This is a genomic window from Mesorhizobium sp. M0960 (assembly GCF_040319055.1).
Lineage (GTDB): Bacteria > Pseudomonadota > Alphaproteobacteria > Rhizobiales > Rhizobiaceae > Mesorhizobium.
This window is the reverse complement of the sequence record NZ_JAMYNN010000014.1, coordinates 1-55,705: the sequence shown is the minus strand read 5'-3', so window position 1 is coordinate 55,705 and position 55,705 is coordinate 1. Positions and strand designations below refer to the sequence as shown.

Genomic DNA, 55,705 nt, shown 5'->3' with positions numbered 1-55,705 from the left:
CCACGCCCTGGGCAACCGAAACGGTCCGCGCCGCCAATTCCGAGCGTCATGTCGATCGCGACGAAAAGACCGGAATGATCACGCTTTCTATCGTCGACGATTTCGGTGAGGTGCGCGACCTGGAGCATGGCCTCGCCCACGGGAGCATCGCCAGAGAGACATGGGCGATCCGTCCTGACAATCCGCTGTCAGCCTTGGGCAAGACGCATTGGACCCAGACGCTGTCGCGAAATGAATGGTCGGTGCGCACCGAAACCTTCGCCGAAATGCGCTCCGACGCGCAAAGCTTCATGGTTAGCGCCAGAATTGAAGCCTATGAAGGCGAGAAACTGGTCTTCGAGCGCGACTTCGAGGAGAATATCCCGCGGGTACTGCTTTGAGCGCTTATAGCGATTGGTCCAATTGCGACGCACGATTTACGCCACGGCATGTCGCATTCGGTCTTGCTTACCCCTTTCCCTTACGGTCATTATTCTCCCGATTGAAATGAGAAAAAACGACCATAAGGTCGACCAACAGAGTGAGGAACTCAACATGTCGAACGAACTGGAATATCTGAGCCGGCGCGTTGCGTCCGGCAAGCTGAGCCGTCGCGATTTTCTCGGCCGGGCGGCAGCGCTCGGCGTCACCGCAACCTTCGCCAATTCGCTGCTTTCCAGCGCTTCCCGCGCGGCGGGTCCGGTCAAGGGCGGCACGCTCAAGGCCGGCCTCGTCGGTGGCGAATCCACCAACAGCCTCGATCCGGCGCTGTTCATGACGCAGGTGCCGTTCGCCTTCGGCAAGATGTGGGGCGAACTGATCGTCGAGCTGTCTCCCGAAGGCAAGCTCGAGAACCGCATTGCCGAGGAGATCGGCTCGTCGGACGACGCCAAGACCTGGACGCTGAAGATCCGCGACGGCGTCGAGTTCCACAACGGCAAGAAAGTGACTGCAGAGGACGTGGCCGCCACCCTCGAACGCCATTCGGACGAGAAGTCGAAATCCGGCGCGCTCGGCTATATGAAAGGCATCGAGAGCATCAAGGCCAGCGGCAAGGAAGTGGTGCTGACGCTGAAGGAGCCGAATGCCGATCTTCCCTATCTGCTTAGCGACTATCACCTGATCATCCAGCCGAACGGCGGCAAAGACAAGGCCGATGCCGGCATCTCGGCGGGTCCTTACAAGGTCACCACCAACGAGCCCGGCGTGCGCCATGGCGGCGAGCGCTTCGCCAACTACTGGCAGGGCGACAAGATGGGCCATGCCGACCAGATCGAGATCATCGTCATCAACGACGCCACGGCGCGTACGGCGGCCCTGCAGGGCGGCCAGGTCCACATGATCAACCGCGTCGAGCCGAAGATCGTCGACCTGATCAAGCGTGTGCCCGGCGTCACCATCCGCAACCATTCGGGACCCGGCCACTACGTCTTCATCATGCACTGCAACACCGCGCCGTTCGACAACAACGATTTGCGCATGGCGCTGAAGCTGGCGATCGACCGCGAGGAGATGCTGAACAAGGTGCTGCGTGGCTATGGCTCGCTCGGCAACGACTTCCCGATCAATGCATCGTACCCGCTATTCACCGAGATCGAGCAGCGCAAATACGATCCCGACAAGGCCAAGTTCCACTACAAGAAGTCGGGCCATGACGGTGCCGTCCTGCTCCGGACGTCGGACGTCGCCTTCCCCGGTGCCGTCGATGCCGCACAGCTGTTCCAGCAAAGCGCGGCCAAGGCCGGCATCAAGCTGGAGATCAAGCGCGAACCGGGCGACGGCTACTGGTCGGAAGTCTGGAACAAGCAGCCCTTCTGCGCCTCCTACTGGGGCGGCCGGTCGACGCAGGACCAGATGTACTCGACTGCCTATCTGTCGACGGCTGACTGGAACGACACACGGTTCAAGCGTCCGGATTTCGACAAGATGGTGCTGGCGGCTCGCGCCGAGCTCGACGAGGCCAAGCGCAAGGCAATGTACCACGACATGGCTGTGATGGTGCGCGACGAGGGCGGCCTGATCCTGCCGATGTTCAATCAGTTCATCGACGCGACGGGCGCCAAGGTTGCCGGCTGGGTGGATGATCCGCATCAGGAGTTGATGAACGGATATGCTCTCGCGAAGTGCTGGCTCGAAGCCTGAGCCCGGCCTTGCGGATATGTCCTCACCCATCGTGAAACTGGTGGCCCAGCGCATTGCGCTGGGCATCATCCTTCTATTGGCCGTTTCGGTCCTGATCTTCGCCGGCACCCAGATCCTGCCCGGCGATGTTGCGCAAGCCATTCTCGGGCAGTCGGCGACACCGGAGTCGCTCGCCAATCTGCGCGAACAGCTCGGGCTCAACGATCCGGCTTACATCCGTTATTTTCGCTGGCTCGGCGGCATTCTGACCGGTGATCTCGGCACGGCTATGTCGAGCGGTCAGGATATCGCAACCTCTATCAAGGGAAGGCTGTGGAACACGCTGTTCCTCGCCTTCTGGGCGGCGGTCGTCGCGGTGCCGCTAGCGATCATCCTCGGGCTGATCGCGGTGCGCTACCGCAATGGCTGGGTCGACAAGCTGATCTCGGGACTGGCGCTGGCCTCGACGTCCTTCCCGGAATTCTTCGTCGGCTATGTGCTCGTCTTTTTCTTCGCGGTGCAACATCAATGGTTTCCCGCCATTTCCACCGTCTATGACGGAATGCCGTTCGGCGAGCGCATCCAGGCCATAGCACTGCCGGCGGCGGCGCTGACCTTGGTGGTGCTCGCCCATATGATGCGCATGACGCGCGCCGCGATCCTCAATGTCATGCAGTCGGCCTATGTCGAAACCGCCGAACTCAAGGGGCTTTCGGCCTTCGCCGTCATCCGCAGGCATGCCTTCCCCAATGCGATTGCGCCGATCATCAACGTCGTCATGCTCAATCTCGCCTACCTCATCGTCGGCGTCGTCGTTGTCGAAGTGATCTTCGTCTATCCAGGCATGGGACAATACCTCGTCGACCACGTCACCAAGCGCGACGTGCCGGTGGTTCAGGCGGTTGGGCTGATCTTCGCCGCCGTCTACATCAGCCTGAACATCATCGCGGACATAGCGGCGATAGTCGCCAATCCGCGCCTTAGACATCCGAAATGAAGGGGTCGGGTATGCTCGTCATCAAACGCATCCCCATCCCGGCATTGATCGGCATTGTGCTGACGGCGCTGTTCGTTCTGGCGGCGATTTTTGCACCGTGGATCGCGCCGCATGGCAATGCCGAGATCGTCAGCGACGTCCCTTGGGAACCGATGTCGGCGGCGCATTGGCTGGGCACCGACAATCTGGGCCGCGATCTGTTGTCGCGCATGATCTATGGCGCCCGCATCACCCTGTTCATCGCGGTGCTGGCGACCGCGCTATCGTTCTCGCTCGGCGCCATACTCGGCTTCTCGGCGGCGGTTTTCGGCGGCTGGTTCGACACGCTTCTGTCGCGTCTCGTCGATCTCCTGATGTCGATCCCGACGCTGATCATGGCCCTTGTCGTGCTTTCGGTGCTGCCATCCAATCTGGTGACGCTGATCCTGGTCATGGGCGTTCTGGATTCGACCCGCGTCTACCGCCTGTCGAGGGCGGTCGCCGTCGACATCAACGTCATGGATTACGTCGAGGCGGCCAAATTGCGCGGCGAAGGCAGCGGCTGGATCATCTTCCGCGAAATCCTGCCCAATGCGCTGTCGCCGCTGGTTTCGGAACTCGGCCTGCGCTTCATCTATGCCGTGCTGTTCCTGTCGACGCTGTCCTTCCTTGGGCTTGGCGTACAGCCGCCGGACGCCGATTGGGGCGGTATGGTCAAGGAAAACAAGGATGGTATCGTCTTCGGCATAGGCGCCGCCCTCATTCCGGCGGCGGCGATCGCAGCGCTAGCGATTTCCGTCAACCTCGTCGCCGACTGGGTGCTCAACCGCACGACAAGCCTGAAGGGAGGACGCGGGTAATGGCTGACAAGCAACCTAAGCCCGGGCAACCGAGGTCCGGCGTGCTGCTCGACATCCGCAATCTGCGCATCGAGGCCACGGTATATCCGCCGGGCGAGGCGCCGAAGAACATCGTGCTGGTGCACGATGTCTCGCTGACGCTCGAAAAGGGCAAGGTGCTCGGATTGATCGGCGAGTCCGGCGCCGGCAAATCGACCATCGGCCTGTCGTCGATGGGCTACGGCCGCGGCGGCGTGCGCATCACCGGCGGCAAGGTCATCCTCAATGGCCGCGACATCCTGAAGGGCGGCAACGAAGGGTTCCGCAAATTGCGCGGCCGCGAGGTCTGCTATGTCGCGCAATCGGCGGCAGCTGCCTTCAACCCGGCGCACAGGCTGATGGACCAGGTGGTCGAGGCAGCACTGCTGCACGGCACGGCGACGCGGGCCGAAGCCGAAAAGCGCGCCGTGGCGCTGTTCAAGAAGCTCAGCCTGCCGAACCCCGAAAGCATCGGCGAGCGCTTCCCCCACCAGGTGTCGGGCGGTCAGCTGCAGCGCGTGATGACGGCAATGGCGCTGTGCTCGGAGCCCGACCTGATCGTCTTCGACGAGCCGACCACGGCGCTCGACGTGACGACGCAGATCGACGTCTTGGCGGCGATCAAGGATGCCATCCGCGACACGCATGTCGCGGCGCTCTACATCACCCACGATCTTGCCGTCGTCGCCCAGGTATCGGACGAGATCATGGTGCTGCGCCACGGCCGGCTGGTCGAATGGGGCGGCACGCGCCAGATCATCAAGGAGCCGCGCCAAGAATACACCAACGCGCTGGTTTCAGTGCATGAGATCGAACATCAGGAGCAGAAGCCCGGCACGAGCCCGTTCCTGTCGGTCAAGAACATCACCGCCGCCTATGGCCGCAGCCACATCAAGGTGTTGAAGAACGTCTCGGTCGATATTTTCCCGGGCCAGACGCTGGCGGTGGTCGGCGAGTCCGGCTCCGGCAAATCGACGCTGGCGCGCGCCATCACCGGCCTCTTGCCGCCCGAACAAGGCACCGTCACCTTCGACGGGCGGCCGCTCGCCAACCGGCTTGCCGACCGGCCGAAAGAGGATCTGCGCCAATTGCAGATGATCTACCAGATGGCCGATGTGGCGATGAACCCGCGCCAGACGGTCGGCACCATCATCGGCCGGCCGCTGGAATTCTATTTTGGGATGCGCGGGCGCGAGCGCGACAAACGCGTCGCCGAACTGCTCGACAAGATTGAAATGGGCAAAGGCTATATCGACCGCTATCCGGCCGAGCTTTCGGGCGGCCAGAAGCAGCGCGTCTGCATCGCCCGCTCGCTCGCCGCCAAGCCGAAGCTGATCATCTGCGACGAGGTGACCTCGGCGCTCGACCCGCTGGTCGCCCATGGCATACTGGAGCTGCTGCTCGGGCTGCAGAAAGAGGAAAACGTCGCCTATCTGTTCATCACCCACGACCTGGCCACGGTCAAGTCGATCGCCGATTCAATCGCGGTGATGTATCGCGGCGAGGTGGTGCGCTACGGCGCCAAGAGCACCGTGCTGACGCCACCCTTCGATGCCTACACCGATCTTTTGCTGTCGTCGGTGCCCGAAATGGAGATCGGCTGGCTGGAAAAGGCGATCAAGGGACGGCGCATGGCCAGCGCGGGAAATTAGACACTCCCGTGGCGCTCAAGACAAAACTTTTGGTCATCATCCTCGACGGCGTGCCTTACCGGAACTGGCGGCGGCTGATGGGCAATCTCGAAGGCTGGGTGCAATCAGGCGAAGCCCGCGTATGGAAAATGCGCTCCGTCCTGCCGTCGACCTCGGCATCCTGCTACGCCTCGATCCACACCGGCGTGCCGCCCCAAGTGCACGGTATCCTGTCGAACGAGAACCGGTTTCGCGTCGAACAGCCTGATATTTTTTCCGAAGTCAGCAGGGCCGGCGGCAAGACGGGTGCGGTCACCCATTCCTACTGGTCCGAATTCTTCCGGGCCTATCCGTTCGACCTGGTCGAGGACATGGCGTTCGACGAGCCGGGCGGGCCGATCGGCCACGGCCGGTTCCACACCATGACCGGCTATAATGCCAGGAACCAGATGACGCCGAGCGACGTCGACCTGTTCGCTACCTTGACCATGCTGACCAGGCGCTACGGCATCGACTACGGCATCCTGCACAGCTGCACGCTGGACTCGATGGGCCACCGCTTCGGCCATGACTGCCATGAGATGGATCATGCCGTCTATGCAATGGACGCCATGCTCGCCGGCTTCCTGCCGCGCTGGCGCGAGGCCGGCTACGAGGTGATCGTCACCGCCGATCATGGCCAGACCGATCGCGGCCATCATGGCGGCCACGACGAGGAGATGCAGGATTTCGCACTTTACTACTTCGGATCCGGCGAGGGTCCGGAAGCCAAGACGCTGCTCGATCAGCTGCAGCTCGCGCCAACGGTGCTTGCGCGCCTCGGCGTGCCGGTGCCGGCGACGATGAAGGCAAAGCCATTTCTCGACTGATTGGTGCCTGGCCTGCTTTGCTTGCGGAGAACATAAAGCCGGTCGAAATGCGCGACGCCAAATGGAGGCCAGATACAGGAGTCAAAGTTCGAGACAGACCTTGCCAAAATGCTTTTGGGACTCGTAGTGCTTGAAGGCATTGGCGATCTCCTGCAGGGGAAAACCGCGGTCGATCGCAGGGTTCAAACGGTTGGCCTCTATGGCACGGATCATGTCGTTCTGGTCTGCCCTGCTGCCAATCGAGATTCCGCTGATCCTGATCTGATTGGAAAACAGGGCCGGGATCGAAACTTGCCCGGCAAAACCAGTCAAGACACCGATCAGTGCGATGTGGCCGCCCATCCTGCAAGCTGTTATCGACTGCGCCAATGTGCCGGGCCCGCCAACCTCGATCACATGATCGACGCCGCGTCCGTCCGTCAATACCCTTGCCTTCTGGCCCCAATCCGGCACCGCCTTGTAATTGACGACAATGTCGGCTCCAAATCGCTTTAACTTTTCCAGCTTCTCCTCCGATGAGGAGGTGGCAATAACCCGAGCGCCTGCAATTTTTGCGAATTGCAGCGCGAACAGCGATACACTTCCCGTGCCAAGGACCAGCACCGTATCACCAGGCTTCACCTGGCCGCACACCATCAGGGCTTTCCAGGCGGTGACGCCGGCACAAGTAAGCGTTGCCGCCTCCACATGCGTGAAGTCTGCCGGTGCCCTTGTGAAGGCATGCCAGGGCATGCACACATCCTCGCGGGCATAGCCGTCAACATCATCTCCCAATTCGCCCTTCTTATTGGCTGGCGTCGGTTCGCCTGCCAGCCAATGGGGCCAATAGGTGCTGACGACGGCATCTCCGACCTTGAATTCTTGGACATCGTCTGAGACCGCAACCACCTCTCCGGCGCCATCGGACAGCGGGATACGGCCATCGGCGCACGGTTTCTTTCCCAGCGCCACCATACTGTCGTGGAAATTCAACGAACACGCTCGTATCCTGACAAGCAACTCACCCGGCCCTGGTTCTGGGCAATCTTCCTCGACCAGCTTGAGATTTTCCAAGCCTCCCGGCGCTTTCAGCCTAATCAATCTCATGGAAAGCTCCTTCCGACCGCGCAAGGCTTCATGCGCCCCACCACTCGCGTGGACGCTTGACCGCGGCGAACACCGCCATGGGCGACTGATCCACGAGAATCGCGGCCGCAAAGCTGTTGTTGGTCATAACATTTCGTTTCTTCAGGCTGGATTGCCATTTGCGATCGGGACCTTAGTCGCCCGGCAGCGGACTGTTGAGTTACAAAACTGTCGGGAATCCCTGCACGGCGATGGCGTCCAATTACGCCTCGCCCGAGGCTGAACGACTGCACCTTACCCGATGGTTATGAGCCGCCTTGTGGCCGCCGTCATTGCGAGCCTGACGGCCGAGACAGTATCGCTAAAAAGGGGGAGAACGGTACACTCTGGCAACCTCTCCGCTCTTCGGTTAGCCTCCGCAAATATCCGGCGGAGGCGGTGAACCCTTTTTGGGCCGATCAGCGACAGATGCCCGAAGTGGAGATCGGCGGGCTGGAGAAGGCGATCAAGGGACGGCGGATGGCAAGCGCGGGAAATTGAGCACCTAGGGATTCCCTCGCGTCACGGGAAATGCCGAGGATCGGTGCGCGGATCACGTGCGAGAACGGGTACTTTCGGGAGGTCACGTCGCGGCGAGCTTTGCGAGCCGGCGATAATCGCAATCCACCAGATTGGGGAGGCGCTGAAGTTCCTCGACATCAAACCACCGGATCTCGGTGTGTTCCTCGCAAATGTTGCTTGGATCCCCGCCTTCCCAGCCGATGACCTTGAAAACGTGGTGCAACGCCTTCCCATAGAGCTCGGGATGGCGCTCTCCAATGCACCGCATCCAACCGAAATCTGTTGGCGTCACTCCAATTTCTTCCTGAATCTCGCGAACGAGTGCCTCTTCCAGCGTCTCTCCGGCTTCAACGCGGCCGCCGATCGTGTCCCAATGCCCAGGCCACGCGCTCTTCCAGGTAGCGCGAAGACCCATCAAGACCTTCCGGTCGTGGTACACCAGCAATGCACCGACCGTAACTGTGGGATTCCTGATCATTTGCGGAGCGTATTCACTGCAGCGATGTTTGCAAAGGCGGCGTCTTCCCTCCCCCGCAGGGAGAAGGAGAAAGCGCACCTCTGGCAACCTCTCCGCTCTTCGGCTAGCCTCCGCAAATATCCGGCGGAGGCGGTGAACCTTTTTGGGCCGATCAGCGACAGAGCAGGCAGGAGCCAGGCGGCTCGACCGGCGATGACGGCCGCGGAGACCGATCGCGCGCTCGTCGAGCGGGTCGCGAAGGGCGACCGTGCCGCCGTGCGGCTCCTGTTCATGCGCCACCACGCGCGAGTCTACCGCTTCGTGGCACGCCAGACGGGATCGGAACTGATGGCCGACGATATCGCGAACGAGGTGTTCCTCGAACTCTGGCGGCAGGCGCCGGCCTTCGAGGGGCGCTCGGAGGTCTCGACATGGCTGCTCGGCATTGCCCGCTTCAAGGCGCTGTCCCTGCTGCGCAAGAAGAAGGAAGACTGGATCGACGACGATGACGCGGCCCAGGTCGCCGACGGTGCCGACACGCCGGAAGTCGTGACGATGAAGGAAGACAAGGCCGCTGCCTTGCGACGCTTCATCGATGCCATGCCGGAAGAGCATCGCACGGTGATCGACCTTGCCTATTATCACGGGCAATCGGTGAGCGAGATCGGCGAGGTGCTCGGTATTCCGGTCGCCACGGTCAAGACCAGGATGTTCTACGCCCGCAAGAAACTCGGCGAAGCTCTCAGGGCCGCCGGTTACGACAGGGGGTGGCCATGAGCGCCGCTGAAAAAATGTCACGCCGCGACGAAATGGAAATGCTGCTGCCGTTTTATCTGAACGGCTCGCTGGAAGGCGCCGAGCTGGAAGCCATCGAGGAATGGCTGGAGAGCGATCCGGCGGCGATGGCCGCGCTTGGCGAGGCCGAGGCCGAATTCTCAGGCACTGCTGCCGCAAACGAGGCAATCCGCCCGCCGGCCGATGCGCTCAGCCGCTTTGCCAAGGCGCTCGACGCCGAGGCCGGCCCGGCCCGCGCGCCGGCGGCGTCGCCCTGGCTGGCGCAGGCCTGGAGCCGCTTCATGGCGGTGCCGGCCGGCGTCGCCTGGGCCGCGGCCGCGGTGCTGCTGGCCCTGGTCGTCGCGCAATCCTTTGTCCAGACCGGCAGCAGAGGTGGCGACTTCGAGATTGCCGGATCGGCAGACGATCTGGCCAAAATGCCGTTTGCACTGGTGAAGTTCAAACCGGATGCGAAGCTGTCCGATATCGTCGCTTTTCTCGACCAGAACCAGTTGAAGATCGCTGGCGGGCCGACCGCCGACGGTGTCTTCCGCCTCGGCGTTCCGGCCAAGACCGCCGCCGACTATCAGAAGCTGCTTGGCCTTATTGCCGCCCAGCCTTTCACCGAAGCTGCCCTGGAGGGAAGGAAACCGGCTGATGGCGGCTAAGGCGGTCATTCGATTGACGGCGGCGATGACAATCTTCGCCACGTCCGCGATGGCGCAGACCAACGACCCGAACCTCACCCAGGCGGAGATCGACTGCCTGAACCGGGCAAGTGCCGCCGGCACCGACTGCGCCAAGGACGGCGACGACGGGAAGGATAGCGGCGGCAAAACGCCGGCTAAGGCTTCAACGGTGAGTGCCGTGTTTCTTCCCGCGCTGATCGTCGACTTGTTCCCCAATCCTGCCCTAGTCACCGAGGCGCCGATACCTCCCGGCAATACTGCGGCCCCGCCGACCGCTCCGCCTTCGGGCCTGCCGGCAATACCGGCGGCCGCGCCGGGCGGTCCGGTCGTAGCGCCCACCGATCTTGTCGCAACCGAGCCGCCGCGCGCCGTGATCGGCGATTTCGTGCCCGACGAGGTGCTGGTCACGGTCAATGGCGATGCCGGCGCGGTCCAGCAGATCGCCGCCTCGTTCGGCCTCGAAATACGCTCGCAGCGGCAGTCGCGGCTGCTCGGCAACACGCTGGTGCGCTTCGGCATTCCCGATGGCCGCCCAGTCGGCGTCGTGCTGGCGCAGCTTGCCGCCGACGGCCGCACTTTGCGGCGTGAGGCCAACCACGTCTATTCGCTGCAGCAGGCGGCCAGCATCGTCAATTATGCGTTCGAGCGCATCGCGCTCGACGCCAAGGAAGCCAGCGGCGAGAATGTCCGCGTCGGCGTCATCGACACCGGCATCGACGACAGCAATCCCGCGCTCTCCGGTGTCATCGCCGAGCAGTTCGATGCCATGCCCGACGTGCCGATCAAGGCGCGCGACCACGGTACTTCGGTCGATGGACTGATCGCCGGCACCGGCGCGTTCAAAGGCATGGCGCCGGGCGCCAGGATCTATCACGCCCGCGCCTTCGAGGGCGGCAAGTCGACCATGGACGTCATCCTTTCGGCGCTCGACTGGGCGGCGGAGCAGGATGTCCGTATCATCAATATGAGCTTCGTCGGCCCGAAGAACGACCTGCTCGGCATCGCCTGCCGCAATGCGCGCGCGCTCGGCATCGTGCTGGTCGCGGCCGCCGGCAATAACGGGCCGAAGGCGCCCTATGGTTATCCGGCCGCCTTCGACGGCGTGATCGCGGTGACGGCCACCGATGCCAAGGACGGGCTGATGCCGCAGGCCAATCGCGGCGCCTACGTCTTCATCTCCGCTCCCGGCGTCGAGATGGTGGCGCCAAGCGGCGCCGGCTCGGATGTGGTGACCGGGACGTCCTTTGCAGCGGCGATCGTGACCGGCGCGGTCGCCAACCTGTTGCATGCCGCGCCCGACCGTTCGGCCGACTGGGTCGAGAAAGCACTGGCCGCCACGGCAAAGGATCTCGGCCCCAAGGGGCGGGACAATGATTTCGGCTTTGGGCTGCTGGACACCAAGGCGGCCGAGGCGGCCAAGGACTAAGTCTCGTGTTTGAACCGAGCCGTCTCATAACGCTGTCGCGAAACTTGTCTCACGCCGTGCTATAATGACCAAGCCAACCTGCACTACGCCGCCGTAGGGAAAATGCTTCACCGCTGCGGGCGCACAGAATGTAGACCTGTGGTCGCCAGTCCGGATCAGAAATAAAAACGACAGGGAGGATGACGTGTCCCTCGACGCCAGTGGCTTCGATCAAGCAGTTGAAGAATACCACCTGGCTCTGGATGAGTTCATGAAAGGAAACCCCGCGCCAGCGAAGAAGCTCTTTTCCCAACGAGACGATGTAACACTGGGCAATCCCTTTGGCCCTTTCGCTTATGGATGGAAGCAGGTCGTTGAGACGATGGAGCAAGCGGCATCGAACTACAGGGACGGCGACGCTAGCGGCTTCGAGAACATAGCGAAGTGTGTGACGTCTGAGCTGGCATACATCGTCGAAGTGGAGCGGCTCAGGTCCAAGGTTGGCGGTCGGAGCGATGTCACGCCTCTTGCGTTACGCGCGACGAGCGTCTTTCGCCCAGAAGATGGTCTGTGGAAGATTGTGCATCGTCATGCCGATCCGATAACGACGGCTCAGCCGGCCGATTCGGTACTCCGCCGATAGCGGTTGTGGTATTGGGGAAGCGATCGATCTCCTTTGCTGCTGCAGCGCGGCTATTCTTCAGTCCGTTTTCTGCTAAGGGTTGGCCAGCGTCATCGGGCTCGCAGGGTCGGACGGCCGCTCTGGGTCGAACTCGGTCGCCGGGAGTGATCGAGTTTTGACCTTTACATCGGCGCGCCGGCCCTGGATGCCCTGACCACTGGTCGAACGGCCAGACCTCGCCGCGCGCGGCCTGCTCCGGCCAGAGATTCGCGACGCCAGCCGTTCGGCAATGCGCGCCGGCCAGGCGGATCGACTACGATGGCTTAAGTCGCGTTTTGCCGAGGACGCGCCAGAAAATAGAATGCGGCGATGTGCGTTATCATCAGCAGCGGTACGTAGATGATCGGGATCGCGTAGGTTGCGCCCAGTTCCCCCGCGCGTGCAGGAAGGCCGATCTGAATGGCGTGGTAATAGTCGACGATGAGGTCGACCGTCCCGACGACGTTGAAGGCGACGACCAACGGCCAGAAGAGCGGGCGTATCCTCACTGTGAGCAGCGCCAGCATGGCCAGCACGCCAGTCGCGAAATCGCCGTAGGCGGCAAACACGGCGAAATCGGCGGGCAGATTGGGGCTTACGACGCCTGGAACCATGAAGACGAGCCCGAAGAAGCGGAAGCTGTGCAGCGTAGCGATAGCACGTTGCGCTGCGACCCGGTCCATCGACATGAGCCACGGCAAACCGTATGCGCCGAAGCAAAGCAGCCACGCGACGTAGCCGAGAACAAGATGGGTTTGGAACACTATTTCCGTGGACATTTGGCCTTCTCTCAACAGTTGGTTCACGCGCCTTTAAGCCCGCTACCGCAATTCGACTATCCGGTGTAATCACAACAACCTATGAAGCAGAACTACACAGTCCGACATGGTGCGCTGGAGGGCGTCGAGGCGTTCCTGGCCGTCGCCAGGCGCCGCAACTTCCGCCGTGCCGCCGCCGATCTGGGCGTGACGCCGTCCGCCGTGAGCCAAGCGGTGCGCGCGCTGGAGGCCCGTCTGGGCACGGCGCTGTTCGTCCGCACGACGCGGAGCGTTGGTTTGACCGAGCCTGGCCAGCGGTTCCTAGACCGTGCCGGCCCGGCATTCGAAGAGCTTGTTGCGGCCGGCGAGGCCGCCCGCGATATCGGCCAACGGCCGACCGGTCTGCTACGGCTCTCTGTGCCCCGCGCCATCGTGCCGCTGATGTTGGAGCCGGTGCTCGCGTCGTTCTGCCAAGCCTATCCTGAGATCGAACTGGAGATCGCCGTGAGCGACCAGATGGTCGATCTGGCGACCGGCGGGTTCGATGCCGGCATCCGCCTCGGCCAGCTCATCGCCGCCGACATGGTCGCGGTGCGGCTGACAGCGCCGTTCTCGTTCGTGGTCGTCGGCAGCCCTGATTATCTCGAGCACCACGGCCGTCCCGAGCGTGTCGACGACTTGCGCCACCATGCCTGCTTACGCTTGCGCCGCTCGAATGGCGCTATCGCGCCCTGGTCCTTCGTCGACGGCAATGGCGCGATCGAAGCGATCGTCTCAGGCCCGCTGATCGCGCACGACTATTCGACATTGGTCGGGGCTGCGACGCGGGGCGTTGGGCTGGCGCAGACACCGCGACCACTCGCCGAAGGTCTGATAGAAGAAGGAAAACTCAAGTCGGTGCTGGACAGCATCGCCACGACGACGCCGGGTGTCTTCCTCTATCATCCAGGCAAGCGCCAAGTCCTGCCGAAGCTGCGCGCCTTCATCGATCACCTCAAATCTGCGGCCTGAGATCAGGACGCACTCGCTGGTGCTGGCCAACAGCCGCCAAGAGTCGACCTCGGCCGTTCAGAGTGATTGCCTCTAGGCCGGTGCGCCGGCGACCGATCCCCTGACCACCAGGTCGACCGGCCAGACCTCGCCGCGAGCCCCCTCCTCCAGGCCGGAAATCCGCGCCGCCAGCCGTTCGGCGATGCGCGCGCCGGCCAGGCGGATCGACGAACGCGTCGTCGACAGCGGCACCGAAAAATTCTCCGGCTTCAGCCAGGGAAAGACGTCGTCATGGGCGATCAGCGACAGGTCGCCCGGAATGGTCAGGCCGAGATCGCGCACCGCGCGCACCACGCCGAGCGCCATGATCAGGCTGGAGCAGGCGATCGCCGTCGGCGCGTCGCTTTGTTCCAGCAAGCGCCGGGCAGCGCGGTAGCCATTCTCCTCGGTCATGGTGAGGGAACAGACATGCTGATCACCAAGCACCAGGCCGCTTGCCGCTAGCGCGCGCCGAACGCCGCGCTCGCGGTGGATGGCGAAGGTCTCGCGATCGTCGCCATTGATCAGCGCCAGACGCCTGTGACCGAGCTGGACGAGAAGCCGCGCCGCCTCGTGGAAGGCGCCCTCATTGTCGATGTCGGTGAAGGGATAGTCGAAATCGAAGCCTTCGCTGCGGCCATGGACGATGAAAGGAATGCCGAGCGTATTGACCAGCGCCACCCGGCGGTCGGCCGGCCTCGGCGACGAGATATAGACCGCGTCGACCTGCCGGTTGGCGACAATACGGCGGTAGGTCGTCTCCTGGTCGTCGGCATCGGCCGGTGACAGCACCAGGTCGAGCTCGTGCGAACGCGCATAGTCGCCGAGGCCGGACAGGAACTCGACGAAATGCGGGTCGATGTCGACGGTCGTCCCCGTCGGCAGCACATAGCCGATCATGCCGGTCTTGCCGGTCGCCAGCCGGCGCGCGCTCGGATTGGGGCGATAGCCGTGACGCTTGGCGGCATCGACCACCCGCCGGCGCGTTTCCTCGTTGACTTCCGGGTAGCCGTTCAATGCGCGGCTGACCGTGGTCTGCGAAAGCGCCAGCATGTGGGAGAGCTGCTTGAGGTTCACCGGAGGCCTCCAAAACCTCAAAGCGCTTTTAATCTGAATCGAGCTGGCCGCTACGAACCGCCTTGCCGAGCGCAATGACCATACGCATGGTTCGGACCGGTTTGAAGCCGAATTTGCTGCTGCACCGCCAGAAAACTGTGCTGCAGCGCACTTTCGCTGGCACTCGGCCGCAGAAATTAAATCGATTAGCGTGGCTTTCTCTTGACTCCGGATCAATTCAGTGGCGTGATCAAAATCACCAAAGCGCTTTGGAAGACTCTACGAAAGGTTGCAGTTCCTTTCCGACTGAGTCACAGTCCTGCAGCGCCGGCGGACGGAATGGAGGTTTCGTTCGGTGTTTGTCACCACTGGGAGGGAATACCGATGAAGAAAATGCTTCTGCTGGGCGCTGCGTTTGCCACGCTCGCCCTGGCCATGCCGGCGCAAGCCGAACTGAAGTTCAAGCCGGGCGAAGATCCCCGTTTCAACTGGGCCAACTACGAGGAGCTCAAGAAGGTCGACCTCAAGGGCGAGACGCTGACGATCTTCGGACCGTGGCGCGGCGAGGACGAAGGGCTTGTCCGCACCGTTCTCGATTATTTCTCCGAAGCCACCGGCGCCGAGATCAAGTACTCCTCGTCGGAGAATTACGAGCAGCAGATCGTCATCGACACGCAGGCCGGCAGCCCGCCCAACATCGCCGTGCTGCCGCAGCCGGGTCTGATCCAGGATCTGGCATCGAAGGGGCTTTTGACGCCGCTCGGCGACGACACCGCCAACTGGGTCAAGGACAATTACGGCGCCGGCCAATCCTGGGTCGACCTCGGCACCTTCAAGGACAAGGACGGCAAGCCCGGTTTCTTCGCGTTCCCCTACAAGGCCGACGTGAAATCGCTAGTCTGGTACTCGCCGGATAATTTCGAGGAAGCCGGCTACAAGGTGCCGAAGACGCAGGAAGAGCTTGCCGAGCTCGAAAAGAAGATCATCGCCGACGGCGGCACGCCATGGTGCATCGGGCTTGGTTCGGGCGGCGCCACCGGCTGGCCGGCGACCGACTGGGTCGAAGACATCATGTTGCGCACCCAGACGCCCGAGACCTACGACAAATGGGTGAAGAACGAAATTCCGTTCAATGATCCGGCCGTGGTCAACGCCATCGACATTTTCGGCAAGATCGCGACCGACGACAAAATGGTCGAGGGCGGCGCCAAGGCGGTTGCGGCGACCGATTTCCGCGACAGCCCGAAGGGCCTCTTCTCGGTGCCGCCAAAATGCTATCTGCACCACCAGGCATCATTCATCCCGACCTTCTTCCCGCAAGGCACCAAGATCGGCGAGGATGCCGACTTCTTCTATTACCCGCCCTACGCCTCCAAGCCCGATCTCGGCACTCCGGTGCTGGGCGCCGGCACGCTCGCCATGATCACCAAGGATAGCAAGAGTGCCCGCGCGTTCATCGAATTCCTGAAGCTGCCGCTCGCTCATGAGATCTGGATGGCGCAGGGTGGCTTCGTGACGCCGTTCAAGTCGGTCAACAAGGACGCCTATGCCAGCGACGCGCTGAAGAAGCAGGGCGAAATCCTGGCCAACGCCTCGACCTTCCGCTTCGATGGGTCCGACCTGATGCCGGGCAAGATCGGCGCCGGCGCCTTCTGGACCGGCATGATCGACCTGGTCGGCGGCAAGTCCGCCCAGGACGTCGCCACCGATATCCAGAAAAGCTGGGACGCGATCAAGTAAGCGGCCGGCTTGCGTTCCCAATGTGATGCGGTCCGGGCCTCAAACGGCCCGGACCTTATCCGGTGCTTGGCGTCGCGTCGATTGTCGTGAGCACAACGCATTCCGGCATGATGCGCGCCCAGTGACCTGCTTTTCGGCTGGTCGCGCTCCAGACAACTGAATCGGCGCATGATCCCGTCGCCAAAGCCATTCTCGACTGGCGGATCCGTGCGCAGGGGGAGGGACCCATGGCGGCTCAGATTTTTTCGGCGATATTCGTCATCATCATCGGCGTGGGCGGCTGCGTCGCCTATTTCTGGGGCGCCAACAAGGCACTCGATACGATCTTTCCGGCACGCGGCGTTTCCGGCAAGGCGGCGATTAACAATCTGCGGCGGCAGGGGGTGATCCGGCCGTGGCTGTTCGTCGGGCCGGCGATGATCATCCTCACCATCTACCTGATCTACCCGGTGGTGGAGACGCTGAGGCTGTCGTTCCTCGATCGCGGCGGTGGCCATTTCGTCGGCTTGGCCAACTATCAATGGGCGTTCGGCGACCGCGAGTTCCGCAACTCGATCCTCAACAACATCATCTGGCTGGCAGTGGTGCCGGCCGCCTGCACCTTCCTCGGGCTGATCATCGCCGTGCTCACCGACAAGATCTGGTGGGGCACCATCGCCAAGAGCCTGATCTTCCTGCCGCTGGCCATCTCCTTCGTCGGCGCCAGCGTCATCTGGAAATTCATCTACGAGTACCGCGGCGACGGCCAGACGCAGATCGGCCTGCTCAACGCCATCATCCAGTATTTCGGCGGCCAGCCGCAGGTCTGGATATCGCTGCCGTTCTGGAACAACTTCTTCCTGATGATCATCCTGATCTGGATCCAGACCGGCTTTGCCATGGTCATCCTGTCGTCGGCCTTGCGCGGCATTCCGGAAGAGACGCTGGAAGCCGCCGTCATCGACGGCGCCAATCCTTTCCAGATCTTCTGGAAGATCATGGTGCCGCAGATCTGGGGCACCATCGCCGTCGTCTGGACCACCATCACCATCCTGGTGCTGAAGGTTTTCGACATCGTGCTGACCATGACCAACGGCCAGTGGAACAGCCAGGTGCTGGCCAATCTGATGTTCGACTGGATGTTCCGCGGCGGCGGCGATTTCGGCCGCGGCGCCACCATCGCCATCATCATCATGATCGCGGTCATTCCGATCATGGTCTGGAACATCCGCCAGGCGAACAAAGAGACGGAGGGACATTGAGATGGCCGTGGCGACCGGAAAGTCCTTTGTCAGCCGTTTCGGCGTCCATATCGCCGTCTTCATCTTCGTTGCGATCTGGACGATCCCGACGCTCGGCATCCTGGTCTCGTCGCTGCGCGACAAGGACCAGATCATCGCTTCGGGCTGGTGGAACTCGTTCACCAGTTCCAGCCAGACGGAAGCCGGACGGCTGCCGCCCGCTTCGGCGCAGGTCGAGAAGGACGGCAAGTTCGTCCTGCAAGGCAATATCTTCGGCGACGGTCCTGCCCGCAACATCAGCGCCTTCGGCGTCAAGTCGGCCGCACCGACGCAATATCCCGCCGGCACGACAGCCGATCTCGGCGACGGCGTGACCCTGCAGCTCAATGCCGACGGCAGTTTCGTCATGACCTCGCCGAAGGCTTTCGAAAGCGAACGCGGCCAGCGCGTCTATTACGCCTCGTCGGCGCCGCCGAAATTCACCACCGACAACTACGACACGGTGCTGTTTTCGGAAGGCATCGGCCGCTCCTTCATGAATTCGCTGACCGTCACCATTCCGGCGACCGTGATCCCGATCCTGATCGCCGCGTTCGCCGCCTACGCTTTGGCGTGGATGCGCTTTCCCGGCCGGGCGCTGCTCATCGCCGTCATCATCGGCCTCCTGGTCGTGCCGCTGCAGATGTCGCTGATCCCGCTGTTGAAGCTCTACAACGGCGTCGGCAGTTTCTTCGGCGTGCCGTCGAAAACCTATCTCGGCATCTGGCTGGCACATACCGGCTTCGGCCTGCCCTTCGCCATCTATCTGTTGAGGAGCTATATCGCCGGCCTGCCACGCGAGATCATGGAATCGGCGCGCATCGATGGCGCCAGCGATTTCGAGATCTTCGTCAAGATCGTGCTGCCATTGTCGTTCCCGGTGCTGGCCTCGTTCGCCATCTTCCAGTTTCTCTGGGTGTGGAACGATCTGCTGGTGGCGATGGTTTTCCTCGGTACCGAGGGCGACCAGATCGTGCTGACCGCCAAGCTCAATGCGTTGCTCGGTTCGCGCGGCGGCGACTGGGAGATCCTGACGACATCGGCCTTCGTCACCATCATCGTGCCGCTGATCGTGTTCTTCTCGCTGCAGCGTTATTTCGTCCGCGGGCTGCTTGCCGGCTCGGTGAAAGGAGGTTGAGATCATGCAATCCGCTTTGAAGGCGACCCCGAAGCCCGATCTCGCGATCGATCGCGACTGGTGGCGAGGTGCCGTGATCTACCAGATCTACCCGCGCAGCTACCAGGATTCGAACGGCGACGGCATCGGCGACCTCAGGGGCATCATCGGCCGGCTGCCCTATATCGCCTCGCTCGGTGTCGACGCCATCTGGATCTCGCCATTCTTCAAATCGCCGATGAAGGATTTTGGCTACGACGTGTCGGATTATTGCGACGTCGATCCGATGTTCGGGACGCTCGCCGACTTCGACGCGCTGACCGCCGAGGCGCATCGGCTTGGCCTCAAGGTGATGATCGACGAGGTGCTGTCGCACACCGCCGACATCCATCCATGGTTCAAGGAAAGCCGTTCGAGCCGCAGCAATCCAAAAGCCGACTGGTATGTCTGGGCGGATGCCAAACCGGACGGCACGCCGCCCAACAACTGGCTGTCGATCTTCGGCGGCTCGGCCTGGCAGTGGGACACCAGCCGCCAGCAATATTACCTGCATAATTTCCTGGCCGAGCAGCCCGACCTCAATTTCCACAACCGCGCGGTCCAGGACGCGCTGCTCGATGTCACCCGCTTCTGGCTGGAGCGCGGCGTCGATGGCTTTCGCCTCGATACCATCAATTTCTACTTCCACAGCCAAGGGCTGGAAGACAATCCGCCGCTGCCGCCCGAGCAGCGCAACGACCAGACGGCGCCGGCCGTCAACCCCTACAACTACCAGGACCATCTCTACGACAAGAGCCGGCCTGAAAACCTCGGCTTCCTCGAACGCTTCCGCGCCCTGCTCGACGAATATCCGGCGACGGCCGCGGTTGGCGAAGTCGGCGATTCGCAGCGTGGGCTGGAAGTAGTGGCGGCCTATACTGCCGGCGGCAAGCGCGTGCACATGTGCTACTCCTTCGACTTCCTGGCGCCGGAGAAGATCAGCGCGGCAAAGGTACGCTCGGTGCTGGAAACCTTCGGCAAGGTGGCCAGCGGCGGCTGGTCGTGCTGGGCCTTCTCCAACCATGACGTGATGCGCCCTGCCTCGCGCTGGGCTGCCGGCGAGCCCGACCCGACCGCCTACCTCAAGGTCATCTCGGCGCTGCTGATGTCGTTGCGTGGCTCGGTCTGCATCTATCAGGGCGAGGAGCTCGGGCTTAGCGAGGCCGAGCTCAGCTTTGAATATCTGCAGGACCCATACGGCATCCGCTTCTGGCCGGAATTCAAGGGCCGCGATGGCTGCCGCACGCCGATGGTTTGGGACGGCGCTGCCCGCAATGGCGGCTTCTCGACGGCAAAGCCCTGGCTGCCGGTGCCCAGCAAGCATCTTGCGCAAGCGGTCAATGTGCAGCAGGGCGACGACGGCTCGCTGCTCGAGCACTACCGGCGCTTCCTGGCTTTCCGCCGCGCTCATCCGGCACTGGCCAAGGGTGATATCGAGTTCATCGAAAGCGACGACGACACCGTCGCCTTCACGCGCCGCGAAGGCAACGAGCAGATCGTCTGCGCCTTCAATCTCGGCGCAAAGCCGGCCGAGGTCGATCTTGGCGGCCGCTCACTGCAGCCCTTGCCGGGGCACGGGTTTTCGGGACAGACTGACGCCGGCACTATCCGCCTGGGCGGCTACGGCGCCTGGTTCGGGCGTATCGACTGAATTCAAGGAAGAACTGGAGGGTACCATGGCCGATGTCACGCTAAGGCAAGTGAAGAAATCATACGGCAATCTCAACATTCTGCACGGCGTCGACCTCGACATAAAGTCGGGCGAATTCATCGTCTTCGTCGGTCCGTCTGGTTGCGGCAAGTCGACCTTGCTGCGCTGCATCGCCGGGCTGGAGGAGATCACCTCGGGCGAGCTCAAGATAGACGGCGAAATCGTCAACGACGTGCCGCCGTCGAAGCGCGGCATCGCCATGGTGTTCCAGTCCTATGCGCTCTATCCGCACATGACCGTCTACGACAACATGGCGTTCTCGATGAAGATCGGCAAGGAAAGCAAGGCCGAGATCGACAAGCGGGTGCGCCAGGCGGCCGAGATCCTGCAGCTGACCAAATATCTCGACCGTCTGCCCAAGGCGATGTCGGGCGGCCAGCGCCAGCGCGTCGCTATCGGCCGCGCCATCGTGCGCAATCCCAAGGTCTTCCTGTTCGACGAGCCGCTGTCCAACCTCGACGCGGCGCTGCGCGTCGCTACCCGCATCGAGATCGCCAAGCTCAAGGAATCGATGCCGGCCACAACGATGATCTACGTCACCCACGACCAGGTCGAGGCGATGACGCTGGCCGACCGCATCGTGGTTCTGAAGGAAGGCCATATCGAACAGGTCGGCACGCCGATGGAGCTCTACAAGCGGCCCGGCAATCTGTTCGTCGCCCAGTTCATCGGCTCGCCGGCGATGAACATCTTGCCGGCAACGATCGACAAGACCGGCAACCCGACGCTCGTCAGCCATGTCGGCGGCCGCAAGGCAACGGTGCCGATCGCAACGCCTGCCTCGGCGAAAGGCGCTGCGGTGAGCTTCGGGGTGCGGCCGGAGGATCTGATGATTGCCACCGGCGCCGACTATTTGTTCGAAGGGACGGTCGATTATGTCGAGCAGCTCGGCGAGGTCCAACTCGTCTATGTCGACATCGGCCGCGCCGACCTGCCGCTGGTGACCAAGCTGCCGGGCAATGTCGAGGTCAAGCGCGGAGCGACGCTGCGGCTGACGGCGGACGCAGGCGACCTGCATATTTTCGACGCCGACGGGCGCTCTTTCGCGCTCCATGAAGCAGAAGCAAAGGCGGCTTGAAGCAGGCGTTTTTCCGCCATACAAAGACAAGAGCGGCGGGCATGGCCCGCCGCTCTTGTTTGGAATTCCAGTTCGGCTGTTAGTTGTTACCGAAGAGGTTGCGGTCGGCGCCCTGAGGCGCGGACTTGGGCACATCGCCAGACGAATTCAGCAGTTTGTAGATCGGCGAATTGGTGTCACGTACCGAAAACGTCTGCGTCTTGTCGACGTTGACGGTCGACTGCTTGTTGATGTCGGTCCCGCCAACATTGTCGTTGCGGGCATAGGCGCTGCCGGCGGCAATCAAGAGAGCGGCGGCAGTAAGAACAATCTTTTTCATTTGGGTACTCCTGGATTTTCGAATCAAGCGGCGGGCTCACCCGCCGCTTTGATGCTGGGATCGGCTATTAGTTGTTGCCGAAGAGGTTGCGGTCGGCGCCCTGGACGACCGGCTGCTTTTCAGCATGGTCCGACGTCTTGACGGAAGCCGTGTACGAGCTATCGACGAAAGGCGCAGGCTGGTTGGCACCGTTGGAACCATAATTGTCGCTAGCGGCGAAAGCGCTGCCGGTGATGGCCAGAACGACGGCGGCAGCAAGAACGATCTTTTTCATTTTAATACTCCTGAATTTCTCGGGTCCCAGGCGGCGGATAATGCCCGCCGCCCTGATGCTGGGATCGGCTGTTAGTTGTTGCCGAAGAGGTTACGGTCGGCGCCCTGGACAGGCTGCTCGTCAGCATGAGCCGGCTTCTGAATGGAAGCCGTGTACGAGCTGTCGACCGAAGCGGCAGGCTGGTTCGCACCCTTGGAACCAAAGTTGTCGCTGCCAGCGAAGGCGCTGCCGGTGATGGCCAAAACGGCGACGGCGGCAAGAGCGATCTTTTTCATTTTAGTACTCCAGTATCTCAGTTTTTCCGTCCGGCGAGCGGCGTGTCTTGGGAGGAATTCGCGTCGTCCGGACAGCCCCGATGTGGGAAAGCCAATGGCCAGTTTCCAATCACGAAGTTGTTTGGTGTGGACCAAGAATCTACACCTTGAAATTGTGCCAGAGATTCCCTCCGCCACAATTTTATTGCTAAATATCAAGTAGATAGCCCATAGCATCGGTCTGGCTGCAAGGTGGCTTGGAGAGGCAGCGTTCACAGCGTCCTGCACGCATTGTCAACAGAAACGAACCGTTCGGTTCGATTTGTTAAACCGATAAAAGTAGCAGCAGGGGTTGTTTGTCGAATCGTTAACCATTTCAGCCAAACGCGACCTTGCCGTTCTACCTGTTTTCGGCCTGTTTATGCCGGGCAGCGAAGACTGCAACGGGCAAGCAGAACCGGGTCAGACCCCGTAGCGTTCGGTGCGGATGAGTGCCGCCGGGACGCCGGCATCGATCAGTGCCTCGGCGGCGGCCGTCACGAATGCGTTCGAGCCGCAGACGAAGGCCAGCTTCGGCGGCGCGGGCAGCCTCGTCATGGCTTGCACCATCATCGCGGCGTCGATCCGCCGCGCATAATCCGCCGGACGGCGGGCCGGCTCGCGCGTCAGCGTCAGCACCAGGTCGAAGCCATCCCGGCGCTCGGCGAGGTCGATCAACTCGTCGCGAAAGATCACCTCGTCCCAGACCCGCGCGGAAAACACCAGCGCGGCGGCGACCAGCGACTCCCGCATCGCCCGGTGACGGACCATTGACATCAGCGGCACCACGCCCGACCCGCCGCCGACGAGCAAGAGCGGTCCGCCATCGCTGTCGGACCAGACGAAATGGCCGCCGAGCGGCCCGCGCAATTCGACGTCGTCGCCCACCGCCGCGATCTCGTGAAAGAACGGCGAGACCTCGCCGTCCTCGAGTTTTTCAATCGCCAGCTCGATGGTCTCGCCGGTCTCCGGTGCCGAGGCGATGGAATAGGAGCGGCGCGCCTGATAGCCGTCAGGCGCTGTCAGCCTGACGTCGACATGCTGTCCGGCACGGTAAGCGAAGGGCCGCGATGGCTGTAGGAAAAAGCTGGTGACGCGCGGCGTGCGCTTTTGGATGCGGGTGATGGTGACTGTCTGCCAGGGCGACTGCGCCGCCGGTGCGTCGCTCATAGATCGTTCGTGTAGCGCTGTTCGCGCCACGGGTCGCCATAGATATGATAGCCTCGCAGCTCCCAGAAACCCGGCTCGTCACGCTCGGTGAACTGCAGCCCGTTCAGCCATTTGGCCGATTTCCAGAAATAGAGATGTGGAACGAGCAGCCGCGCCGGCCCGCCATGATCGGGGGTGATCGGCTTGCCCTCGTAAAGCAGTGCCACCATCGCCTTGCCGCCGGTGAGATCCTTCGTCGGCACGTTGGTGGAATAGCCGTCGAAACCCAGCGCCAGCGTGAAGGCGGTGGGCGGCTCGATGCCGGCGTCGGCAAGGATGTCATCGACCAGCACGCCCTGCCACGCGGTGTCGAACTTGGTCCATGCGGTCACGCAATGGATGTCGCGCGTCATCTTGGTCAAGGACAGCGCATTGAACTCGGCCCAGTTCCACTTCTTGATCGGCCGCGGCCCGTGCTTAAGCGTGAACGACCAATCCTCGGTGCGCACATGCGGCGTCGGGCCGGCCGACAGGACCGGGAAACCTTGCTCGAGATACTGCCCCGGCGGGATACGTGCATTCGTATCCGTCGGGGGCTTTCGTCCGGAAGAGAAGCCTCGGGTAACCATCGAGAATATCCATTTGCGCAAGGTCCAATCGACCCTTGTCAGTTTTCTCGAAGACGCGCCCGCGGGCAACCGAAATCTTGGCTCGTCCTGGCGGCAGTGCTCTACGTCGATCTTGGCAGCGCGGCGCGTGCCTCAGCCACTGGCAAAGGGCACGGCGACAAACATCTGGGCGTCGCCGCGCTCGACAAGCAGCAGCACCGATTTCTTGCCGGATTTGGCAGCCTGAGAAATCGCCTGGTTAGCCTGCCTGGCGCTCCTCACCGGATGCTGGTCGACGGCGACGATGATGTCGCCGGGCTGAATGCCGGAAGCCGATGCCGCCTTGTTCGGGTCGACGCGCTCGACCAGTGCGCCGTGCTGGTTGCCTGCCAGGTTCATTGCCTGGCGCACATCCGGGGTGACGTCCATCAGGCCGAGACCGAGCGTCGGTGCGCGAAGGCCCTGCCCCGTCGACGGCTGACCCTGATCGCCGGCCACCGATCCCGTCGCCATATCGTCTTCGTTGCGCCCGATCTCGACGGAGATCTGCAGGCCCTTCCCCTTGCGCCAGACATTGAGCGCTTCCCTCGTGCCGGGCGCAATGTCGGCGACGGCGCGTGACAGGTCCCTTGGATCCTTTATGTCCTGGCCGGCGAAGCTGGTAATGACATCGCCGGTCTCGATGCCGGCCTTGGCGGCCGGCGATCCGTCGCTGACCTGCGCGACCAGCACGCCGGCGGGGTGATCGAGGCCGATGGCGCTCGCCATATCAGGCGTCACCGGCTGGATCTGGACGCCGAGATAGCCGTACTGGATGGAGCCGCCCTTCATCAGCTTGGCGACGACCTTTTGCGCCTGGTCCGAGGGGATGGCGAAGCCGACGCCGACGCTGCCGCCATTCGGCGAAAAGATCGCCGTGTTGATGCCGACGACATTGCCGTTCACATCCGTCAGCGGGCCGCCGGAATTGCCCCGGTTGATCGGTGCGTCGATCTGGATGAAATCGTCAAACGGCCCGCTGTGCAGGTCGCGGCCGCGCGCCGAGACGATGCCGGCCGTGACGGTGGTGCCAAGGCCGAAAGGATTGCCGAAGGCGAGCACCTGATCGCCCGGCATGAGCTTGTCGGAATCGCCCCATTTGACGGTCGGCAAGGGCTTGCCGGCTTTGACCTCGAGCACGGCAAGATCGTTCTTGGCGTCATGGCCGATCAATTTGGCGGGAAGCTCGGTGCCGTCGTCGAGCGTCACCTTGATCGACTGGGCGCCGTCGACGACGTGATTGTTGGTGACGATGGTGCCGTTGGCGCCGACGATGAAGCCTGAGCCGAGGGCCTCGGTGCGCGGCGCCTGTTCCGGCGGCGTCTTGGGGGCGGGCTGTCCCTGGTCATCGAAGAAATGGCGGAAATAATCGTCGAAAGGCGAGGTTCCGCCAAAGGGAGAGCCATCGCTCGTGGTGTCCGGCTGTTGGGCTTTCATGACCGTCGTGATGGTCACCACTGCCGGTTTGTCGGCCGCCACGACCGGAGCGAACGAACCGCTGGGAGCGGTCATGCCGGTGACAGGTGGCGTCACTGTTGCCGCCAGGACATCATTCAGCCTGGGAGCGAGAGGCAGGGCGAAGGGGCTGACGATCAGCGCGGCGCCCAGCAAAGCGGCGACGCGATGTCTGCGAAGGGTCTGGATTGGTGACATGGCCGTTGTCCGGGCGAGAGATTGATCGGGCGCCGCAGCGTTCCGTCACCGGAACGCTCCATCGGCGTGTCGGCCTTGCCTGTCTCGCCTGGCACGGCGGCCGACCGAATCGACAGCCCCGCATCTAGGGCGCCGATCGTGGTTTCCAGATAATATTACGAAGATTTAATTTCCGGCTGGCAGCCGCCTTGCCGGGCTGGCGCCGAAAGCCGAAAACAAAAACCCGCCTTGCGGCGGGTCGTTGGGGCAAATCAGCACCATACCCAAATTACTAGCATAGCTGCCGGCACAAAGCAAGAACAAAATAGCTACCCAAGAAAAATCGCCTCAGGTTGTGCCGCCCCTCACCGCCCCTGCCGAGGCTTCCTATGCCGCTGTCCCGTCCGTTCGCCTGAGATACGCCGAGGCGATCTCGCGCATCCGCCTGCCGTCGAAGCTCGGTCCATGACCGCCATGGCCGATGCGGATCGGCAGATCGAGCAGCCGCTGCATCGTGTGGCGGTAGGCGGCACGATCCGAATCCGGCAGGTCGTCGATCAGCGTGGCGTCGTAGATGGCGTCGCCGGCGAAGAACAGGCCGTCGGCCTCGTCGAACAGCGCGATCGAATCAGGAGAGTGGCCGGGCAGATGCAGGACGCGGAATTGGCGGTCGCCGAGGTCGACCCTATCGCCCTCGTCCAGGGTCCTAGTCAGCGGCGCCGGCGGAATCCTGTAATCGGCGGCTTTCCAGCCCTCCGCCGGCAGCCTGGAGACAGCCCCTTCCAGGTCATGGAACATGTAGGCGTAGGTAATCGCTTCATCCATGCTGCCGAACTGCGCGGCGCTGTGGCGCGGCCCTGCCCGCAACGGAAACTCGTGCAGCGAGCCGACATGATCGAGATGGATATGCGTGGCGACGACGAGCAGCGGCTTGCCGGCCGGCGTGTCGATCTGCGGCGCCAGTGGGCAGATCCCCATGCCGGTGTCGACCAGCAGGTCGACGTCGCGGCCGCGCAAATGCCAGATGTTGGCGCGCACGAATTCATGCACGAAGGGCTCGGTCAGCATGGTCGTCTCTGCGTCGACGATGGTTTTGCTGAACCAGTTGTCCATCAGATCAAGGCCGGCATCAGACGAACGGCTTGCCGACCTTGTATTTTTGCGGGACCAGCCGCTTCAGATAGGCCATCCCCGCATCGGACAGCCGGTTGACATCGGGCAGCATGAAATCATCCGGCATATGGCGCGTCTTGCCGGCGACGTTCTTCAGCGGCACCTTCTTCAGCACGGTTTTCTTGCCGTCATATTGCAGCGCCACCGAACCGCCGCCCTCGTCGGCGACCGTGACCGCGAAGGCGCCGGCGTCGAAGGCCTCCTGCGCGTCCACCGCGCTGATGGCGCCGACATAGCCGCGCGGCATGTAGCCGAGCGCATCGACGCGCGCCCGCTTGCCCGGCAATCCCTCGGCCAGCGCGCGCTCCAAGGCTGCCGGCAGGTCGCTGCCCGACAGCTTGACGTTGCCGTGCTGGTCGCGCTCCAGCCTTTCCGGCGGCACCAGGCTTTCGACCAGTGCCTTGCCGTCGGCGGTGCTGACGCCTTCGGAGACGGCAACGATGCAGCGCTTGTGGCGGTCGAGCGTGGCGCGCACGTCGTCGATGAAACCGGCCGCCGAGAACGGCCGCTCCGGCACGTAGACGAGATGCGGGCCGCTGTCCTGATCGAGCTGCCATGCCGCGGACGCGGCCGTCAGGAAACCGGCGTGCCGCCCCATGACGATGCCGACATAAATGCCCGGCAAAGCGCGGAAATCGAGATCGACCGAAAGAAACGCGCCGGCGACGAACTCGGCCGCCGACATGAAGCCGGGCGTATGGTCGTTCTCCTCGAGATCGTTGTCGATGGTTTTTGGCGCATGCACGAAGGCCATCTTGCCGCCGGCGGCGTCGGTCAGGATCTGCTGCGTGCCCGAGGTGTCGTTGCCGCCGATATAGATGAAGGCGTCGGCACCGGCTTTCTTCAAGCCGTTGAGGACGAGGTCGCAATAGGCGGCATCCGGCTTGTCGCGCGTCGAACCAAGCGCGGCGCTCGGCGTCGCCGCGATCAGCCGCAAACGGTCCTCGGGGATGGCGGAAAGATCGACGTAATTGCCGTCACGAATGCCGCGCACGCCGTGGATGGAACCAAGGACCTTGGCGCCGGGATGCCGCTTGCGGATTTCGAGCGCAGCGCCCACCACCGTTTGGTTGATGACGGCGGTCGGGCCGCCGCCTTGCGCGATCACAAAAGTTCCGGCCATTGTTCACGTCTCCCGGGCGATGAAAATCGCAGGCACATTCGCCTGTCTTGTGGCATCGCGCAACGGCAGAGGCAGTGGGTCAGTTTGAAATCGCGCCACTCTTCGCTTGCAGCGCGATAGGATCCGTTTCGATGAGCCGAAGTGACCTGACCATACTCGCCGTCTGCGCCTTGTATTTGAGAAAGTGCGGCGTGGTCAGGTGGGCCTCATAGGCCGCCCGATCGGCGTAGCATTCGATCACGCGCACCTTTTCAGGCGTGCCTTTTACTGCCACCGCATGAAGGAAAAGCACGCCCGGCTCGACGCGTACAGAAGCCTCAATCTCTTCAGCAAGCAGGGCCCTGTAGCTGCCGATCTGCTTAGGATCGATTTCCAGTTCAGCTATCCTGACAAGCGGCATCAATTGCTTTCTTGCTTCTTGCAAGGGACCACGCATGGTCGGCTTCTCCGCTTCGCTCGCCTCGATCAGCGCAACGATGTCGCGATCTCCCAAAACTTGTCAGTCACACGAGCGGACATGGCTGGGCAAGGCGAAGCGTCGCATGAATTCGCACAAAATTGTAGTACATGGGTGTGCAGTGCTAGCCGGCAGAGTAATCGCTCGAGCCTTGGCCGCCGGTCAGACGACGACCACCGGATTCTTCTTGGAGACGCGGCTGTAGAGATCGATGATGTCCTGGTTGATCAGGCGCACGCAGCCCGACGACATCGCCTGGCCGATGCTCCACCATTCGGGCGAGCCGTGGATGCGATAGCCGGTGTCGCTGCCGTTCTGATAGATGTAGAGGGCACGCGCGCCGAGCGGATTGTCGAGGCCGCCCGGCTGTCCGCTCTGCCATTTCACCAGCTCCGGCTTGCGGGCGATCATCTCGGGCGGTGGGGTCCAGACCGGCCATTCCTTGCCGTACTGGATATTGGCGCGGCCCGACCAGCGGAATCCGTCCTTGCCGATGCCGACGCCGTAACGGATCGCTTCGCCGCCGGGCTGCACCAGATAGAGCAGCCGCTCCTGCGAGTGAACGACGATCGTGCCGGGTTGCTCGCCGGTCGGATCGACGACAATCTGGCGGCGGAACTCCGGCTTGACCTTGAGGTAGGGCACCTCCGGTACATTGAAGCCACCGTCGGTGAGCGAAGCGTACATCACGTCGGGGCTGGTGATGTTCTTGTCGACGCTGATGCTCGGACGCACGGGCCGGATCGAGCCGGTGGTGACGTCGTCGAGCTGGAGCGACGGCAGATCCAGCGTCTGGCTGCAGCCGGCGACGCCGAGCAGCGCCAGCGCACCGGCGCCGGACAGCACCGTGCGGCGGGAAAGCTGTATTTCGGTTTCGATTGCGTCGCCATTATGCGGCAGCGACAGACCGTGCGGCAACTCACGCATTTACCCAAACCCTACGCTATCGGCGGGAAACACGGTCCGGCCGGATAGCAGGCATTTTCACCAATCATGGTTGAAAAAGCGTGAAGGCCAGCCATCTGCCGTTAACGAGGGGCTTTTTCGGTTTTTGCCTCTTTACATCTTCGCGAGGCCAAGGATTTATCCTCTTCTTTGAGCTCAAGGAGAAGAAAATGTCCTTCGAAAACTGGGCCGCATTTGCCGCCGCCTCGGCAGTCCTTCTGGTCATTCCGGGCCCGACCATCCTGCTGGTGGTGTCCTATGCGCTCGGCCAGGGCTGGCGCACCGCGCTGCCGATGGCAGTCGGCGTGGCGCTCGGCGACTTCACCGCAATGACACTGTCGATGCTGGGCATCGGCGCGCTGCTGGCGGCGTCGGCCACCGTATTCACCGTGCTGAAGGTGATCGGCGCCGGCTATCTGATCTATCTCGGCATAAAGCTGTTTCGCGCCGGCGGCGCGCTGCGGGCCGAACCGCGCACCGATGCGGTGTCATCGGCCAAGATGACGGCACATGCCTGGCTGGTTACCGCGCTCAATCCGAAAAGCATCACCTTTTTCGTCGCCTTCCTGCCGCAGTTCCTCGACCGGCATGCGGATTTCTGGACACAGATGCTGATCTTCGAGACGACCTTCCTGGCGCTCGCCTTCGCCAATGCCTTCGGTTATGCGCTGATCGCCGCAAGGGCGCGCAACGTCGTGCGCAATCCAAAGGCGATCCGCATCTTCAACCGCACCGGCGGCACGCTGCTGGTCGGCGCCGGCATCGCCACGGTGGCGATGCGCTCGGGCAACTGAGGACAAGCCATGGCGGTCAGGGATGCATTTGGCCTAGCGCTGTCTGGCGCGACGGAGGCCGGGTTTTCGTCCTACAGCCAGGCTGTGCGCGAATTGCAGTGCTTCATCGGCGATCCTGTCGGTTCCGTTGACCGGGCAATCGCCGAAGATCCCGGCTTCGTCATGGCGCATGTGTTCAAGGGTTATCTCTTTGGCCTCGCCACCGAGCGTGAAGCGACGGCGGTGGCCAAGGCATGTCACGAGGCAGCGCTGCCGCTTGCCGCGACGACGCGCGAGCAGGCGCATGTCGCCGCGCTTGGCCACCTTGCGGAGGGCCGCTGGCACGAGGCCGCCCGCGTGCTGGAGGATATCGCCATCGAGTTCCCGCTCGATGCGCTGGCGCTGCAGACCGGCCACCAGATCGACTTCTTCACCGGCAACGCCCGCATGCTGCGCGACCGCATCGGCCGCGCGCTGCCGTCCTGGCAGAGCGGCATGCCGGGCTACCACGCCATACTCGGCATGCAGGCCTTTGGGCTGGAGGAAATGGGCGACTACGCGCGCGCCGAAAAACTTGGCCGCACGGCGGTCGATATCGAGCCGCGCGACGGCTGGGCCCAGCATGCCGTCGCCCACGTCATGGAGATGCAGAGCCGGCAGAAGGACGGCATTCTGTGGATGCGCGCCAACCCCGAAGCGTGGACGCGGGAAAGCTTTCTGCAGGTGCACAATTGGTGGCACCTGGCGCTGTTCCACTACGACCTCGGCGAGACCGACGAGGTGCTGGCGCTCTACGACGGGCCGATCTATGCCGAGCGCTCGACGCTGGCGCTCAACATGGTCGATGCCTCGGCGATCCTGTGGCGGCTGCATCTCGGCGGCGTCGATGTCGGCGACCGCTGGACGGCGCTGGCCGCCAACTGGTTGCCCAAGGCCAGCGCCGGCAACTATGCCTTCAACGACGCCCACGCGATGATGGCGTTTGTCGGCGCCGCCCTCGAAGCGCCGGCCCGCGGCTTGCTCGAGGCGCAGCGCGAGGCGATGCAGGGCAAAGACGACAACGCTGGTTTCACCAGGGATGTCGGCCATCCCCTGACGCTCGCCATCAAGGCATTCGGCGACGGTAATTATGCCGAGACGATCCGCCTGATCCGGCCGATCCGGGCGATCGCCCATCGCTTCGGCGGCAGCCACGCCCAACGCGACGTCATCGACCTGACGCTGATCGAGGCGGCATTGCGTTCCGGTGATGGTGCGCTGGCGCGGGCGCTTGCCGCGGAACGCGCGCTGGCACGGCCGGACAGCCCGCTATCGGCACTGTTTTCACGGCGCGCAACCGCTCTCGCGGCGAATTGACCAAGACTAAATCTTGCCTTAAAAACTGCCCCGGCAAGATTTTTTCGAGTGTCGAAAAAATCTTCACGTGTTGACCGGAGCGCTTGTCCGGCGGCACGATTGCCGGGATATCTTCGCCGCCTCTGTCGCAGGCAGAGGCGGGGGAGCAAGAAAGACCGTCGCCGCCAGGCCTGACGGACATGGGAGGAAACATGTATCTCGGCCTCGATCTCGGCACGTCGGGCGTCAAGGCGCTGCTGATCGATGCAAAGCAGAGCATCGTCGGTTCCGGCCACGCGTCGCTCGACGTGTCGCGCCCGCATCCCAGCTGGTCCGAGCAGAACCCGGCCGAGTGGATCCGCGCCTGCGAAGCGGCGATCGCCGAGCTGCGATCCGCGCATGCGAAGGAGCTCGCGGCGGTCAAAGGCATCGGCCTTTCCGGCCATATGCATGGCGCCACCCTGCTCGACGCCGCCGACCAGGTGCTGCGCCCCTGCATCCTGTGGAACGACACACGCAGCCACGCCGAGGCGGCCGCACTCGACGCCGACCCGCGCTTTCGCAAGCTGACCGGCAACATCGTCTTTCCCGGCTTCACCGCGCCAAAGCTCGCCTGGGTGAAAAACAACGAACCGGCTGTTTTCGCCAAGGTGGCAAAGGTCCTGCTGCCGAAGGACTTTTTGCGGCTCTGGCTCGCCGGCGAGCATATTTCGGAAATGTCGGATTCGGCTGGCACGTCGTGGCTCGACGTCGGCAAACGAGCCTGGTCCGCCGAACTGCTCGCCGCCACGTCGCTCGACGAAAGGCAGATGCCGTCATTGGTCGAAGGCACGGCAAAGGCCGGTACCTTGCGCAGCGAACTGGCTACGAAATGGGGTATGCAGGCGGGCATCCCGATCGCCGGCGGCGCCGGCGACAACGCAGCCTCGGCCTGCGGCATGGGCACGGTCGGCGCCGGCCAGGCTTTCGTCTCACTCGGCACGTCCGGCGTGCTTTTTGCCGCCAACGCGGCCTATCTGCCCAACCCGGAAAGCGCCGTGCATACATTCTGCCATGCCCTGCCCGGCACCTGGCATCAGATGGGCGTCATCCTGTCGGCAACCGATTCGCTCAACTGGCTATCGGCAATCGCGGGCAAAGGTGCTGGCGAGTTGACCGCCGAACTCGGCGATGCGCTGCAGGCGCCGACCGGTGTCTCCTTCCTGCCCTATCTCTCAGGCGAACGGACGCCGCACAATGATTCCGCCATTCGCGGCGCGTTTACGGGGCTTGCACACGAATCCGGCCGCGCGGCGCTGACCCAGGCCGTGCTCGAAGGCGTCGCTTTCGCTTTCCGCGACAGCCTGGAAGCTCTGGCCAAGGCCGGCACGACGCTGACCCGGGTGACGGCGATCGGCGGCGGCTCGCGTTCGCGCTACTGGTTGAAGGCCATCGCCACCGCGCTTGGCCTGCCCATCGATATTCCCGCCGACGGCGATTTCGGCGCCGCGTTCGGTGCGGCCCGGCTTGGCCTGATCGCGGCGACCGCTGCCGATCCGCGCGCCGTGTGCACGGCGCCGGCGACGGACGCCACGGTCGAGCCGGTCGCCGCCCTCGGCGACGCCTATGCGCAGGCCTATCAGCGCTACCGCCAGCTTTACCCGGCGATCAGGACTGTAACCGCGTGAGCTGGCGCTTACCCCCCTCTGGCCTGCCCTCTTTGCCACCATTTGGCATCTCCCCCTCAAGGGGGGAGATCGGCAGCGTCGACGGCTATGCAAGTCTTGCAAGATCGGTGATTGGCGAAGGCGGAAAGGCCAGCCAATCTCCCCCCTTGAGGGGGAGATGCACGGTAGGGCAGAGGGGGGTGCTTGGCCCCCACTTTGCCGAAATTTCCTCACTGTGCCGGCACCTTGTCGAGAAAGCCGGTGACGCTTTTCAGCCGGCCATTTTCGATGATGCCGATATCGGTGCCTTCGATGACGGGCTCGGTGCCGTCCGGCCCAAGGTTCCACGAAAAGCGGATGGCGTCAGCGAAGCCGTCCGGCTCGCCTTTCAGCGAGAACCTGAAGCCGGCAAAGCGCTGCTGCACGCCTTCGATCAGCGCGGCGATGCCGTCATGGCCGTCGCCCTGCATGATCGGATCGCGGTAGCCGACATCCTCGGTGAAGGTCGTCTTGAGCAAGGCTTTCCTGCGCGCGGCGTCACTCTCGTTCCAGGCGGCGATGTAGTTTTCGGCAATGGTGTTGAGGTCGGTCATGGTCTGTCTCCTTCGTTGGATGCTCTTGACATGAGCCTTTTCGACCAACGCCAGCGCGAAACCAATTACGCTTGAGGTAATCAGGCCGAACCATGCGAGAGGAAAAGAACATGACCAGCGGTTTTTTCGGCGACATCCAACAGATCAAATATGAGGGACCGGATTCGACCAATCCGCTGGCCTACCGGTTCTACAATCCCGACGAGATCGTCGCCGGCAAGCGGCTGGAAGACCATCTGCGCTTTGCCGTCGCCTACTGGCATTCCTTTGCCTGGCCAGGCGGCGATCCGTTCGGCGGCCAGACGTTTGACCGGCCGTGGTTCCCCAAGGCCGGCGGTACCGACACGATGGAGCTGGCCAAGCTCAAGGCCGACGTCGCCTTCGAGATGTTTTCGCTGCTGGGCGCGCCTTATTTCTGCTTCCACGATGCCGATGTGCGGCCGGAGGGCCGGGACTTTTCCGAAAGTGCGGCGCGGCTCGACGAGATCGCCGATTATTTCTCGGGAAAGATGAAGCAGACTGGCGTCAAGCTGTTGTGGGGCACGGCCAACCTGTTCTCCAACCGCCGCTTCATGTCGGGCGCCGCCACCAATCCCGATCCGGACGTCTTTGCCTATTCGGCCGCGACGGTGAAACACTGCATCGACATCACCAAGCGGCTGAACGGCGAGAACTACGTGCTGTGGGGCGGCCGCGAGGGCTATGAGACGCTGCTCAACACCGACCTTGCCCGCGAGCAGGAACAGGCCGGCCGCTTTCTCAATCTGGTCGTCGACTACAAGCACAGGATCGGCTTCGAAGGCACCATCCTGATCGAGCCGAAGCCTCAGGAACCGACCAAGCACCAGTATGATTACGACGTCGCCACCGTCTATGGCTTCCTCAAGCGTTTCGGACTGGAGAACGAGGTCAAGCTCAACATCGAGCAAGGCCACGCCATCCTGGCCGGCCATTCGTTCGAGCATGAACTGGCGCTGGCCAATGCGCTCGGCATTTTCGGCTCGATCGACATGAACCGCAACGACTACCAATCGGGCTGGGACACCGACCAGTTCCCAAACAATGTACCGGAGATGGCGCTCGCCTATTATCACGTACTGCAGGCGGGCGGCTTCAAGACCGGCGGCACCAATTTCGACGCCAAGCTCAGGCGCCAGTCGCTCGATCCGCAGGATCTGCTGATCGGTCATATCGGCGGCATGGATTGCTGCGCTCGAGGCCTCAAGGCAGCGGCACGCATGGTCGAGGACAAGGCGCTGTCGGCGCCGCTCGCCGAGCGCTATGCCGGCTGGGATTCGGCCGAGGCCAAGGCGATGCTTGCCGGCAAGCGCACGCTGGAGGAAATTGCTGATCGCGTCGTCAAGGAGAAGATCGAGCCGCAGCCCCGATCCGGCCGCCAGGAACTGCTCGAGAATATCGTCAACCGGTACGTCTGAGGCGTACCGATTCGCGGCCGCATTGTTCAGCGGCCGCCGGCTGACGACTTTCCGCGGGGCCGAAACCGACAAGGTTTGCCCGGTGCGACACTTTCGGTCTGCTTGCTGACCGGGCCTGGCATATGTCCTAGCCGTGATCGAGGCCTCTTAGGTAGGCGCAGAACATGTCGGCCATGGCGTCGGCGTAGGCTTCGATCTCCGCCGGGGTTCGGGGCGCCTCCGAGAACTGCTTCCCCACCGTGCTCAGCGTCGTCATGACCAGGTCGCCGGCCAATTCGCGCGTCGCTTGCGCGGCGTTGGGCAGCGCCTCCTGCATGAAGAGCTGGATGGTGCGGTCTCCGGACGCCCTTGCCGCCTGCGCCTCAGGCGCGTCGCGGTAAAGCGGTGCGGCGTCGTCAAGCGCCACACGCACCGCAGCCTCGTCACACTCCGAGCGGAGGAAGGCGTGGACCAGGCCGCGCAGCCGTTCAAGCGGCGGTTTCCTGATATCTTCGAGGATGTCGCGCAGCAAGTCGGTCGTCTGCCGCCATTCGTCGCTCTGGAGCCGAAACAGGATCGCCGCCTTGTTCGGAAAATACTGATACAGCGATCCGACGCTGACACCGGCCTTCTCGGCCACCCGCGCCGTGGTGAAGCGCTGCGCGCCTTCCCTCGCCAAAACCTGAACAGCAGCCTCCAAAATCGCAGCAACGAGCTCCGCCGAGCGGGCCTGCTTGGGCTGTTTTCGCGAGGAAATCCGCGGACTTCGGTGATCGCTCATTGAGAGGCGCGCCAATGCGATTAGTGAATGCGAATGATTAGTCGTATTTTGAATGCCGCACAAGAACGCATTCAATTTTGACTGGAGACCAATATGACCACACTGACGACAACGCCGCTGGCGCCCCTGCTGGACCGCCTGTTCGAGGAAGCCGCTGCGGCAACGAGCCATGCCGTGGCGGAGCTCTCCGCCGAGGAGCGGAGCCGCTTCATTCGGAGCAAGACCGAATACCTCGATTTCTACGGGCGGCTAAAGGATCTCTGGCTTCCCGTTTCGCGAGAGACCGGCACGCTGCTCTACATGCTGGCACGGAGCAGCGGCGCCCGGACGATCGTCGAATTTGGAACCTCGTTCGGCATCTCGACCCTGCACCTTGCCGCAGCCTTGCGGGACAATGGCGGCGGGCGCCTGATCACCAGCGAGTTCGAGCCATCCAAGGTGGCGCGCGCCAGGAGCAACCTCACAGCAGGCGGTCTCATCGACATGGTGGAAATCCGAGAGGGAGACGCGCTGCAAACATTAAGCGTCGATCTTCCCGAAACGGTCGACCTGCTGCTGCTCGATGGCGCCAAAGCGCTCTATCCCGAGGTCTTGACCCTAGTTGAAAGTCGCCTCAGGCCGGGCGCCTTGGTCGTTGCCGACAATGCCGATCTTTGCCCCGAATACCTCTCGCGGGTGCGCTCGACCGGAAGCGGCTACATGTCCACGCCGTTCGGCGAGGATGTCGAACTGTCCATGCGGCTCGGCTGACGCACCGCCTGATCTGTCGGAAAGATCGTGCCCAAGATGGGCGGCGGCGGACAAAACTTTGCCCGGCATCGCCCATCAATCGCCTCGCTCTTGCCTTCAAACAGCCGTCACGGAGTTCCTATAGTGTGGTTCGTGGCGGGAATCAGAAAGAAGGAGGCGAAACGATATGCAGCACGAACGCGAAATCGACGCCCTGCTCTCATCTGGCGAGGCCGGATCGATCATCGACCGGCTGATGGCGCTGCCGCACCCCAAGCATGGTGCGCTGAGTGCAAACGAATGGGATCGCGCGGTCGCCAGCCGCTTCGAGACCCATCTGGCGAGACAGATGCGCTCGCAGATCGACGGCAACAGCGTCCGCCAAGACGCTGCCTGATCCCCACTATCTCAGGCGCAGCCTGACCGGCGCTTCGCCGAACGCTCTTGAAAACGCTCTGGAAAATGCCGCGGCGGACGAAAACCCCGTTCGCCCGGCAATGTCCGCCATGGCGATGCGCGTATCGACCACCAGCCGGCGCGCGGCGCCGAGGCGCAGCCTGAGATAATAGGCGCCCGGCGTTTCGCCGATCGACTTGCGAAAGATACTTTCCAGCGTCCGCGCCGTCACCCCGGCGCGCTTGGCCACGGCGGCGACAGTCAGGGGCTGGTCGACATGCGCTTCCATCAGCCGGATGGCTTGCGCCAGCCTGGGATCGTAGCCGTCAAGACGGCCGAGCGAGACCAGCGGCTGCGCGTCGGTCGCGGCGCGCGCCTGGTCGTAGATGAAGACGCTCGCGACATCGAGCGCGACGGCCATGCCGAGCCGCGTGCGGATCAGATGCAGCATCAGGTCGAAGGTCGGCGAGGCGCCGCCAGAGGTGAATACGGGACCGTCGATGACGTAGCGGTCGGGGCGCACGTCGACGCCGGGAAAGGCCGAAGAAAAATCCTCCATATCCTCCCAGTGGGTGGTGGCGCTGCGCCCCTCCAGCAAGCCCGCGCGCGCCACCAGCCAGGTGCCGGCCTCGACGCCGCCGCAGGCGCGTGCCGCGCGCGCCGCCCGGCGCAGTCCGGACAGCAAGGCCGAAGTGGCATAATTCTGCGTGCCGAAGCCGGCGACGACGACCAGCATGTCGGTTGTGTCAGCCGCATCGAAGCGGCCGCTGACCGCCACCGGCAGGCCGCATGTGGTGACCGGCGCCTCGCCTGTGACCGAGACCAGCCTGAAATCGAAAAGGGTCTCACCGGCAATGCGGTTGGCGGCGCGCAACGGATCGACAGCCGACGCAACACACATGATCGACGAGCCGGAGAATACCAGCAGCGTCACCTTGAGCGGCAAACGTTCGGCACGAAAGATCGTCGGTTTTTCGGTTTTGGTCACATGATCTTCGTAAAACGCAAAACAGTTTCCGGCAAGTCAGGCATTCTTGCCCTACGTTCTATTGGGAGAGAGTCCGATGCCGTTAGCGATGAACCGTGAGGTTTTCATTACCTGTGCCGTGACCGGGTCCGGCAGTTCGCAGGACCGCAGCCCGCACGTGCCGCGCTCGCCCAAGCAGATCGCCGATTCGGCCATCGAGGCGGCAAAGGCAGGGGCTGCGATCGTGCACTGCCATGTGCGCGATCCCGAGACCGGCAAGCCTAGGCGCGACGTGCATCTCTACCGCGAGGTAACCGAGCGCATCCGCGCGGCAAACGTTGATGTCGTTTTGAACCTGACCGCCGGCATGGGCGGCGACATGGTATTCGGCCCACCGGAAACCCCCCTGCCGCTGAACGAAAAAGGCACGGATATGGGCGGTGCGACCAACCGCGTGGAACATGTTCGCCAGTGCTTGCCGGAGATCTGCACGCTCGACTGCGGCACCATGAATTTCGCCGAAGCCGACTATGTCATGACCAACACGCCCGGCATGCTGCGCGCCATGGGCGGCATGATGACGACGCTCGGCGTCAAGCCGGAGATCGAGGCCTTCGACACCGGGCATCTGTGGTTTGCCAAGCAATTGGTCGAGGAACAAGTGCTGAAGCCGGACGCGCTGGTGCAATTGTGCATGGGTGTGCCGTGGGGGGCGCCGGACGACCTCAACACCTTCATGGCCATGGTCAACAATGTACCGTCGACCTGGAACTGGTCGGCGTTCGCTATTGGCCGAAACCAGATGGCCTATGTCGCTGCCGCGGTGCTGGCCGGCGGCAATGTCCGTGTCGGGCTGGAGGATAATCTCTGGCTCGACAAGGGGGTGCTGGCGACCAATGCGCAGCTGGTCGAGCGGGCGGTCAGTATCGTGTCGAATATGGGCGCCAGGGTCATCGGCCCGGATGAGGTGCGAAAGAAGCTGAACCTGACGAAGCGCGCACCGCTTTGAGCAAGGGTGGGAAGAACCCGGTTGGGAGGAGCCGCCGATGAAGACCGTGAAGTTCACCGCCATGAAGGACGGCGACCGCGAGGATTATGCCTTCCTCACCGAGCATGAGATCGACCATGCGGCAAAGACCGGCGAGCGTCTGCTCGACGCGCTTGTCCAGCTCGACGAAGGGCTGTCGGGCTACAAGATCACCCGGCTCGGCCATTCGCTGCAGGCGGCGACGCGGGCCTGGCGCGACGGCGCCGACACCGACTGGATTGCCTGCGCCTTGCTGCACGACATCGGCGACATCTACGCGCCCTATAATCACGACGAGTATGCGGCGTCGATCCTGAAGCCCTTTGTACGCGAGCAATGCACCTGGGTGGTGGAAAAGCACGGCGACTTCCAGCGCCTCTATTACGCACATCACCTCGGCGGCAACCCGCACGCCCGCGACCGTTTCGCCGGGCACATCTACTTCGACGATTGCGATGAGTTTTGCGAGCGCTGGGACCAGTCGAGCTTCGACCCGGATTACGAGACATTGCCGATCGATTTCTTCCGGCCCTTCGTGCTCGAAGTGTTCGCGCGCAAGGCCTATGACGCGTCCGTGATCCGTGCCGGCGAGCGTGTCGCCCTCACCGACCCCGCAACAGCCAGCACAAGAACCGGAGCCTCCGCATGAGCATCATCAACAAGGCGGCAGCCATCGGCGGCGGCGTCATCGGCGCCGGCTGGGTCGCGCGGCTGCTGCTCAACGGCATCGACGTGTCGATCTTCGATCCCGACCCCGAGGCGTCACGCAAGGTCGGCGAGGTGATGAAGGGAGCGCGACGCGCCTACAAGCAGATGCTGCCCGGCGGCCTGCCGAAAGAGGGCAAGCTCACTTTCGCCAAGACGATCGCCGAGGCGGTCGCCGATGCCGACTTCATCCAGGAAAGCGTGCCGGAGCGGCTCGACCTCAAGCACCGCGTGCTGGCCGAGATCGACCTTTATGCGCCGGCCAACGCCATTGTCGGCTCCTCCACCTCCGGCATCAAGCCGACCGACATGCAGGTGGCGATGAAGAAGCATCCGGAGCGGTTGGTGGTCGGCCATCCGTTCAACCCCGTCTATCTCTTGCCACTGGTCGAAATCGTCGGCGGCGAACAGACCTTTCCCGAGGCGATCGAAGTCGCCAAGGAGATGTATGCCTCGATCGGCATGAAGCCGGTGGTGATCCGCAAGGAGATCGAAGCCTTTGTCGGCGACCGCCTGCTCGAAGCGGCCTGGCGCGAGGCGCTGTGGCTGGTCAAGGACGGCATCTGCACGGTCGAGGAGCTTGACGACATCATGCGCTATGGCTTCGGCCTGCGCTGGGCGCAGATGGGCATGTTCCAGGTCTATCGTGTCGCCGGCGGCGAGGCCGGCATGCGCCACTTCATGGCGCAGTTCGGCCCGTGCCTGAAATGGCCATGGACCAAGCTGATGGATGTGCCGGAGTTCAACGACGAATTGGTCGAGCTGATCGCGACCCAGTCGGACGACCAGGCGCACGGTCTGTCGATCCGCGAACTCGAAAAGATCCGCGACGACAATCTGGTCGCGATCATGGAGGCACTGTCGAAGCAGAACAAAGGCAAAGGCTGGGGCGCCGGCGCCCTGCATAAGGACTATACCAGGCAGCTGGCCAAGCTTGCGGCGAAGAAGCCCACCGCCTCCAAGGCTGCCGAGAAGGCCAAGGCTGAAAAGCCGAAGAAAAAGAAGAAAGGCTGAGACCATGGATTTTGGTCTTTCGGAGGAACAGAAGCTCATCGTCGAGACGACGCGGGCCTTCGTCGAGAACGAGCTCTACCCGCATGAGCGCGAAGTGGAGCGCACCGGCGTGCTGCGCCGTGAGCTGATCGAGGAGATCAAGGCCAAGGCGATCGAAGCTGGTCTCTATGCCGCCAACATGCCGGCCGATGTCGGCGGCGCCGGGCTCGATACGGTGACCTGGCTGCTCTATGAAAAGGAGCTCGGCCGCGCCAATTACGCGCTGCACTGGACCTGCGTGGCGCGGCCTTCCAACATCCTCCTTGCCGGCACGCCGGAGCAGCGCGAGAAGTATCTGTTCCCGTGCATTCGCGGCGAAAAATGGGATTGCCTGGCAATGACCGAGCCGGGCGCCGGCTCCGATTTGCGCGGCATGAAGGCAACCGCCGTGCAGGACGGCGACGACTGGGTGCTGAACGGCACCAAGCATTTCATAAGCCACGCCGACCTCGCCGATTTCGCCATCGTCTTCATGGCCTCGGGGGAGGAAGAGTCTTCGCGTGGAAAACGCAAGAAGATCACCGCCTTCTTCGTCGACAAGGGCACCAAGGGCTTTACCGTGCGCGACGGCTACCGCAACGTCTCGCATCGCGGCTACACCAATGCCATCCTCGAATTCGACGATTGCCGTCTGCCGGCCACTCAGGTTCTGGGCGAGGTGCACAAGGGCTTCGACGTCGCCAATTCATGGCTTGGCGCGACGCGCCTGCAGGTCGGCGCCACCTGCCTCGGCCGCGCCGAACGGGCGCTTGGCCACGCCATCGAATACGCCGCGCAGCGCCAGCAATTCGGCCAGCCGATCGGCAAGTTCCAGGGCGTGTCGTTCAAGCTCGCCGACATGGCGACCGAGCTGAAGGCCGCCGACCTGATGGTGTTCGAAGCCGGCTGGAAGTACGATCAGGGCACCGTCACCGATCAGGACATGGCCATGGCCAAGCTGAAGGCCACCGAGATGCTCGCCTTCGTCGCCGACGAGGCGATCCAGATCCATGGCGGCATGGGGCTGATGGACGATCTGCCGCTGGAACGCATCTGGCGCGACGCCCGCGTCGAGCGCATCTGGGAAGGCACCTCGGAAATCCAGCGCCACATCATTTCGCGGGCGCTGCTGCGCCCGTTCGGGGGCTAGAGCATGATCCCAAAAAGTGGAATCCGGTTTTTGGAAAAGATCATGCTCAAACGAAAAGATGACGATGCACAAACTTGAGCGGCTTTTGCGCCCACGAACGATCGCAGTCTTCGGTGGCGTGCAGGCTGCTGCCGTCGTCGCGCAGTCGATCAAGATGGGCTTTGCCGGCGAGATCTGGCCCGTGCATCCGAGCAAGGACGAGGTCGCCGGCCGCAAGGCGTATCGCTCGGTGGCCGAATTGCCCGGTGCGCCGGATGCCGCTTTCATCGGCGTCAACCGGCACTTGACCATCGAAGTGGTCAAGGCGCTGGCCGAGCGCGGCGCCGGCGGTGCGGTGTGCTTCGCCGCCGGCTTCCTCGAAACCGAGGCCTATGACGAGGACGGCGAGCGGCTGCAGGCCGAGCTGGTCGCGGCGGCGGGTCCCATGCCGATCATCGGGCCGAACTGCTATGGGCTGATCAATTACGCCGACGGCGCGCTTTTGTGGCCCGACCAGCATGGCGGCATCAGGCTGCCTGAAGGCGGTCGCGGCGTTGCCATCATCACCCAGTCGTCGAACATCGCCATCAACATGACGATGCAGAAGCGCGGCCTGCCGATCGCCTTTCTGATGACCGCCGGCAACCAGGCGCAGACCGGGCTTTCCGAAATGGCGCTCGGCCTGATCGAGGACGACCGCGTCACCGCGCTCGGCCTGCATATCGAGGCCTTCGACTCGGTGGCCGGCTTCGAAAGGCTGGCGGCACGGGCACGAGAGCTGAAGAAGCCTGTTATCGCCATGAAGGTCGGCCGCTCCGAGCAGGCGCGGCAGGCGACCGTCTCGCATACCGCGTCGCTGGCCGGCTCGGACGCAGCGTCCGGCGCGTTCCTGAAGCGGCTCGGCATCGCCCGCATCGATTCGATCCCGGCCTTCATCGAGGCGCTGAAGTTGCTGCACGTCACCGGTCCCCTGCCCGGCTACCGGCTGTCGTCGATGAGCTGTTCGGGCGGCGAGGCGTCCGTCATGGCCGACAGCGCCGAAGGCCGCTGGGTGACCTTTCCGCCTCTCACCGCCGAGCATCGCATTCAGGTCAAATCGACGCTCGGCCCGCTGGTCGCGGTGGCCAACCCGCTCGACTACCATACCTTCATCTGGAACAACGAGCCGGCGATGACCGCCACCTTCACCGCCATGGTGTCTGGCGGCTTCGACCTCAACATGCTGGTGCTCGACTTTCCGCGCCCCGACCGCTGCTCCGACACCGACTGGTGGGCGACGCTGCGCGCCTTCGAAGCGGCGCTGAAGACCAACAGCGCGCAAGGCGCGATCGTCTCCTCGCTGCCGGAGAACCTGCCCGAGGAATACACTGCAGGGCTGATGGCGCGGGGCATGGTGCCGCTGTTCGGCATTTCCGAGGCCATGGACGCCGCCCAGGCGGCAGCCTTCATCGGCTGGGCGTGGCGCGAGCCGCTGGCGCAGCCGATCGACACCTCGGCGTCTGGCGCGCCGGCCGGCGACCATATCACCCCGGACGAGGCGGAGGCGAAAGCGCGGCTCATCGAGGCCGGGCTCCCGGTGCCGAAGGGCGAGCGCGCCGGCAACGCGGTCGAGGCTGTGATCTCCTCGATGGCGCTCGGCTTCCCGGTAGCGCTGAAGGCTCTTGGCGTCATCCACAAATCCGAGCTCGACGCGGTCCGGCTCAATTTGAGGGATGCCGAATCCGTCAGCACCGCCGCCCATGATCTCGGCCCGCTCGGCACCGGCCTTTATGTCGAGCGCATGGTGCGCGATGGCGTCGCCGAGCTGCTGGTCGGCTTCACCCGCGACCCGATGTTCGGCGCGGTGATGACGCTCGGCACCGGCGGCGTGCTGGTCGAGCTGTTGCGCGACAGCGTCACGCTGATGCTGCCGGCGACCCGTGACGACATCGAGGCCGCTTTGCGCGGGCTGAAACTGTTCCCGCTGCTCGACGGCTATCGCGGCCGGCCGAAGGCCGATGTCACGGCGGCAATAGAGGCGATATCGGGCATTGCCGGCTTCGTGCAGCAAAATGCCGGCGAGATCGAGGAACTCGACATCAATCCGCTGATCGTCTGCGCCGAGGGCAAGGGCGCCTGGATCGCCGATGCGCTGCTGGTGCTGGGAGGCAAGAAGAATGGCTGAAATCATCACCACCCGCCGCGAGGGCACGATCCTCGAAGTCACGCTCGACCGGCCCAAGGCCAACGCCATCGACCTGAAGACGTCGCGGCTGATGGGCGAGACGTTCAAGGCGTTCCGCGACGATCCCGAGCTGCGCGTCGCCATCGTCAAGACCGCCGGCGACAAGTTCTTCTGCGCCGGCTGGGACCTGAAGGCCGCGGCCGGCGGCGACGCGGTTGACGGCGACTATGGCGTCGGCGGCTTCGGCGGGCTGCAGGAACTGCGCGACCTCAACAAGCCGGTGATAGCCTGCGTCAACGGCATGGCGGTCGGCGGCGGCTTCGAGCTGGCGCTGTCCTGCGACCTCATCTATGCGTCGGACCACTCCTCCTTCGCGCTGCCCGAAATCCGCGCCGGCACGCTGGCCGATGCGGCGACGATCAAGCTGCCGAAGCGCATCCCCTACCATGTCGCCATGGACCTTTTGCTCACCGGCCGCTGGATGGATGTCGCCGAGGCGCATCGCTGGGGCCTGGTCAACGAGGTGCTGCCCAAGGACAGGCTGGAGGACCGCGTCTGGGAGATCGCGCGGCTGCTCGCCAGCGGCCCGCCGCTGGTCTTCGCCGCGATCAAGGAAACGGCCAGGGTCGCAGAATCGCTGACGTTCCAGGACGCGATGAACCGGGTGACGCGCCGGCAGCTGCCAACGGTTGACGCACTCTACGGCTCGGAGGACAATCTCGAGGGTTTTCGCGCCTTTGCCGAGAAGCGCGACCCGGTGTGGAAGGGGAAGTGACGCTGCGGAGATGATGGCGATCCTTCACACCCCCCTCTGCCCTGCCGGGCATCTCCCCCGCAAGTGGGGAGATCGGATGTCGCCTAGGCTTTCGCCAATTTCCAGCGTTGCAGGACAAGCGGCAAGGCCAAAGCTGCCGATCTCCCCCCTTGCGGGGGAGATGGCCGGCAGGCCAGAGGGGGGTGTCCAAGCTCAACCTTGGCGGCCCATTCGGCGCCCATGACCAACTACAAAACCCTCATCGACGCCGAGACCTGGGCCTTCATCGAGCGGACCAATTCCTATTATCCACCCGATACGATCGACTACACCATCGCCGAGCAGCGCGAGATCTATAACCGGATGTGCCGCGAGTTCTTTGCCGGCTATCCCCAAGGCGTCACGGCGGAAACCACCGCCATTGCCACACCCTGGCACATCCCGATCCGCGTCTACCGCGCCCCGGCGCCGGAAACAGCGGCGATGGTGCTTTATTTCCATGGCGGCGGTTTTGTCCTCGGCGGGCTCGACAGCCATGACGACCTCTGCGCCGGGCTTTGCAGCCGCACCGGCTACGAAGTGGTTTCGGTCGACTACCGGCTGGCGCCGGAACACCTTCATCCGGCCGCCTTCGACGATGCCATCAGCGCCTTCGAATGGGCGTCGACCACCTACGAGCGTCCTATCCTGCTGTGCGGCGATAGCGCCGGCGGCAATCTCGCCGCCGCCGTCAGCCACGCGACGCGCGGCCATGCGCGCAAGCCGATCGGCCAGATTCTGGTCTATCCCGGCCTTGGCGGCGACAGCTCCGCCGGCTCCTACGTCACCCACGCGGAAGCGCCGATGCTTAACGTGCGCGACCTCGTTTTCTACAGGGACATCAGGACCGGGGGCGTGGACCGCACCGGCGATCTCACCTTGTCGCCGCTCGCCGACGCCGACTTTGCCAATCTGCCGCCCACCGTCGTGATCACCGCCGAATGCGACCCGCTGTCGTCGGACGGCGAAGCCTATCGCGACCGCATCATTGCCGCGGGCGGACGTGCCTGGTGGCTCGAGGAGCCGGGGCTGGTGCATGGCTATTTGCGCGCCAGGCACACGGCCGGCCGCGCCCGCTCGAGCTTTACCCGGATTGTCGATGCAGTGACGGTTCTGGGGAAGGGCGAATGGATCTGGTGAGGGATGTCTTCCCGACCAGAACGGGCCTTTGTCGGCCGGTACAGCTCTATTTGCGGCGGCGTCGCCGGCCGGAAACCTGCTTCAGCCAAGGCCCCATATGAAAGGCGCTCATCAGCAGGTACATCGGGACCATGCCGCCCAGCGGTGAGGTCTCTTGCCCGGTCGAGCACATCATATCCGGCGCGCCGCCGAGCAGTGTCAACAACGCCATGGTTGCGAAGGTCGGCGCGGCGGCGAAGGACAGCCAGTCGGCTGCGCCAAGGGCGGCCGGGCTCGCATCGCCGCCGGATCCGCCTGCATGAATCTCGCTCATGTCCGTTGTCCCTGGTAGTGAGCGGGATGCGTTCGAATGAACAGCGCATCCCGCTCCTCCATTTGTCTTAGCCGCATTTCTGCGACGCCAAAGATGTTCTATTCGGTGCGATTCCGGAACGCGGCCTCTCCGGCGTCCGATATCTCGACCCATTTTTTGTCGGGGACGGCTTCGGCGCCGTAATTGTCGTGCCAGTTCCACCACTTGTATGTCGGCGTCTGCGGATAGCCCTCGGGCGAATCCTCCCAAACCTCCTGGCGGCCGAGCGGCGTCAGGTCGAGGTAGCTCCATACGGTCCCCATCGCCTCGTCGCCGCGGTTGTTGATGAAGTAGGTGCGGAACACGCGATCGCCGTCGCGGATGAACACGTTGTGGCCGTGCCACTCGTCAACGCCGAAATCAGCATCGAAGCTGTCGGTGATGGTGTACCAGGGCATCTTCCAGTCCATCCGCGCCTTTAGCCGCGCAATGTCGGCCTGCGGTGCGCGCGAGGCGTAGGCAAGCGTGGTGTCGCGCGCATTCAAATGGGCGAGATTGCCGACCTGATCCGCCCCCAGCGAACAGCCGCGGCAGGCGTGATCGGGCCAGCCAAATACGCCGGGCTCGAAGAAGGCACGGTAGACGACCAGCTGGCGGCGGCCCTCGAACAGGTCGAGCAGGCTCACCTTTCCGTCAGGCCCTTCGAACGTATAGGACTTCTCCACCGCCACCCATGGCATCCGCCGGCGCTCGGCGGCCAGTGCGTCGCGAGCCCGGGTCACGGTCTTCTCCTTCACGAGCAGTTGCTGGCGCGCGGCCTCCCACGCGTCAGGCGAAACCACCGGTGGTGTCTTCATCGCGAGCCGCGTCGCCTGCTCGCCTGTGCCATTCTGATGTGCCGTCATTGTGCATCTCCCTTGCTGGTTTGTCGCCGCACCGGCGCGACGTGTTGGGTCGTGAGATAGGATAGGGGCTGATAGCGGATTGGCGAGAGTGACAAGTGTGACGCGATTCCGACGGGTTCGCTGATCACGGCCAATTTCGCCGCCAGCGACGCCTCTGCGCTCATTCGCGCCCGGACTGCTGAATGGGCCGTGCGCCGGCCAGATAGCGATCATTGTCAAACGGCTCGGCCTGGTTGCTTTCCGGGCTCCACAGCTGACGGTGGGTTCGTGTGAGATCGCCGAGGTAGACATGCAGCGCACCCGATCGCGCGCTGCCGGTATTCGCAACCGCATGCACGGTATTTGACGCCATGTGCACCACGGCAGGCGCTGCGATGTCCTGCCTTTCGGGGACATCGAGTTCGCTGCCGGCAACAGGATAGATGAAGTTCGTCTCGCTGCCCTTGTAGATGCCGATCAAGGCATCCATCAGGTGGTTATGAGGCGGGTACTGCAGGCCGGGCGACAGCGTGATGTGATAGATCGTCAGGTTCGGGCCCGCATGCAGAAGCACCTCGTCGTCGTCTTCTTCGTGAGCGAGTGTTCCCGATGCGTGAAAACGGTTCGTGTAGTCGCCCAGGACCGTCCTTACCGCTTCGAGGGGATCTGGGCCTCTCGCGGCATTGACGATATCATCGGCAACGGCGTAGAGAGGTGAGTTGGCGGCTAAAGGCATATCAGTTATCCTCCCTGAGATGCTCAAATTATCAATCTGAGGTGCTCACGCTAGCGAATGCTGAGGCCAGCGTCAACGGGACAGCCAGACGGACAGAATATGAAAACGACGAAGTTGACCGCCGAACCGGCAAGACCGGCCACGGTCGAGGCGACAGCACTGTCAGCCGCCGACGTCCTTCGCAGGGAACAGGCATATGAGCAGCTGAGGAACGACATCATTGCCTGCGTGCTGCGCCCCGGCGAAGCGCTGACCGAGAAACAGATCGGCGATCGATACCTGATCAAAAAGGCGACCATCCGCGCGGCGTTGGCCCGCCTGATGCAGGAAGGGCTGGTCAGGAGCGAGCCGCGCCGCGGCTACGTCGTTGCGACGCTGAGTCTGCGGGACGTCAACGAGATCTTCGATGTCCGCAGCTTGATCGAGCCGGAAGTGTTCAGGGTGGCGGCATCGAACATGACCGAGCGCGGGCTGGAGGATATCAGGCTGGCAGCGAAAAAAGTGCTGAAGCCGGAGACGCTACGCAGCCACATTGCCTTCCTTGCGGCCGATCGTGCTTTTCGTCTGGCCCTGGCGGAGCTCTCGGGAAATTTACGACTGGCGCATCTACTGGACCAGATACTCGACCAGTCGGCGCGGGTTCTCCACCTGGGCTTCAAGTCGCGCGACTTCACCCAGTTGATCATCGCCCAGCAAAAGGAACTGGTTCTTGCCTGCGAGGCAGGCGACGTTTCGGCCATCGTGAAACTTGCCCGTGCGCAGTGCCTGTTTTTGAAGAAGCAGGTGCTCGAGGCTTTGCTTGCCGGTTCCAAGCTTCAAGACGTCAATTTGCAGCCCTTCGCTTAGAGGGCGGTTTGGCCAATCGGTGCGACCCCGCCACCCTTGGCGCAACGACTGCCGGCGGGCCTTGTTTCACCTCACCGCTCGCGCCGCCGCTCGTCCGGCACTGCGGCCGGAAAAGATGCAGCCGCCGAGAAACGTGCCTTCGAGCGCTGCATAGCCGTGCATGCCGCCGCCGCCGAAACCGGCGGCCTCGCCCACCGCGTACAGCCCTTCGACCGGTTGGCCGCCGGCGCCCAGCACGCGGCTGTCGAGGTCCGTCTCAAGCCCGCCGAGCGTCTTGCGGGTCAGGATGCCGAGCCTGACGGCGATCAGCGGGCCATTGGCGGGATCGAGCAGCTTGTGCGGTCTTGCGGTACGGATCAGCCGGTCTCCGAGATAGGCTCGCGCGCCGCGCAGCGCGGTGATCTGCATGTCCTTGGAGAACGGATTGTCGAGCTGCCGGTCGCGGGCGCGGATTTCGCGCTCGACCTGCGCCAGTTCGAGCAGCGGCTCGCCTCCGGCCAGTGCGTTCATGCGGGCGACCAGCGCCGGCAGTTCGGGCTCGACAATGAAATCCTCACCCTTCTCCATGAACGCCTTGACCGGCGCGGGCACGCCGCTGGTGGCACGGCCAAGCACCTGGCGCCAGCTTTTCCCCGTCAGATCGGGGTTCTGCTCGGAGCCGGACAGCGCGACCTCCTTCTGGATGATCTTTTTGGTCAGGATGAACCAGGAATAGTCGTATCCGGTGCTCATGATGTGGCTGAGCGTGGCCAACGTGTCGAAGCCGGGATAGAGCGGCACCGGCAGGCGTTTGCCGCGCGCATCGAGCCACAGCGATGACGGGCCGGGCAGAATGCGGATCGCATGATCGGTCCAGATCGGTGCCCAGTTCCTGACGCCCTCAACATAGTGCCACATGCGGTCGCGGTTGATGAGCCTGCCGCCGGCAGCCTCGGCGATCGCCAGCATGCGGCCGTCGACATGGTCGGGAACGCCGGTGATCATGCGTTTCGGCGGCGCACCCAGCCGCTGCGGCCAATTCTCCCGGACCAGCTGGTGATTGGCGCCGATGCCGCCGGAGGCGACGATGACGGCCTGCGCCTTCAACTCGAAATCGGCTGTGATCTCGCGCGAGCTCTTGCGGCCGCGCTCGGCATCACTCGCCGCCAATATGTCGCCGCGCACGCCGTCGACGGCAGCACCCGTCCGGCTCAATTCGTTGACCCGGTGACGGAACCTGAAGCTGATCAGCCCGCGCTTCTCGGCCTCGCGCACGCGCTGCACGAACGGTTCGAGCACACCAGGCCCGGTGCCCCAGGTGACATGGAAGCGCGGCACCGAATTGCCGTGGCCGACGGCGTTGCCGCCGCCGCGTTCGGCCCAGCCGACCACCGGAAAGAATTTCAGGCCGCGCTGCATGAGCCAGGAGCGCTTCTCGCCGGCGGCGAAGCCGAGATAGGCCTCGGCCCAGCGGCGCGGCCAGAGATCTTCCGTGCGGTCGAAGGCTGCAGTGCCCAGCCAATCCTCGAGCGCCAGCTCATACGAATCGCGGATGCGCATGCGCCGCTGTTCGGGCGAATCGACAAGGAAGATGCCGCCGAGCGACCAGAACGCCTGGCCGCCAAGCGACTGCTCCGGCTCCTGCTCGACGATGATGGTCTTCTTGCCGGCCTCAGTCAGTTCGGCCGCCGCGACAAGACCGGCAAGGCCGGCGCCGACAATGATCACATCCGCGTCGTTTGGCATCTATTTGGCCATGATCTCGTCCAAAAACCGGTCCCTCATTTTTTGGGATCATGGCCGGCCTAGACTGTCTCCCAGCCTTCCTTCTCGCCGGCGCGGAAGATGGCATCGATGACCTTCTGGTTGAGCACCGATTCTTCCAGGGTGAAAACGCGGTCCTTGCCGCCCTGTGCCGCCCGCGCGAAGGCCTCGACTTCCAGCCGGTATTGCTGCGTGCCGGGAAAGCGGAATACCTGCGCCTCGCTGTGGTTCTGGTTGTGCAGCTCGACGCGGTGATGGTCATAGAGCCCGGCGTTGAACGGTGAGAACACCTCGATGAATCCCTTCTCGCCGTGGAACACCATCACCTGGCGTGCCGCCATCTGCGTCGACAGGTAAAACGACAGCTCGAAATCGCCGAAATCGGCGCGGATCGAGGAATAGATGTCGGTGCCGAACGTCTTGTCGCGCTCGATCGTCGCCTGGACGCGCAGCGGCTCCTTGCCCGTCGAAAAGCGTGTCGACACCGTCGGGTAGACACCGATGTCGGGCAGCGCGCCGCCGCCGAGATCGAGCTTGTTGCGCATGTTGTTGGGGTCGACATTGTAATAGGAGAACGCGCCCTGGACATGGCGCAGCCGGCCGATGGCGCCGTTGGCGATCAGCTCGCGCACCTTGATCCATTGCGGATGGTAGACGACCATGAAAGCTTCGCAGACCAGCACCTTCCTGGCATCGCGCAGCTTGATCAGCGGCGGAATGTCCTTGGCATCGAGCGCCAGCGGTTTTTCAACCAGAACATGCTTGCCGGCTTCGATCGCCTTGGCCGTCCATTCGACATGCTGCGAGGTCGGCAGCGGAATGTAGACGCCGTCGATGTCGCTGGAGGCGAGCAGTTCCTCATAGGAGCCGAAAGCGTGGCGCGCGCCGAAGCGTTCGCCCAGTGCCCGGGCTTTCGACAGATCGCGGCTGGCGATCGCCGACAGCACGCCGTTCTCCGCCTCGACGATTGCCGGCAAAAGCTGCTCGCGGCCGATCTTGGCCGTCGACAAAACACCCCATCGGAACATCAGATTTCTCCTCTCGATTGCAGGCCTGGAGGTTTGCCCTAATTCAGGAGAAAAGCCAATGCGGGACACTGGTTCCTCGCCCCACGAAGTGGGGAGAGGTGGCCCGGCGAAGCCGGGACGGAGAGGGGCCTTCGCAGCGGCCGAATTGGCTGTTCACGCGCGGCTTCGCATCATAATCAGTCCGCGCCCTGCCCCTGCAGGATTCTGGCTTGGCGGCCGTCGTCCCCCTCTCCGTCCCGGCTTCGCTGGGCCACCTCTCCCGCGCTTTGCGGGGGCGAGGAACACAGGTCCTGCAAAGGCTATCCCCGCTTGCCGGTCAGCGTCATGTCGAAGTCGACGACGTTGGAATAAATCGGCGTGCCGACATCCATGCCGTAGCGCGACCGCAGCACCTTGCCGGTGACATGGAATTTTATCGTGCCCGCCCTGAGGCCGCCGAGCTCGGCCGTGAATTTTTCCTGAAAGGTCTTGCCGCGCGCCGTCAGCCGGCCGGTGACAAGGGCTGACGTGTCGGCGGTCCGTTTGACGCTGGTCGAACGGAACTGGATCTCCGGATTGTTGGCCGCGTCGAAAACCGCGTCCGAGCGGAGAAATGCGTCGATGCGGCTTTGGCCGGTACCGACGCTTTCGGGGAAGATGGTGAAATTGACCTGGGACCGGCCGACATCGCTGTTGTCGATGAGGATACTGCCCTTGAAGCGGGAGAAAGCACCGTCGAGCCCTCCGCCGCCGAGCTTGCCGATCGAGAAGTGGATGCTGGAACTCCCCGGGCTGATGGTGTAGCTGCCGGCCGCGTCGCCAAGGGCGACGGCGGCGAAAACAGGCATGGCAAAACAAGCGGCGGCTGCCGCAAATCCGAAGATGCGCGCGTACATGGGACTGGTCCTCTTGGCAGGCAACGCTTTCTTGCGTCCTCGCCCCATGAACGAATGAGCCGCCCCCTCTATTCCGTGTCGCGATGTGACGAAGCCGTGATCATGCGCATCAGCACGGTATCCCTCAGCCAGAAATGATGACGCAGCGCCGCGGCCAGATGCAAAGCGACAAGTCCGATGCCGGCATAGGCGAGATACCAGTGCGTCGCCGCCCAGAAGCTTTCAGCCGTGTCCGATTCACCAAGCGGCAAATTGGGCATGACAAACAGATTGAACGGCACGCTCGGGATCTCCAGCACCGAGACCGAGACCAGTGCCCAGCCGGACAACGGCAGAGCGAGCTGAAACGCATAAAGCGCGAGATGGACCAGCGGCGCCATCCGGCGCTCGAAAGGGCCGACCGAGCGCGGCAGCGATGGGGCCGGTCTGCCTAGGCGCCAGGCGATGCGCAGGATGACCAGCCCAAGCAGCAGGAAGCCGAAGGATTTATGCAGCTGGATCAACTCGAAGGCGGTGCGCTGGCTGGCGAGCCGCACCATGACGAAGCCGAGCAGGAACTGGCCGATAAAGAGCGCCGCGATCAGCCAGTGAAGAATGATCGCCGTCCAGCCGTAGCCGGCCGTCTGGTTTTTGGGCAGTGTTGACATGGTCGGTGAACGAATGCCAGGTCGGGTTTCTTCCACCCTCCCCCTTGTGGGGAGGGTGACTACCCGCTCACCTTGAAGAAATCAACAAAGGCCCTGAGTGCCGGCCGCATCTGGCGTCGGCTGGGGTAATAGACGAAGAAACCGTCAAAGCGCGGGCACCAGTCCTCCAGCACGCGAACAAGCTTGCCGGCGGCGAGCGCGTCGCGGACATAGTCCTCGAACACGAAGGCGAGCCCGGCGCCGTCGACCGCGGCGTTGGCAATCAGATGGTCCTCGTCGAGGATCAGCGGCCCTTTCACCGGGATTTCGATCTCCTCGCCGTTCTTCTCGAATTCCCAGCGATAGAGAATGCCGCTGGAGAAGCGGAAGCGGATGCAGCGGTGACCGGCAAGATCGCGCGGATGCTGCGGCTTGGGCATGGTCTCGAAATAGGATGGCGCGCCGACGACTGCGCCGCGAAGGTCCGGCCCGATGCGCACGGCGATCATGTCGCGCTGCAGGCTCTCGCCCAGCCGCACGCCGGCATCGAAGCCGCCCTCGACCACATCGGTGAAGCGGTCCTCGATGACGATCTCCAGCACGATGTCGGGATAGGCAGCGGCAAAGGCGCCGAGCCTTGGCGTCAGCGTCAGGTGGGCCGCGGTGCGCGGCACGGTCAGCCTGAGATTGCCGGCCGGCCGGTCGCGCGCCTCGATCGCCGATTCCAGCGCCAGGTCGATTTCCGACAGCGCCGGCCTGAGGCGCTCGAGCAGCTGCGCGCCCTCCTCGGTCGGAGCGACGCTGCGCGTGCTGCGCGCCAGAAGGCGGACGCCGAGGCGCGCTTCCAGGCTGGAAACCGCGTGGCTGACCGCCGATGGCGCGATTGCCAGCTCCTTGGCGGCGCCGCGAAAACTGCCGCATTGGGCGACCGTTGCCAGTACAGCGAGCTGTGAAAGATGGGTTCGCTTCATTGATCTATTTTTTGGAACAGCCTGTGCAAATGAGAGCCGATTATCGAACGCAGCGCAAGACGCTATCTCTGCGGCATCACAACCATCACAACAAGGAGATACGTGATGCAAACCCGCAAGCTCGGCAATGAACTTGACGTCTACCCGGTCGGCCTCGGCTGCATGGGGATGAGCTTTGCCTATGGCGGCCAGCCGGAGGCGGACGCGATCGCCACGCTGCGCCACGCTGTCGACATCGGCGTCAATTTCTTCGACACGGCCGAGGTTTACGGCCCCTACGAGAACGAGATCCTGGTTGGCAAGGCGCTGAAGCCGGTGCGTGACAAGGTGACGATTGCGACGAAATTCGGCTTCAAGATCCTGGAAGAAGGCAGCGGCATGGAGCGCATGGCCGGCGTCGACAGCCGCCCGGAACATGTCAAGGCGGTTGCCGAAGCGTCGTTGAAGCGGCTGGATACGGAGGTCATCGACCTCTATTACCAGCACCGCGTCGATCCCAACGTGCCGATCGAGGATACGGTCGGCGCCATGGCCGAGCTGGTGCGCGAGGGCAAGGTGCGGGCGCTCGGCCTGTCGGAGGCGAGTGCGGCGACCATCCGCCGGGCGCATGCGGTGCATCCGATCGCCGCGGTGCAGAGCGAATATTCGCTGTGGAGCCGCGATCCGGAGGAGGAGGTGTTTGCCGTCTGTCGCGAGCTCGGCATCGGCTTTGTCCCCTATAGCCCGCTCGGCCGCGGCCTGCTCACCGGCACGATCGCCAAGCCCGATGTTCTCGGCGCCGACGACTGGCGCCGCGGGTTGCCGCGCTTCCAGGCCGACGCCATGGCGGCCAATGCGGCGGTCGTCGCCGTGCTGGAAAAGATGGCCGCCGAGAAGGGCGTAACGCCGGCACAGCTGGCGCTCGCCTGGGTGCTGCATCAGGGCGACTTCATTGTCCCGATCCCCGGTGCGCGAAAAATCCGCCATCTGGAGCAGAATACGGCGGCAGCCGATATTGTGCTGAGCCAGGCCGAAGTGGCGTCCATCGGCGACGCGCTGTCGCCGGAAAAGGTGGTCGGCAAGCGCTATACCGAGGAGCTGCTGGCCCTGGTCAACGGTTGAACGGCGATCGACGGCGTAATCGAAACGGGGCGTTTCGGCGTCCCGTTTTCGGTCGCACCGCAATGCAAATAATTGCGAGATATTGGCGCGAGGCACCCCCCTCTGTCCTGCCG

56 protein-coding genes (1 of these 56 cut by a window edge) are annotated in these 55,705 nt (G+C 63.5%); 31 read left to right on the top strand and 25 right to left on the bottom strand.

All coding sequences use genetic code 11. The features are described 5' to 3' along the window. The 6 genes from NKH63_RS22600 to NKH63_RS22575 all read left to right on the top strand — a co-directional run. Nucleotides 1–380 carry the final stretch of a CocE/NonD family hydrolase gene (locus NKH63_RS22600; protein ID WP_352918820.1) on the top strand. The gene continues 1,603 nt to the left of window position 1, outside the view, so only the last 380 of its 1,983 coding nucleotides appear in the window; the start codon falls outside the window, past its left edge; its stop codon occupies nt 378–380. A 154-nt stretch (nt 381–534) separates the two neighbouring features. Continuing rightward, nucleotides 535–2,121, top strand: a complete 1,587-nt coding sequence (locus NKH63_RS22595; protein ID WP_352464554.1) for an ABC transporter substrate-binding protein — start codon at nt 535–537, stop codon at nt 2,119–2,121. Between the two features lie 16 nt (nt 2,122–2,137). Continuing rightward, on the top strand, nt 2,138–3,097 hold the full coding sequence (locus NKH63_RS22590; RefSeq protein ID WP_023718086.1) for an ABC transporter permease: 960 nt from the start codon (nt 2,138–2,140) through the stop codon (nt 3,095–3,097). Between the two features lie 11 nt (nt 3,098–3,108). Beyond that, complete coding sequence (locus tag NKH63_RS22585) at nt 3,109–3,936, top strand: ABC transporter permease (protein ID WP_023718087.1); 828 nt, start codon at nt 3,109–3,111, stop codon at nt 3,934–3,936. After that, nucleotides 3,936–5,606 carry an ABC transporter ATP-binding protein gene (locus NKH63_RS22580; RefSeq protein WP_352918818.1) on the top strand — a complete coding sequence of 557 codons (1,671 nt, stop codon included), beginning with the start codon at nt 3,936–3,938 and terminating at the stop codon, nt 5,604–5,606. Before NKH63_RS22585 ends, NKH63_RS22580 begins: the two co-directional genes overlap by 1 nt. A gap of 8 nt (nt 5,607–5,614) precedes the next feature. Beyond that, nucleotides 5,615–6,454, top strand: a complete 840-nt coding sequence (locus NKH63_RS22575) for an alkaline phosphatase family protein (RefSeq protein WP_352918815.1) — start codon at nt 5,615–5,617, stop codon at nt 6,452–6,454. Between the two features lie 81 nt (nt 6,455–6,535). Here the strand turns inward: NKH63_RS22575 and NKH63_RS22570 are convergent, their stop codons facing one another. Beyond that, nucleotides 6,536–7,540, bottom strand: coding sequence for a zinc-dependent alcohol dehydrogenase family protein (locus NKH63_RS22570; protein ID WP_352918813.1), 1,005 nt, complete (start codon nt 7,538–7,540; stop codon nt 6,536–6,538). Between the two features lie 601 nt (nt 7,541–8,141). Beyond that, a complete protein-coding gene (locus NKH63_RS22565) occupies nt 8,142–8,558 on the bottom strand; it encodes an NUDIX hydrolase (protein ID WP_352918811.1) in 417 nt (138 codons plus the stop codon). A 192-nt stretch (nt 8,559–8,750) separates the two neighbouring features. Between NKH63_RS22565 and NKH63_RS22560 the strand changes: the two genes are divergently transcribed. From NKH63_RS22560 to NKH63_RS22545, 4 genes are all read left to right on the top strand, one after another. Continuing rightward, a complete protein-coding gene (locus NKH63_RS22560) occupies nt 8,751–9,314 on the top strand; it encodes a sigma-70 family RNA polymerase sigma factor (RefSeq protein ID WP_352918809.1) in 564 nt (187 codons plus the stop codon). Then, on the top strand, nt 9,311–9,979 hold the full coding sequence (locus NKH63_RS22555; protein ID WP_352918807.1) for an anti-sigma factor: 669 nt from the start codon (nt 9,311–9,313) through the stop codon (nt 9,977–9,979). The genes NKH63_RS22560 and NKH63_RS22555 overlap by 4 nt, the downstream gene beginning before the upstream one ends. Next, nucleotides 9,969–11,426 carry a S8 family serine peptidase gene (locus tag NKH63_RS22550; protein WP_352918805.1) on the top strand — a complete coding sequence of 486 codons (1,458 nt, stop codon included), beginning with the start codon at nt 9,969–9,971 and terminating at the stop codon, nt 11,424–11,426. The genes NKH63_RS22555 and NKH63_RS22550 overlap by 11 nt, the downstream gene beginning before the upstream one ends. A 184-nt stretch (nt 11,427–11,610) precedes the next feature. Beyond that, complete coding sequence (locus NKH63_RS22545) at nt 11,611–12,048, top strand: YybH family protein (protein WP_352918804.1); 438 nt, start codon at nt 11,611–11,613, stop codon at nt 12,046–12,048. A 302-nt stretch (nt 12,049–12,350) separates the two neighbouring features. On the opposite strand, the gene NKH63_RS22540 is transcribed toward NKH63_RS22545, so the two are convergent. Next, the gene (locus NKH63_RS22540) at nt 12,351–12,845 is read right to left on the bottom strand and encodes a DUF8737 domain-containing protein (RefSeq protein WP_352918802.1); all 495 of its coding nucleotides are present in this window, start codon (nt 12,843–12,845) and stop codon (nt 12,351–12,353) included. An 81-nt stretch (nt 12,846–12,926) separates the two neighbouring features. Between NKH63_RS22540 and NKH63_RS22535 the strand changes: the two genes are divergently transcribed. Then, complete coding sequence (locus tag NKH63_RS22535; RefSeq protein WP_352847749.1) at nt 12,927–13,835, top strand: LysR family transcriptional regulator; 909 nt, start codon at nt 12,927–12,929, stop codon at nt 13,833–13,835. Nucleotides 13,836–13,907: 72 nt separating this feature from the next. Here the strand turns inward: NKH63_RS22535 and NKH63_RS22530 are convergent, their stop codons facing one another. Continuing rightward, on the bottom strand, nt 13,908–14,930 hold the full coding sequence (locus NKH63_RS22530; protein WP_352495219.1) for a substrate-binding domain-containing protein: 1,023 nt from the start codon (nt 14,928–14,930) through the stop codon (nt 13,908–13,910). 363 nt (nt 14,931–15,293) lie between these two features. Between NKH63_RS22530 and NKH63_RS22525 the strand changes: the two genes are divergently transcribed. The 5 genes from NKH63_RS22525 (at nt 15,294) to NKH63_RS22505 (ending at nt 21,853) form a co-directional block, all read left to right on the top strand. Continuing rightward, nucleotides 15,294–16,649: an ABC transporter substrate-binding protein gene (locus tag NKH63_RS22525; protein ID WP_352484360.1), complete on the top strand. Its 1,356-nt coding sequence runs from the start codon at nt 15,294–15,296 to the stop codon at nt 16,647–16,649. A 227-nt stretch (nt 16,650–16,876) separates the two neighbouring features. Continuing rightward, complete coding sequence (locus tag NKH63_RS22520; protein ID WP_023718341.1) at nt 16,877–17,890, top strand: carbohydrate ABC transporter permease; 1,014 nt, start codon at nt 16,877–16,879, stop codon at nt 17,888–17,890. 1 nt (nt 17,891) lies between these two features. Then, a complete protein-coding gene (locus tag NKH63_RS22515; RefSeq protein WP_023718340.1) occupies nt 17,892–19,046 on the top strand; it encodes a carbohydrate ABC transporter permease in 1,155 nt (384 codons plus the stop codon). 4 nt (nt 19,047–19,050) lie between these two features. Beyond that, on the top strand, nt 19,051–20,715 hold the full coding sequence (gene bglA, locus NKH63_RS22510; protein ID WP_352918800.1) for a beta-galactosidase BglA: 1,665 nt from the start codon (nt 19,051–19,053) through the stop codon (nt 20,713–20,715). Between the two features lie 25 nt (nt 20,716–20,740). Further along, complete coding sequence (locus NKH63_RS22505; protein WP_023718338.1) at nt 20,741–21,853, top strand: ABC transporter ATP-binding protein; 1,113 nt, start codon at nt 20,741–20,743, stop codon at nt 21,851–21,853. Between the two features lie 79 nt (nt 21,854–21,932). Here the strand turns inward: NKH63_RS22505 and NKH63_RS22500 are convergent, their stop codons facing one another. The 10 genes from NKH63_RS22500 to NKH63_RS22455 form a co-directional block, all read right to left on the bottom strand. Next, a complete protein-coding gene (locus tag NKH63_RS22500) occupies nt 21,933–22,172 on the bottom strand; it encodes a DUF680 domain-containing protein (protein ID WP_352495222.1) in 240 nt (79 codons plus the stop codon). A 67-nt stretch (nt 22,173–22,239) separates the two neighbouring features. Then, entirely contained in the window at nt 22,240–22,446 is a 207-nt protein-coding gene (locus NKH63_RS22495) for a DUF680 domain-containing protein (protein ID WP_352918797.1), read from the bottom strand. A gap of 71 nt (nt 22,447–22,517) precedes the next feature. Further along, nucleotides 22,518–22,721 carry a DUF680 domain-containing protein gene (locus NKH63_RS22490; protein WP_023718335.1) on the bottom strand — a complete coding sequence of 68 codons (204 nt, stop codon included), beginning with the start codon at nt 22,719–22,721 and terminating at the stop codon, nt 22,518–22,520. Nucleotides 22,722–23,162: 441 nt separating this feature from the next. Beyond that, nucleotides 23,163–23,909, bottom strand: coding sequence for an FAD-binding oxidoreductase (locus NKH63_RS22485; protein ID WP_352495224.1), 747 nt, complete (start codon nt 23,907–23,909; stop codon nt 23,163–23,165). Next, nucleotides 23,906–24,517 (bottom strand): molybdopterin-dependent oxidoreductase, encoded by a 612-nt coding sequence (locus tag NKH63_RS22480; protein ID WP_352495225.1) that lies wholly within the window; start codon nt 24,515–24,517, stop codon nt 23,906–23,908. Before NKH63_RS22480 ends, NKH63_RS22485 begins: the two co-directional genes overlap by 4 nt. A gap of 132 nt (nt 24,518–24,649) precedes the next feature. Then, nucleotides 24,650–26,188, bottom strand: coding sequence for a DegQ family serine endoprotease (locus NKH63_RS22475; protein WP_023718332.1), 1,539 nt, complete (start codon nt 26,186–26,188; stop codon nt 24,650–24,652). A 366-nt stretch (nt 26,189–26,554) separates the two neighbouring features. Continuing rightward, nucleotides 26,555–27,280, bottom strand: coding sequence for an MBL fold metallo-hydrolase (locus tag NKH63_RS22470; RefSeq protein ID WP_352495226.1), 726 nt, complete (start codon nt 27,278–27,280; stop codon nt 26,555–26,557). Nucleotides 27,281–27,296: 16 nt separating this feature from the next. Then, complete coding sequence (locus NKH63_RS22465; RefSeq protein WP_352484717.1) at nt 27,297–28,463, bottom strand: diphosphate--fructose-6-phosphate 1-phosphotransferase; 1,167 nt, start codon at nt 28,461–28,463, stop codon at nt 27,297–27,299. A gap of 79 nt (nt 28,464–28,542) precedes the next feature. After that, nucleotides 28,543–28,863 (bottom strand): putative quinol monooxygenase, encoded by a 321-nt coding sequence (locus tag NKH63_RS22460; RefSeq protein ID WP_031193766.1) that lies wholly within the window; start codon nt 28,861–28,863, stop codon nt 28,543–28,545. 219 nt (nt 28,864–29,082) lie between these two features. Beyond that, a complete protein-coding gene (locus NKH63_RS22455) occupies nt 29,083–29,847 on the bottom strand; it encodes a L,D-transpeptidase (RefSeq protein ID WP_352495227.1) in 765 nt (254 codons plus the stop codon). Between the two features lie 188 nt (nt 29,848–30,035). Here NKH63_RS22455 and NKH63_RS22450 point away from each other — a divergent pair, with 188 nt between their 5' ends. From NKH63_RS22450 to xylB, 3 genes are all read left to right on the top strand, one after another. Next, nucleotides 30,036–30,659 (top strand): LysE family translocator, encoded by a 624-nt coding sequence (locus NKH63_RS22450; RefSeq protein WP_023718327.1) that lies wholly within the window; start codon nt 30,036–30,038, stop codon nt 30,657–30,659. Nucleotides 30,660–30,668: 9 nt separating this feature from the next. Continuing rightward, nucleotides 30,669–31,994: a tetratricopeptide repeat protein gene (locus NKH63_RS22445; protein WP_352918794.1), complete on the top strand. Its 1,326-nt coding sequence runs from the start codon at nt 30,669–30,671 to the stop codon at nt 31,992–31,994. 191 nt (nt 31,995–32,185) lie between these two features. Then, entirely contained in the window at nt 32,186–33,640 is a 1,455-nt protein-coding gene (xylB, locus tag NKH63_RS22440) for a xylulokinase (protein WP_352847730.1), read from the top strand. 209 nt (nt 33,641–33,849) lie between these two features. Here the strand turns inward: xylB and NKH63_RS22435 are convergent, their stop codons facing one another. Beyond that, complete coding sequence (locus NKH63_RS22435; protein ID WP_352484709.1) at nt 33,850–34,212, bottom strand: nuclear transport factor 2 family protein; 363 nt, start codon at nt 34,210–34,212, stop codon at nt 33,850–33,852. A 110-nt stretch (nt 34,213–34,322) separates the two neighbouring features. Between NKH63_RS22435 and xylA the strand changes: the two genes are divergently transcribed. Beyond that, entirely contained in the window at nt 34,323–35,648 is a 1,326-nt protein-coding gene (gene xylA / locus NKH63_RS22430; protein ID WP_023718323.1) for a xylose isomerase, read from the top strand. A 127-nt stretch (nt 35,649–35,775) separates the two neighbouring features. On the opposite strand, the gene NKH63_RS22425 is transcribed toward xylA, so the two are convergent. After that, complete coding sequence (locus NKH63_RS22425) at nt 35,776–36,408, bottom strand: TetR/AcrR family transcriptional regulator (RefSeq protein ID WP_352716472.1); 633 nt, start codon at nt 36,406–36,408, stop codon at nt 35,776–35,778. A gap of 93 nt (nt 36,409–36,501) precedes the next feature. Between NKH63_RS22425 and NKH63_RS22420 the strand changes: the two genes are divergently transcribed. Beyond that, the gene (locus tag NKH63_RS22420) at nt 36,502–37,158 is read left to right on the top strand and encodes an O-methyltransferase (protein WP_352716474.1); all 657 of its coding nucleotides are present in this window, start codon (nt 36,502–36,504) and stop codon (nt 37,156–37,158) included. Nucleotides 37,159–37,324: 166 nt separating this feature from the next. Continuing rightward, nucleotides 37,325–37,534 (top strand): hypothetical protein, encoded by a 210-nt coding sequence (locus NKH63_RS22415; protein ID WP_023718320.1) that lies wholly within the window; start codon nt 37,325–37,327, stop codon nt 37,532–37,534. 6 nt (nt 37,535–37,540) lie between these two features. Here the strand turns inward: NKH63_RS22415 and NKH63_RS22410 are convergent, their stop codons facing one another. Continuing rightward, nucleotides 37,541–38,521, bottom strand: coding sequence for a GlxA family transcriptional regulator (locus NKH63_RS22410; protein WP_352591840.1), 981 nt, complete (start codon nt 38,519–38,521; stop codon nt 37,541–37,543). Nucleotides 38,522–38,597: 76 nt separating this feature from the next. On the opposite strand from NKH63_RS22410, the gene bcoG reads away from it, so the two are divergent. The 7 genes from bcoG (at nt 38,598) to NKH63_RS22375 (ending at nt 46,490) form a co-directional block, all read left to right on the top strand. Next, nucleotides 38,598–39,509 (top strand): 3-dehydrocarnitine:acetyl-CoA trimethylamine transferase BcoG, encoded by a 912-nt coding sequence (gene bcoG / locus NKH63_RS22405; RefSeq protein ID WP_352918791.1) that lies wholly within the window; start codon nt 38,598–38,600, stop codon nt 39,507–39,509. A 37-nt stretch (nt 39,510–39,546) separates the two neighbouring features. Then, nucleotides 39,547–40,176, top strand: coding sequence for an HD domain-containing protein (locus tag NKH63_RS22400; protein ID WP_352484703.1), 630 nt, complete (start codon nt 39,547–39,549; stop codon nt 40,174–40,176). Further along, entirely contained in the window at nt 40,173–41,246 is a 1,074-nt protein-coding gene (locus tag NKH63_RS22395) for a carnitine 3-dehydrogenase (RefSeq protein ID WP_352716482.1), read from the top strand. The genes NKH63_RS22400 and NKH63_RS22395 overlap by 4 nt, the downstream gene beginning before the upstream one ends. 4 nt (nt 41,247–41,250) lie before the next feature. After that, complete coding sequence (locus NKH63_RS22390) at nt 41,251–42,414, top strand: acyl-CoA dehydrogenase family protein (protein WP_023718315.1); 1,164 nt, start codon at nt 41,251–41,253, stop codon at nt 42,412–42,414. 64 nt (nt 42,415–42,478) lie between these two features. Beyond that, complete coding sequence (locus NKH63_RS22385) at nt 42,479–44,557, top strand: acetate--CoA ligase family protein (protein WP_352918789.1); 2,079 nt, start codon at nt 42,479–42,481, stop codon at nt 44,555–44,557. Next, nucleotides 44,550–45,332 (top strand): carnitinyl-CoA dehydratase, encoded by a 783-nt coding sequence (locus NKH63_RS22380; RefSeq protein ID WP_352716484.1) that lies wholly within the window; start codon nt 44,550–44,552, stop codon nt 45,330–45,332. Before NKH63_RS22385 ends, NKH63_RS22380 begins: the two co-directional genes overlap by 8 nt. Nucleotides 45,333–45,551: 219 nt before the next feature. Continuing rightward, nucleotides 45,552–46,490 (top strand): alpha/beta hydrolase, encoded by a 939-nt coding sequence (locus NKH63_RS22375; protein ID WP_352918787.1) that lies wholly within the window; start codon nt 45,552–45,554, stop codon nt 46,488–46,490. A gap of 46 nt (nt 46,491–46,536) precedes the next feature. Here NKH63_RS22375 and NKH63_RS22370 read toward each other — a convergent pair whose 3' ends face one another. From NKH63_RS22370 to NKH63_RS22360, 3 genes are all read right to left on the bottom strand, one after another. Beyond that, nucleotides 46,537–46,803 (bottom strand): hypothetical protein, encoded by a 267-nt coding sequence (locus NKH63_RS22370; RefSeq protein WP_352547971.1) that lies wholly within the window; start codon nt 46,801–46,803, stop codon nt 46,537–46,539. A 98-nt stretch (nt 46,804–46,901) separates the two neighbouring features. Then, entirely contained in the window at nt 46,902–47,687 is a 786-nt protein-coding gene (locus tag NKH63_RS22365) for a DUF899 domain-containing protein (protein ID WP_352547973.1), read from the bottom strand. Between the two features lie 160 nt (nt 47,688–47,847). After that, on the bottom strand, nt 47,848–48,402 hold the full coding sequence (locus tag NKH63_RS22360; RefSeq protein WP_352918784.1) for an autotransporter: 555 nt from the start codon (nt 48,400–48,402) through the stop codon (nt 47,848–47,850). Nucleotides 48,403–48,501: 99 nt separating this feature from the next. Between NKH63_RS22360 and NKH63_RS22355 the strand changes: the two genes are divergently transcribed. Next, nucleotides 48,502–49,248, top strand: coding sequence for a GntR family transcriptional regulator (locus NKH63_RS22355; RefSeq protein WP_352591855.1), 747 nt, complete (start codon nt 48,502–48,504; stop codon nt 49,246–49,248). A gap of 66 nt (nt 49,249–49,314) precedes the next feature. Here NKH63_RS22355 and NKH63_RS22350 read toward each other — a convergent pair whose 3' ends face one another. From NKH63_RS22350 to NKH63_RS22330, 5 genes are all read right to left on the bottom strand, one after another. Beyond that, the gene (locus NKH63_RS22350) at nt 49,315–50,973 is read right to left on the bottom strand and encodes an FAD-binding dehydrogenase (RefSeq protein ID WP_352591858.1); all 1,659 of its coding nucleotides are present in this window, start codon (nt 50,971–50,973) and stop codon (nt 49,315–49,317) included. Nucleotides 50,974–51,032: 59 nt separating this feature from the next. Further along, nucleotides 51,033–52,019 carry a Gfo/Idh/MocA family protein gene (locus NKH63_RS22345; protein ID WP_352484691.1) on the bottom strand — a complete coding sequence of 329 codons (987 nt, stop codon included), beginning with the start codon at nt 52,017–52,019 and terminating at the stop codon, nt 51,033–51,035. 299 nt (nt 52,020–52,318) lie between these two features. Beyond that, nucleotides 52,319–52,894, bottom strand: coding sequence for a YceI family protein (locus NKH63_RS22340; protein ID WP_352918781.1), 576 nt, complete (start codon nt 52,892–52,894; stop codon nt 52,319–52,321). A gap of 68 nt (nt 52,895–52,962) precedes the next feature. After that, the gene (locus tag NKH63_RS22335; RefSeq protein ID WP_352918779.1) at nt 52,963–53,541 is read right to left on the bottom strand and encodes a cytochrome b; all 579 of its coding nucleotides are present in this window, start codon (nt 53,539–53,541) and stop codon (nt 52,963–52,965) included. Between the two features lie 59 nt (nt 53,542–53,600). Then, the gene (locus NKH63_RS22330; protein ID WP_352918777.1) at nt 53,601–54,491 is read right to left on the bottom strand and encodes a LysR family transcriptional regulator; all 891 of its coding nucleotides are present in this window, start codon (nt 54,489–54,491) and stop codon (nt 53,601–53,603) included. Nucleotides 54,492–54,596: 105 nt separating this feature from the next. Between NKH63_RS22330 and NKH63_RS22325 the strand changes: the two genes are divergently transcribed. Then, the gene (locus NKH63_RS22325) at nt 54,597–55,592 is read left to right on the top strand and encodes an aldo/keto reductase (RefSeq protein ID WP_023718302.1); all 996 of its coding nucleotides are present in this window, start codon (nt 54,597–54,599) and stop codon (nt 55,590–55,592) included. Nucleotides 55,593–55,705 lie beyond the last annotated feature (113 nt).

What these genes read in the sequence shown, in the direction of transcription:
- NKH63_RS22340 (WP_352918781.1), bottom strand. Translation starts at nt 52,894, where the DNA reads ATGTACGCGCGCATCTTCGGATTTGCGGCAGCCGCCGCTTGTTTTGCC.
- NKH63_RS22380 (WP_352716484.1), top strand. Translation starts at nt 44,550, where the DNA reads ATGGCTGAAATCATCACCACCCGCCGCGAGGGCACGATCCTCGAAGTC.
- NKH63_RS22415 (WP_023718320.1), top strand. Translation starts at nt 37,325, where the DNA reads ATGCAGCACGAACGCGAAATCGACGCCCTGCTCTCATCTGGCGAGGCC.
- NKH63_RS22365 (WP_352547973.1), bottom strand. Translation starts at nt 47,687, where the DNA reads ATGACGGCACATCAGAATGGCACAGGCGAGCAGGCGACGCGGCTCGCG.
- NKH63_RS22490 (WP_023718335.1), bottom strand. Translation starts at nt 22,721, where the DNA reads ATGAAAAAGATCGCTCTTGCCGCCGTCGCCGTTTTGGCCATCACCGGC.
- NKH63_RS22435 (WP_352484709.1), bottom strand. Translation starts at nt 34,212, where the DNA reads ATGACCGACCTCAACACCATTGCCGAAAACTACATCGCCGCCTGGAAC.
- NKH63_RS22360 (WP_352918784.1), bottom strand. Translation starts at nt 48,402, where the DNA reads ATGCCTTTAGCCGCCAACTCACCTCTCTACGCCGTTGCCGATGATATC.
- NKH63_RS22535 (WP_352847749.1), top strand. Translation starts at nt 12,927, where the DNA reads ATGAAGCAGAACTACACAGTCCGACATGGTGCGCTGGAGGGCGTCGAG.
- NKH63_RS22475 (WP_023718332.1), bottom strand. Translation starts at nt 26,188, where the DNA reads ATGTCACCAATCCAGACCCTTCGCAGACATCGCGTCGCCGCTTTGCTG.
- xylB (WP_352847730.1), top strand. Translation starts at nt 32,186, where the DNA reads ATGTATCTCGGCCTCGATCTCGGCACGTCGGGCGTCAAGGCGCTGCTG.
- NKH63_RS22560 (WP_352918809.1), top strand. Translation starts at nt 8,751, where the DNA reads ATGACGGCCGCGGAGACCGATCGCGCGCTCGTCGAGCGGGTCGCGAAG.
- NKH63_RS22555 (WP_352918807.1), top strand. Translation starts at nt 9,311, where the DNA reads ATGAGCGCCGCTGAAAAAATGTCACGCCGCGACGAAATGGAAATGCTG.
- NKH63_RS22425 (WP_352716472.1), bottom strand. Translation starts at nt 36,408, where the DNA reads ATGAGCGATCACCGAAGTCCGCGGATTTCCTCGCGAAAACAGCCCAAG.
- NKH63_RS22550 (WP_352918805.1), top strand. Translation starts at nt 9,969, where the DNA reads ATGGCGGCTAAGGCGGTCATTCGATTGACGGCGGCGATGACAATCTTC.
- NKH63_RS22505 (WP_023718338.1), top strand. Translation starts at nt 20,741, where the DNA reads ATGGCCGATGTCACGCTAAGGCAAGTGAAGAAATCATACGGCAATCTC.
- NKH63_RS22465 (WP_352484717.1), bottom strand. Translation starts at nt 28,463, where the DNA reads ATGGCCGGAACTTTTGTGATCGCGCAAGGCGGCGGCCCGACCGCCGTC.
- NKH63_RS22525 (WP_352484360.1), top strand. Translation starts at nt 15,294, where the DNA reads ATGAAGAAAATGCTTCTGCTGGGCGCTGCGTTTGCCACGCTCGCCCTG.
- NKH63_RS22395 (WP_352716482.1), top strand. Translation starts at nt 40,173, where the DNA reads ATGAGCATCATCAACAAGGCGGCAGCCATCGGCGGCGGCGTCATCGGC.
- NKH63_RS22585 (WP_023718087.1), top strand. Translation starts at nt 3,109, where the DNA reads ATGCTCGTCATCAAACGCATCCCCATCCCGGCATTGATCGGCATTGTG.
- NKH63_RS22455 (WP_352495227.1), bottom strand. Translation starts at nt 29,847, where the DNA reads ATGCGTGAGTTGCCGCACGGTCTGTCGCTGCCGCATAATGGCGACGCA.
- NKH63_RS22335 (WP_352918779.1), bottom strand. Translation starts at nt 53,541, where the DNA reads ATGTCAACACTGCCCAAAAACCAGACGGCCGGCTACGGCTGGACGGCG.
- NKH63_RS22400 (WP_352484703.1), top strand. Translation starts at nt 39,547, where the DNA reads ATGAAGACCGTGAAGTTCACCGCCATGAAGGACGGCGACCGCGAGGAT.
- NKH63_RS22355 (WP_352591855.1), top strand. Translation starts at nt 48,502, where the DNA reads ATGAAAACGACGAAGTTGACCGCCGAACCGGCAAGACCGGCCACGGTC.
- NKH63_RS22450 (WP_023718327.1), top strand. Translation starts at nt 30,036, where the DNA reads ATGTCCTTCGAAAACTGGGCCGCATTTGCCGCCGCCTCGGCAGTCCTT.
- NKH63_RS22515 (WP_023718340.1), top strand. Translation starts at nt 17,892, where the DNA reads ATGGCCGTGGCGACCGGAAAGTCCTTTGTCAGCCGTTTCGGCGTCCAT.
- NKH63_RS22460 (WP_031193766.1), bottom strand. Translation starts at nt 28,863, where the DNA reads ATGCCGCTTGTCAGGATAGCTGAACTGGAAATCGATCCTAAGCAGATC.
- NKH63_RS22485 (WP_352495224.1), bottom strand. Translation starts at nt 23,909, where the DNA reads ATGAGCGACGCACCGGCGGCGCAGTCGCCCTGGCAGACAGTCACCATC.
- bglA (WP_352918800.1), top strand. Translation starts at nt 19,051, where the DNA reads ATGCAATCCGCTTTGAAGGCGACCCCGAAGCCCGATCTCGCGATCGAT.
- NKH63_RS22375 (WP_352918787.1), top strand. Translation starts at nt 45,552, where the DNA reads ATGACCAACTACAAAACCCTCATCGACGCCGAGACCTGGGCCTTCATC.
- NKH63_RS22570 (WP_352918813.1), bottom strand. Translation starts at nt 7,540, where the DNA reads ATGAGATTGATTAGGCTGAAAGCGCCGGGAGGCTTGGAAAATCTCAAG.
- NKH63_RS22495 (WP_352918797.1), bottom strand. Translation starts at nt 22,446, where the DNA reads ATGAAAAAGATCGTTCTTGCTGCCGCCGTCGTTCTGGCCATCACCGGC.
- NKH63_RS22595 (WP_352464554.1), top strand. Translation starts at nt 535, where the DNA reads ATGTCGAACGAACTGGAATATCTGAGCCGGCGCGTTGCGTCCGGCAAG.
- NKH63_RS22390 (WP_023718315.1), top strand. Translation starts at nt 41,251, where the DNA reads ATGGATTTTGGTCTTTCGGAGGAACAGAAGCTCATCGTCGAGACGACG.
- NKH63_RS22420 (WP_352716474.1), top strand. Translation starts at nt 36,502, where the DNA reads ATGACCACACTGACGACAACGCCGCTGGCGCCCCTGCTGGACCGCCTG.
- NKH63_RS22540 (WP_352918802.1), bottom strand. Translation starts at nt 12,845, where the DNA reads ATGTCCACGGAAATAGTGTTCCAAACCCATCTTGTTCTCGGCTACGTC.
- NKH63_RS22330 (WP_352918777.1), bottom strand. Translation starts at nt 54,491, where the DNA reads ATGAAGCGAACCCATCTTTCACAGCTCGCTGTACTGGCAACGGTCGCC.
- NKH63_RS22350 (WP_352591858.1), bottom strand. Translation starts at nt 50,973, where the DNA reads ATGCCAAACGACGCGGATGTGATCATTGTCGGCGCCGGCCTTGCCGGT.
- NKH63_RS22565 (WP_352918811.1), bottom strand. Translation starts at nt 8,558, where the DNA reads ATGATCAGGAATCCCACAGTTACGGTCGGTGCATTGCTGGTGTACCAC.
- NKH63_RS22520 (WP_023718341.1), top strand. Translation starts at nt 16,877, where the DNA reads ATGGCGGCTCAGATTTTTTCGGCGATATTCGTCATCATCATCGGCGTG.
- NKH63_RS22370 (WP_352547971.1), bottom strand. Translation starts at nt 46,803, where the DNA reads ATGAGCGAGATTCATGCAGGCGGATCCGGCGGCGATGCGAGCCCGGCC.
- NKH63_RS22480 (WP_352495225.1), bottom strand. Translation starts at nt 24,517, where the DNA reads ATGGTTACCCGAGGCTTCTCTTCCGGACGAAAGCCCCCGACGGATACG.
- xylA (WP_023718323.1), top strand. Translation starts at nt 34,323, where the DNA reads ATGACCAGCGGTTTTTTCGGCGACATCCAACAGATCAAATATGAGGGA.
- bcoG (WP_352918791.1), top strand. Translation starts at nt 38,598, where the DNA reads ATGCCGTTAGCGATGAACCGTGAGGTTTTCATTACCTGTGCCGTGACC.
- NKH63_RS22445 (WP_352918794.1), top strand. Translation starts at nt 30,669, where the DNA reads ATGGCGGTCAGGGATGCATTTGGCCTAGCGCTGTCTGGCGCGACGGAG.
- NKH63_RS22385 (WP_352918789.1), top strand. Translation starts at nt 42,479, where the DNA reads ATGCACAAACTTGAGCGGCTTTTGCGCCCACGAACGATCGCAGTCTTC.
- NKH63_RS22500 (WP_352495222.1), bottom strand. Translation starts at nt 22,172, where the DNA reads ATGAAAAAGATTGTTCTTACTGCCGCCGCTCTCTTGATTGCCGCCGGC.
- NKH63_RS22470 (WP_352495226.1), bottom strand. Translation starts at nt 27,280, where the DNA reads ATGGACAACTGGTTCAGCAAAACCATCGTCGACGCAGAGACGACCATG.
- NKH63_RS22590 (WP_023718086.1), top strand. Translation starts at nt 2,138, where the DNA reads ATGTCCTCACCCATCGTGAAACTGGTGGCCCAGCGCATTGCGCTGGGC.
- NKH63_RS22325 (WP_023718302.1), top strand. Translation starts at nt 54,597, where the DNA reads ATGCAAACCCGCAAGCTCGGCAATGAACTTGACGTCTACCCGGTCGGC.
- NKH63_RS22580 (WP_352918818.1), top strand. Translation starts at nt 3,936, where the DNA reads ATGGCTGACAAGCAACCTAAGCCCGGGCAACCGAGGTCCGGCGTGCTG.
- NKH63_RS22345 (WP_352484691.1), bottom strand. Translation starts at nt 52,019, where the DNA reads ATGTTCCGATGGGGTGTTTTGTCGACGGCCAAGATCGGCCGCGAGCAG.